Annotated in this window: 53 protein-coding genes (2 of these 53 only partly in view); 35 read left to right on the top strand and 18 right to left on the bottom strand. The window is 70.4% G+C overall.

Annotated elements, in window-relative coordinates; genetic code table 11:
- The 3 genes in view from metG to ACZ5J1_RS12085 are tightly spaced (at most 52 nt apart) and all read left to right on the top strand, a layout consistent with a single transcriptional unit that may run on beyond the window.
- Nucleotides 1-1772 carry the 3' portion of a methionine--tRNA ligase gene (metG, locus tag ACZ5J1_RS12095; protein ID WP_464559091.1) on the top strand. 43 nt of this gene lie to the left of the window's left edge, so 1772 of the gene's 1815 nt are visible here — the last part of the coding sequence; its start codon lies beyond the left edge, outside the window; the stop codon is at nt 1770-1772.
- Between the two features lie 31 nt (nt 1773-1803).
- A complete protein-coding gene (locus ACZ5J1_RS12090) occupies nt 1804-2313 on the top strand; it encodes a hypothetical protein (RefSeq protein ID WP_464559089.1) in 510 nt (169 codons plus the stop codon).
- A 52-nt stretch (nt 2314-2365) separates the two neighbouring features.
- On the top strand, nt 2366-3250 hold the full coding sequence (locus ACZ5J1_RS12085) for a hypothetical protein (RefSeq protein ID WP_464559087.1): 885 nt from the start codon (nt 2366-2368) through the stop codon (nt 3248-3250).
- Here ACZ5J1_RS12085 and ACZ5J1_RS12080 read toward each other — a convergent pair.
- The 7 genes from ACZ5J1_RS12080 to ACZ5J1_RS12050 form a co-directional block, all read right to left on the bottom strand.
- Nucleotides 3234-4238 (bottom strand): sulfotransferase family protein, encoded by a 1005-nt coding sequence (locus ACZ5J1_RS12080; protein ID WP_464559085.1) that lies wholly within the window; start codon nt 4236-4238, stop codon nt 3234-3236. The genes ACZ5J1_RS12085 and ACZ5J1_RS12080 overlap by 17 nt on opposite strands.
- 58 nt (nt 4239-4296) lie before the next feature.
- The gene (locus ACZ5J1_RS12075; protein ID WP_464559083.1) at nt 4297-5028 is read right to left on the bottom strand and encodes a hypothetical protein; all 732 of its coding nucleotides are present in this window, start codon (nt 5026-5028) and stop codon (nt 4297-4299) included.
- A 59-nt stretch (nt 5029-5087) separates the two neighbouring features.
- The gene (locus ACZ5J1_RS12070; RefSeq protein WP_464559081.1) at nt 5088-7451 is read right to left on the bottom strand and encodes a putative bifunctional diguanylate cyclase/phosphodiesterase; all 2364 of its coding nucleotides are present in this window, start codon (nt 7449-7451) and stop codon (nt 5088-5090) included.
- Nucleotides 7452-7514: 63 nt separating this feature from the next.
- Nucleotides 7515-8882, bottom strand: a complete 1368-nt coding sequence (locus ACZ5J1_RS12065; protein WP_464559079.1) for a pyridoxal phosphate-dependent decarboxylase family protein — start codon at nt 8880-8882, stop codon at nt 7515-7517.
- 77 nt (nt 8883-8959) lie between these two features.
- Nucleotides 8960-9877, bottom strand: a complete 918-nt coding sequence (locus tag ACZ5J1_RS12060) for an SPFH domain-containing protein (protein ID WP_464559077.1) — start codon at nt 9875-9877, stop codon at nt 8960-8962.
- 76 nt (nt 9878-9953) lie between these two features.
- Nucleotides 9954-10346 carry a VOC family protein gene (locus tag ACZ5J1_RS12055; protein ID WP_464559075.1) on the bottom strand — a complete coding sequence of 131 codons (393 nt, stop codon included), beginning with the start codon at nt 10344-10346 and terminating at the stop codon, nt 9954-9956.
- The gene (locus tag ACZ5J1_RS12050) at nt 10346-12013 is read right to left on the bottom strand and encodes a DUF885 domain-containing protein (RefSeq protein WP_464559073.1); all 1668 of its coding nucleotides are present in this window, start codon (nt 12011-12013) and stop codon (nt 10346-10348) included. The genes ACZ5J1_RS12055 and ACZ5J1_RS12050 overlap by 1 nt, the downstream gene beginning before the upstream one ends.
- 22 nt (nt 12014-12035) lie before the next feature.
- On the opposite strand from ACZ5J1_RS12050, the gene ACZ5J1_RS12045 reads away from it, so the two are divergent.
- Complete coding sequence (locus ACZ5J1_RS12045) at nt 12036-12527, top strand: PH domain-containing protein (RefSeq protein WP_464559071.1); 492 nt, start codon at nt 12036-12038, stop codon at nt 12525-12527.
- A gap of 15 nt (nt 12528-12542) precedes the next feature.
- Here ACZ5J1_RS12045 and ACZ5J1_RS12040 read toward each other — a convergent pair whose 3' ends face one another.
- Complete coding sequence (locus tag ACZ5J1_RS12040) at nt 12543-13496, bottom strand: helix-turn-helix transcriptional regulator (protein ID WP_464559069.1); 954 nt, start codon at nt 13494-13496, stop codon at nt 12543-12545.
- Between the two features lie 53 nt (nt 13497-13549).
- Between ACZ5J1_RS12040 and ACZ5J1_RS12035 the strand changes: the two genes are divergently transcribed.
- Nucleotides 13550-14653 (top strand): epoxide hydrolase family protein, encoded by a 1104-nt coding sequence (locus tag ACZ5J1_RS12035; RefSeq protein ID WP_464559067.1) that lies wholly within the window; start codon nt 13550-13552, stop codon nt 14651-14653.
- Nucleotides 14654-14657: 4 nt separating this feature from the next.
- Here the strand turns inward: ACZ5J1_RS12035 and ACZ5J1_RS12030 are convergent, their stop codons facing one another.
- A complete protein-coding gene (locus tag ACZ5J1_RS12030) occupies nt 14658-14879 on the bottom strand; it encodes an acyl-CoA carboxylase subunit epsilon (RefSeq protein WP_464559065.1) in 222 nt (73 codons plus the stop codon).
- Nucleotides 14879-16456, bottom strand: a complete 1578-nt coding sequence (locus tag ACZ5J1_RS12025; protein WP_464564787.1) for an acyl-CoA carboxylase subunit beta — start codon at nt 16454-16456, stop codon at nt 14879-14881. The genes ACZ5J1_RS12030 and ACZ5J1_RS12025 overlap by 1 nt, the downstream gene beginning before the upstream one ends.
- 86 nt (nt 16457-16542) lie before the next feature.
- On the opposite strand from ACZ5J1_RS12025, the gene ACZ5J1_RS12020 reads away from it, so the two are divergent.
- The 6 genes from ACZ5J1_RS12020 to ACZ5J1_RS11995 all read left to right on the top strand — a co-directional run bounded on the left by ACZ5J1_RS12020 (nt 16543) and on the right by ACZ5J1_RS11995 (nt 21613).
- Complete coding sequence (locus ACZ5J1_RS12020) at nt 16543-17319, top strand: biotin--[acetyl-CoA-carboxylase] ligase (protein WP_464559063.1); 777 nt, start codon at nt 16543-16545, stop codon at nt 17317-17319.
- Nucleotides 17320-17337: 18 nt separating this feature from the next.
- Nucleotides 17338-18282 carry an adenylate/guanylate cyclase domain-containing protein gene (locus tag ACZ5J1_RS12015; RefSeq protein ID WP_464559061.1) on the top strand — a complete coding sequence of 315 codons (945 nt, stop codon included), beginning with the start codon at nt 17338-17340 and terminating at the stop codon, nt 18280-18282.
- 95 nt (nt 18283-18377) lie between these two features.
- On the top strand, nt 18378-18695 hold the full coding sequence (locus ACZ5J1_RS12010) for a winged helix-turn-helix domain-containing protein (RefSeq protein ID WP_464559059.1): 318 nt from the start codon (nt 18378-18380) through the stop codon (nt 18693-18695).
- A 22-nt stretch (nt 18696-18717) separates the two neighbouring features.
- The gene (locus ACZ5J1_RS12005) at nt 18718-19890 is read left to right on the top strand and encodes a 5-(carboxyamino)imidazole ribonucleotide synthase (RefSeq protein WP_464559057.1); all 1173 of its coding nucleotides are present in this window, start codon (nt 18718-18720) and stop codon (nt 19888-19890) included.
- A gap of 11 nt (nt 19891-19901) precedes the next feature.
- Nucleotides 19902-20408 (top strand): 5-(carboxyamino)imidazole ribonucleotide mutase, encoded by a 507-nt coding sequence (gene purE, locus ACZ5J1_RS12000; protein WP_464559055.1) that lies wholly within the window; start codon nt 19902-19904, stop codon nt 20406-20408.
- Nucleotides 20409-20560: 152 nt separating this feature from the next.
- Complete coding sequence (locus ACZ5J1_RS11995; RefSeq protein ID WP_464559053.1) at nt 20561-21613, top strand: hypothetical protein; 1053 nt, start codon at nt 20561-20563, stop codon at nt 21611-21613.
- Here the strand turns inward: ACZ5J1_RS11995 and ACZ5J1_RS11990 are convergent.
- On the bottom strand, nt 21603-22373 hold the full coding sequence (locus ACZ5J1_RS11990) for a dienelactone hydrolase family protein (protein ID WP_464559051.1): 771 nt from the start codon (nt 22371-22373) through the stop codon (nt 21603-21605). The two genes, ACZ5J1_RS11995 and ACZ5J1_RS11990, sit on opposite strands and share 11 nt — an antisense overlap.
- A gap of 48 nt (nt 22374-22421) precedes the next feature.
- Here ACZ5J1_RS11990 and ACZ5J1_RS11985 point away from each other — a divergent pair, with 48 nt between their 5' ends.
- Nucleotides 22422-23258, top strand: a complete 837-nt coding sequence (locus ACZ5J1_RS11985; RefSeq protein WP_464559049.1) for an aldo/keto reductase — start codon at nt 22422-22424, stop codon at nt 23256-23258.
- A 70-nt stretch (nt 23259-23328) separates the two neighbouring features.
- Nucleotides 23329-24201, top strand: coding sequence for a crotonase/enoyl-CoA hydratase family protein (locus tag ACZ5J1_RS11980; protein ID WP_464559047.1), 873 nt, complete (start codon nt 23329-23331; stop codon nt 24199-24201).
- 58 nt (nt 24202-24259) lie between these two features.
- Here the strand turns inward: ACZ5J1_RS11980 and ACZ5J1_RS11975 are convergent, their stop codons facing one another.
- Nucleotides 24260-25450 (bottom strand): LCP family protein, encoded by a 1191-nt coding sequence (locus ACZ5J1_RS11975; RefSeq protein WP_464559045.1) that lies wholly within the window; start codon nt 25448-25450, stop codon nt 24260-24262.
- 24 nt (nt 25451-25474) lie between these two features.
- Between ACZ5J1_RS11975 and ACZ5J1_RS11970 the strand changes: the two genes are divergently transcribed.
- The 4 genes from ACZ5J1_RS11970 (at nt 25475) to ACZ5J1_RS11955 (ending at nt 29331) form a co-directional block, all read left to right on the top strand.
- A complete protein-coding gene (locus tag ACZ5J1_RS11970) occupies nt 25475-25906 on the top strand; it encodes an acyl-CoA thioesterase (RefSeq protein WP_464559043.1) in 432 nt (143 codons plus the stop codon).
- Nucleotides 25907-26012: 106 nt separating this feature from the next.
- Nucleotides 26013-27470, top strand: a complete 1458-nt coding sequence (locus ACZ5J1_RS11965) for an LCP family protein (protein ID WP_464559041.1) — start codon at nt 26013-26015, stop codon at nt 27468-27470.
- 38 nt (nt 27471-27508) lie between these two features.
- On the top strand, nt 27509-28417 hold the full coding sequence (locus ACZ5J1_RS11960) for a glycosyltransferase (protein WP_464559039.1): 909 nt from the start codon (nt 27509-27511) through the stop codon (nt 28415-28417).
- The gene (locus tag ACZ5J1_RS11955; protein WP_464559037.1) at nt 28414-29331 is read left to right on the top strand and encodes a glycosyltransferase family 2 protein; all 918 of its coding nucleotides are present in this window, start codon (nt 28414-28416) and stop codon (nt 29329-29331) included. Before ACZ5J1_RS11960 ends, ACZ5J1_RS11955 begins: the two co-directional genes overlap by 4 nt.
- On the opposite strand, the gene ACZ5J1_RS11950 is transcribed toward ACZ5J1_RS11955, so the two are convergent.
- The gene (locus tag ACZ5J1_RS11950; protein WP_464559035.1) at nt 29267-30349 is read right to left on the bottom strand and encodes a phosphatase PAP2 family protein; all 1083 of its coding nucleotides are present in this window, start codon (nt 30347-30349) and stop codon (nt 29267-29269) included. The genes ACZ5J1_RS11955 and ACZ5J1_RS11950 overlap by 65 nt on opposite strands.
- Before the next feature lie 71 nt (nt 30350-30420).
- Between ACZ5J1_RS11950 and glf the strand changes: the two genes are divergently transcribed.
- The 5 genes from glf (at nt 30421) to ACZ5J1_RS11925 (ending at nt 38439) form a co-directional block, all read left to right on the top strand.
- On the top strand, nt 30421-31632 hold the full coding sequence (gene glf / locus ACZ5J1_RS11945; protein ID WP_464559033.1) for a UDP-galactopyranose mutase: 1212 nt from the start codon (nt 30421-30423) through the stop codon (nt 31630-31632).
- Nucleotides 31629-33668 carry a glycosyltransferase gene (locus ACZ5J1_RS11940; protein ID WP_464559031.1) on the top strand — a complete coding sequence of 680 codons (2040 nt, stop codon included), beginning with the start codon at nt 31629-31631 and terminating at the stop codon, nt 33666-33668. Before glf ends, ACZ5J1_RS11940 begins: the two co-directional genes overlap by 4 nt.
- Nucleotides 33661-34548: an ABC transporter permease gene (locus ACZ5J1_RS11935; protein WP_464559029.1), complete on the top strand. Its 888-nt coding sequence runs from the start codon at nt 33661-33663 to the stop codon at nt 34546-34548. The genes ACZ5J1_RS11940 and ACZ5J1_RS11935 overlap by 8 nt, the downstream gene beginning before the upstream one ends.
- Complete coding sequence (locus ACZ5J1_RS11930; protein ID WP_464559027.1) at nt 34548-35321, top strand: ABC transporter ATP-binding protein; 774 nt, start codon at nt 34548-34550, stop codon at nt 35319-35321. The genes ACZ5J1_RS11935 and ACZ5J1_RS11930 overlap by 1 nt, the downstream gene beginning before the upstream one ends.
- Nucleotides 35322-35550: 229 nt before the next feature.
- Complete coding sequence (locus tag ACZ5J1_RS11925; RefSeq protein ID WP_464559025.1) at nt 35551-38439, top strand: FG-GAP-like repeat-containing protein; 2889 nt, start codon at nt 35551-35553, stop codon at nt 38437-38439.
- 10 nt (nt 38440-38449) lie between these two features.
- Here the strand turns inward: ACZ5J1_RS11925 and ACZ5J1_RS11920 are convergent, their stop codons facing one another.
- Nucleotides 38450-39184, bottom strand: a complete 735-nt coding sequence (locus ACZ5J1_RS11920) for a TIGR03089 family protein (protein ID WP_464559023.1) — start codon at nt 39182-39184, stop codon at nt 38450-38452.
- Between the two features lie 64 nt (nt 39185-39248).
- Here ACZ5J1_RS11920 and ACZ5J1_RS11915 point away from each other — a divergent pair, with 64 nt between their 5' ends.
- The gene (locus tag ACZ5J1_RS11915) at nt 39249-40346 is read left to right on the top strand and encodes a mannose-1-phosphate guanylyltransferase (RefSeq protein ID WP_464559021.1); all 1098 of its coding nucleotides are present in this window, start codon (nt 39249-39251) and stop codon (nt 40344-40346) included.
- A 35-nt stretch (nt 40347-40381) separates the two neighbouring features.
- On the opposite strand, the gene ACZ5J1_RS11910 is transcribed toward ACZ5J1_RS11915, so the two are convergent.
- From ACZ5J1_RS11910 to cofD, 3 genes are read right to left on the bottom strand one after another with little or no spacing between them, the layout of a single operon-like run.
- On the bottom strand, nt 40382-41185 hold the full coding sequence (locus tag ACZ5J1_RS11910) for a DUF3105 domain-containing protein (protein WP_464559019.1): 804 nt from the start codon (nt 41183-41185) through the stop codon (nt 40382-40384).
- A 56-nt stretch (nt 41186-41241) separates the two neighbouring features.
- A complete protein-coding gene (locus ACZ5J1_RS11905) occupies nt 41242-42195 on the bottom strand; it encodes a coenzyme F420-0:L-glutamate ligase (RefSeq protein WP_464559017.1) in 954 nt (317 codons plus the stop codon).
- On the bottom strand, nt 42195-43259 hold the full coding sequence (gene cofD / locus ACZ5J1_RS11900; protein ID WP_464559015.1) for a 2-phospho-L-lactate transferase: 1065 nt from the start codon (nt 43257-43259) through the stop codon (nt 42195-42197). The genes ACZ5J1_RS11905 and cofD overlap by 1 nt, the downstream gene beginning before the upstream one ends.
- A 204-nt stretch (nt 43260-43463) precedes the next feature.
- On the opposite strand from cofD, the gene ACZ5J1_RS11895 reads away from it, so the two are divergent.
- From ACZ5J1_RS11895 to ACZ5J1_RS11885, 3 genes are read left to right on the top strand one after another with little or no spacing between them, the layout of a single operon-like run.
- Nucleotides 43464-43718 (top strand): WhiB family transcriptional regulator, encoded by a 255-nt coding sequence (locus ACZ5J1_RS11895; RefSeq protein WP_464559013.1) that lies wholly within the window; start codon nt 43464-43466, stop codon nt 43716-43718.
- 42 nt (nt 43719-43760) lie between these two features.
- On the top strand, nt 43761-46616 hold the full coding sequence (locus ACZ5J1_RS11890; RefSeq protein WP_464559011.1) for a glycosyltransferase family 2 protein: 2856 nt from the start codon (nt 43761-43763) through the stop codon (nt 46614-46616).
- Nucleotides 46613-47989 carry a DUF5719 family protein gene (locus tag ACZ5J1_RS11885; RefSeq protein ID WP_464559009.1) on the top strand — a complete coding sequence of 459 codons (1377 nt, stop codon included), beginning with the start codon at nt 46613-46615 and terminating at the stop codon, nt 47987-47989. Before ACZ5J1_RS11890 ends, ACZ5J1_RS11885 begins: the two co-directional genes overlap by 4 nt.
- A gap of 2 nt (nt 47990-47991) precedes the next feature.
- Here ACZ5J1_RS11885 and ACZ5J1_RS11880 read toward each other — a convergent pair whose 3' ends face one another.
- Nucleotides 47992-48405 (bottom strand): metallopeptidase family protein, encoded by a 414-nt coding sequence (locus tag ACZ5J1_RS11880; protein WP_464559007.1) that lies wholly within the window; start codon nt 48403-48405, stop codon nt 47992-47994.
- A 111-nt stretch (nt 48406-48516) separates the two neighbouring features.
- Here ACZ5J1_RS11880 and ACZ5J1_RS11875 point away from each other — a divergent pair, with 111 nt between their 5' ends.
- The 9 genes from ACZ5J1_RS11875 to mtrB all read left to right on the top strand — a co-directional run.
- The gene (locus ACZ5J1_RS11875; protein WP_464564786.1) at nt 48517-48870 is read left to right on the top strand and encodes a DUF3499 domain-containing protein; all 354 of its coding nucleotides are present in this window, start codon (nt 48517-48519) and stop codon (nt 48868-48870) included.
- 33 nt (nt 48871-48903) lie between these two features.
- Nucleotides 48904-50289 (top strand): phosphomannomutase/phosphoglucomutase, encoded by a 1386-nt coding sequence (locus ACZ5J1_RS11870; RefSeq protein ID WP_464559005.1) that lies wholly within the window; start codon nt 48904-48906, stop codon nt 50287-50289.
- A gap of 17 nt (nt 50290-50306) precedes the next feature.
- Nucleotides 50307-50507, top strand: coding sequence for a Trm112 family protein (locus ACZ5J1_RS11865; RefSeq protein WP_464559003.1), 201 nt, complete (start codon nt 50307-50309; stop codon nt 50505-50507).
- 30 nt (nt 50508-50537) lie between these two features.
- On the top strand, nt 50538-51557 hold the full coding sequence (locus ACZ5J1_RS11860; RefSeq protein ID WP_464559001.1) for an SIS domain-containing protein: 1020 nt from the start codon (nt 50538-50540) through the stop codon (nt 51555-51557).
- Between the two features lie 68 nt (nt 51558-51625).
- A complete protein-coding gene (locus ACZ5J1_RS11855) occupies nt 51626-52714 on the top strand; it encodes an acyltransferase family protein (protein ID WP_464558999.1) in 1089 nt (362 codons plus the stop codon).
- 9 nt (nt 52715-52723) lie between these two features.
- Nucleotides 52724-53683, top strand: coding sequence for a DUF808 domain-containing protein (locus ACZ5J1_RS11850; RefSeq protein WP_464558997.1), 960 nt, complete (start codon nt 52724-52726; stop codon nt 53681-53683).
- Between the two features lie 95 nt (nt 53684-53778).
- Nucleotides 53779-55221 carry an adenosylhomocysteinase gene (gene ahcY / locus ACZ5J1_RS11845; protein ID WP_464558995.1) on the top strand — a complete coding sequence of 481 codons (1443 nt, stop codon included), beginning with the start codon at nt 53779-53781 and terminating at the stop codon, nt 55219-55221.
- 101 nt (nt 55222-55322) lie between these two features.
- Complete coding sequence (gene mtrA / locus ACZ5J1_RS11840; protein ID WP_464558993.1) at nt 55323-56018, top strand: MtrAB system response regulator MtrA; 696 nt, start codon at nt 55323-55325, stop codon at nt 56016-56018.
- A gap of 2 nt (nt 56019-56020) precedes the next feature.
- Nucleotides 56021-56626, top strand: partial view of an MtrAB system histidine kinase MtrB gene (gene mtrB / locus ACZ5J1_RS11835; protein ID WP_464558991.1) — the start only. Its footprint extends 996 nt past the window's final position; only the first 606 of its 1602 coding nucleotides appear in the window; its start codon is at nt 56021-56023; the stop codon falls past the right edge of the window.

Genomic DNA, 56626 nt, shown 5'->3' with positions numbered 1-56626 from the left:
ACGGCCCCCGTCACATCGGCCACGTCGCGGGCTTCGGTGTCCCGTCCGACGTCTTCAGCCGATACATGCGGATGGCGGGCCACGACGTGCTCATGGTCTCGGGCTCGGACGAGCACGGCACCCCCATCCTGATCGCCGCTGACGAGGCCGGCCTGACCCCGCAGCAGCTCGTGGACGAGAACCACCGGTTGATCGTCAACGACCTGGTCGGCCTGGGGCTGACCTACGACCTCTACACCCGCACCACCACGGTCAACCACCACGCGGTCGTGCAGGAGATGTTCACCGGCGTCTTCAACAACGGGTACTTCGTCGAGGAGACCACCAAGGGCGCGATCTCGCCCTCGACCGGCCGCACCCTGCCTGACCGGTACATCGAGGGCACCTGCCCGATCTGCAAGTACGACGGCGCCCGCGGCGACCAGTGCGACAACTGCGGCAACCAGCTCGACCCGGCCGACCTGATCGACCCGCGCTCGAAGATCAACGGCGAGACGCCCGAGTTCATCGAGACCCAGCACTTCTTCCTCGACCTCCCGGCCCTCGCCGAGGAGCTCACCCGGTGGCTCGACGAGCGCGAGGCGACCGGTCTGTGGCGTCCGAACGTGATCAAGTTCAGCCAGAACATCCTCAAGGAGATCCGTCCGCGGGCGATGACCCGCGACATCGACTGGGGCATCGCCGTCCCGCTCGACGGCTGGCGGGAGAACCCGACGAAGAAGCTCTACGTCTGGTTCGACGCGGTGATCGGCTACCTGTCGGCCTCGGTCGAGTGGGCTCGCCGGTCGGGGAACCCCGACGCCTGGCGCGATTGGTGGAACCAGCCTGACGCCCTGTCCTACTACTTCATGGGCAAGGACAACATCACCTTCCACAGCCAGATCTGGCCCGCGGAGCTGCTGGCCTACAACGGCCAGGGTGCCCGCGGCGGGCAGGCCGGCGAGCTCGGTGTGCTCAACCTGCCGACCGAGGTCGTCTCGAGCGAGTTCCTGACCATGGAGGGGAAGAAGTTCTCCAGCTCGCGCAAGATCGTGATCTACGTGCGCGACCTGCTCGAGCGCTACCAGCCGGACGCGTTCCGCTACTTCGTCGCGGTCGCCGGCCCGGAGAGCCAGGACAGCGACTTCTCCTGGGCCGAGTTCGTCCGCCGGACCAACGACGAGCTCGTCGCCGGCTGGGGCAACCTGGTCAACCGGACCGCGACCCTGATCCACAAGAACTTCGGCGAGATCCCCGCTGCCGGTGAGCTCGGCGAGGCCGAGACGGCGCTGCTCGCGACGCTGGCCGGCGGGTTCGACACCGTCGGAGAGCTGATCGGCACCCACCGGCAGAAGGCGGCCATCGGCGAGGCGATGCGTCTGGTCGGTGAGGCCAACAAGTACGTCAGTGACACCGAGCCGTGGAAGCTCGCCAAGACGGCGACACCGGGCAGCGCCGACCGCGAGCGCCTCGCCACCATCCTGCACGTGATGGCGCAGGCGGTCCGCGACCTCAACCTGCTGCTCAGCCCGTTCCTGCCGTTCAGCGCCAACGAGATCGACCGGACCTTCGGTGGCACCGGCGACGTCGCGCCGCTGCCCCGGATCGACGAGGTGCATGACCTCGACGACACCGACCGGACCTACCCCATCATCACCGGCGACTACTCCGCCGTGCCGTCGTGGGGGAGCACCCCGGTGATCGCGGGCGTCCCCGTCGGGAAGCCGTCGCCCGTCTTCGTGAAGCTCGATCCCTCGATCGTCGAGGAGGAGCTGGCCCGACTGGGTCAGTGAGCCGTGCCGTTCCACGTGTGAGGATCGGGGCATGGCCGCCTCGAGTGACGCCCTGCACCGCGCTCCCGAGCACCACCTGGTGGAGCTCCGCCGCGAAGGAACCACGATGGCGCTCTACGTCGCCGTCTGCCTGCTGGGGTATCTCGCCACGCTCGGGGCCTCCCACGACGAGAGCAACCTGCTCCGGAGCATCTGGGGGATCACGCTCGGGCTCGCCCTCGCGCACTGGTTCGCCTATCGCGTCGCGACGCGGATGGCCCTCGGTGGCGTCGTCCGTCGGGCCGATGTGGAGCTGGCCGGAGCCCAGCTCGTCGGCGCCCTCGGCGTGGCCGTGCTCGCGACCGTCCCCGCGCTGCTGCTGTCGGAGGAGCACGAGGGCGAGGGTGTCGCCGTCGTGCTCGCCGGGCTCGTGGCCGCCGCCGGCTACAGCGCGGTGAGGTCCGCCGGCGGCAGTCGGACCCGGGCGATCGCCTACGCCGGACTGGTCCTGCTCGTCGGCGCCGTGGTGGTCGCGCTCAAGAACTGGCTCTCCGGCCACTGACCGTCGGATCGGGATCCCATAGTCGAGTCGCGGACTCGACTATGCTGGGGCCATGTCGGTCACCACGCTCACGCTCCCGTCGATGGAGGGCGCCGAGGTCGTCGTACCCGCTCCCGGCGACGGTCCGGGGAACTGGGCCGGCGCTGCCTCGGCGGTGCTGCACGAGGGCGTCTTCTGGCTCACCTGGCGCAACCGGCGGCCGCTGAGCGAGGGGCGCGGCGTCACCGTCGACGTCGCCCGCTCCGCAGACGGGGTGCACTTCGAGGTGGTGGCAGAGGTCAGCCGCGAGCTCTTCGGCTGCGAGTCGTTGGAGCGCCCGGTGCTGATCCCGCTGCCCGAGGGCGGCTGGCGGCTCTACCTCTCCTGCGCGACCTGGGGCTCCAAGCACTGGTGGGTCGACAGCCTGACGGCGGCCACGCCCGAGGAGCTGCCGTCCGGCGAACGCCGTGTCGTCCTCGCCGGTGACGACCGGGTCGCGGTCAAGGATCCGGTGATCACCGTGACCGACCGCGGGTGGGAGATGTGGCTCTGCTGTCACCCGCTGACCGAGTCCGGCCACGAGGACCGGATGACGTCGCGCCACCTCACCAGCACCGACGGGATCCGCTGGGAGGATCGCGGCGAGGTGCTCGCCGGGCGCCCGGGGGCCTGGGACGAGCGAGGTGCCCGCGTCACCACGGTGCTCGGTCACGAGCCCCTCACCGTGCTGTACGACGGCCGCCCCGATGCGGCCTCGAACTGGTTCGAGACCACGGGGGTCGCGGTCTGGGACGGCGCACGGCTCGTCCCGGACGGCGCGGCCCCGATCGCCAGCCCGTACTCCGACGGCGCCTTCCGCTACGCCAGCGCCGTCGCGCTGCCGGACGGCCGGATCCGCTACTACGTCGAGGCCGCCCGCGCCGACGGCGCGCACGACCTCGTCACGCTGATTCGCTGACCCGGTCGGAACCCGCGTCGGCGGCGCGCTCGCGGAACGAGCCGCGGCTCTCGGTGCCGGTCCAGGCCGAGTAGTCGTCGCCGGTGACCGAGCTCAACAGCGCGATGTCCTCGGCGAAGCGCGGGACCAGTGCGGCCCGGTCCTCCGCGCTGAGTCGCGGTCGATGGGCTTCGCCGCCCCGACGCAGCAGGGGTCGCAGGTGCGGTTCGGCTGCCCGCCAGAGGTCAGGACGGGCGAACTGGCCCAGCCAGGCGCCGGTGCGGATGACCGGTCCGAAGACCTGCGGGCGCCAGCCCGGCTCGACGTAGCTGCGGGTGTTGTCGGCCGGGATCTGCTCGACGTGGTCGGCTCCGATGCCGAGGAACCGTGCGGCTCGGTCCAGGGTCGTCGCCGGAGAATCGACCAGGTCGCGGTAGCGCAGCACCAGGACCTTCTCCGGATCGTGTCGCCGGTGCAGGTCGGCGAGCTGCTCGCCGTACAGGCCCAGCTCCCGGTAGCGCCAGAACGGCGCCCAGCCACGGTCGGCTCGCTCGTCGCTGCGCTCGAAGGCGGTCAGGAAGTCGCTCGCCGGCTCGAGTCCGTCGCACCACAGGTGCATCCAGTTCGAGTACGCCCGGTCGATCGGGTCCCGGACGACGGCGATCAACCGCACCTCGGGGAGCTCCTCGGTGATCCGCTGCCGGGCGCCACGGCTCCAGAGGTAGAACGGGGTCGACTCGCCACGCAGTCGGCGGTCGTGCTTCCCGTGACCCTCGACGGTGGTGAACAGTGCCTGGTAGTCGGCGCGGCGCCAGATCCACTCCTGCTGCGAGTGGGCGTCGCCCGGCCCGTGGTACGCCGGCGGGGGAGCGTCGTCGCAGAGCCAGTACTTCGGTTCCTTCGGATCGCTCATCGCGACCTCGGGGTGGCGGGCCAGGGCGGCGTGCAGCGCCGTCGTTCCGGCTTTCGGGGCGCCGATGATCATGAAGTCGGGCGAAGGACCCTGCATCTCTCCAGACTAAGGAAAGGAGAGTGAGTCAGTAAAGAATGTTGTCCCGAATCACAGGTCAGGCCGGCACGAAGTCGGTCGTCCGGGGTGCCGGGATCTGGGGCTGGCGCAGGACGGACCGTCGGTGCCAGGTCCAGTCGGTCGGCAGCGTGATCCCGTCCAGACCGATGCCGAGGTAGATCAGGCGGTAGGCGTCGGGGTCGGTCAGGCGCTGGTGCTCGGCCAGCGCGTCGATCCGGGATCCCAACGGGGTGCTCTGGGCGGAGCCGAGGTACTCCGCCGTCCGGGTGCCCGGGAGCACGGTCGGCTGGATGCCCGCGGCGGTCATCAGACGTCGGGCGCCGCCGTCGAGGATCATCACGATGGAGTCCATGCCGTTGGCCTGCGCGGCGGTGACGATGCCGTGGTAGAGCGCGGCCGCGCAGAGCACGTTGCGGTTCGGCACCCGGCGGACCGAGATGGTGGCGATGTCCCAGGTGCGCTCCGGGTCGAGGCCGGCGGCACGCGCCGACCGGAGCCCGTCGACGCCCCACGGCTCACGACCGACGTCGTTGAGGGTCTTGAGCCCGGCAGGGCCAGGGGCGATGAACCGGGTCGTCGCCACCGCGGTGCCGGACTCGTCCAGGATCGTCATGAACCCGGTCGAGTCGGCGTAGGCGCTGTACTCGCGATCCCACTCCTCCGGGGTGTTCCCGTAGGTGCTGAGGAAGACCTCCGCCTCGCACTCCAAGGCAGCGTCGAGCTCGGCGCCGACGGGGTCGAGGACGAAGCGTAGGGGTGTGCCGTTCAACGAAACCTCCGAGAGTCACGGACCGATGCGACGGACACCGTAGTGGATCGTTGTGTCGGTCAGTCGTTCGGTCCGGGGAGTTCGAGTGCCGAGGTGATGGTCGGGGCCGTGCTTCCGCTGCCGAAGAGGGCCGCGGTGGTGGTCCAGTCCGAGACCCAACGTTCCACCTCCGACCCCGGCATCGGTCGTGCCAGGTGGTAGCCCTGCACGCTGTCGATGCCCATCGAGACCAGCATCGCCATGTCGCTGGCGGACTCGACCCCTTCGGCGACGGCGCGCATGTCGAGGGCGTGCGCCAGCTGGATGGTCGACGCCACGATCATCCGGCTCCGGTCCTCGGTGGCGACGTCGCGGACGAGGGACCGATCGATCTTCAGCTCGTGGACCGGGAGGTCACGCAGGTGGGTCAGGGAGGAGAAGCCGGTGCCGTAGTCGTCGATCGAGACCTGGATCCCGTGGCCGTGCAGCTCCAGCACGATGGCTCGCGCCCGCTGCGGGTCGGCGAGGAAGGAGTCCTCGGTGATCTCCAGGACCAGCCGCTCGGCCGGCACGACCCACTCCTGGAGCGAGGCGTGCAGGCGCGGGACGAACGTCTGGCTGAGCAGCTCGGGCGGGGCGCAGTTGATCGCCACCCGGACGTCCAGGCCGGCCGCGAGGAAGCCTTGGAGGTCGCGTGCGGCCTGCCAGGCGATGTTGTCCGACAGCAGGCCCATCAGCCCGCCGCGGCGGGCGGCTGCCAGGAAGGCGACCGGACCGAGCAGTCCCTGGACCGGGTGACGCCAGCGGACCAGCGCCTCGAGGCCACGCACCTGCATCGTGGCCGCATCGACCTGCGGTTGGTACCAGACCTCGATCTGCCCGTCGGTGATGCCCTTGCGCAGGTCCTCGCCGAGCTCCAGTCGCGCACGTGAGTACTCGTCGAGGTGGGCGTCGTAGACGACGGCGCCGGACCGGGTGCTCTTGGCCCGGTACATCGCCACGTCGGCCCGGCGGAGGACCTCGCCGCTGTCGGCGTCGTCGGCCTCGACGACCGTGATGCCCAGGGAGCCCCGGGGGCAGATCTCGATCCCCTCGACCACCACCGGCTGGGCCAACGTGGCCAGCAGGTGCTGGGCGGTCTCCATCAGCTCGATCTCGTCGGTGGTCTCGAGCAGGATCGCGAACTCGTCGCCCCCGAGCCGGGCGACCATCACGCCACTCTCGACGGCGTCCTGCATCCGGGTGGCCAGGGCGCGCAGCACGAGGTCGCCGGCGTGGTGGCCGAGGGCGTCGTTGATCTCCTTGAAGCCGTCGAGATCGAGCAGCATCAGCGCCTGGGGGCGACCGTCGGTCAACGAGCTGGTCAGGCGCGCCCGCACCGCTCGGCGGTTGGGCAGCATGGTGAGGTCGTCGGTCTGCGAGAGCACCAGGGCCTCGGTGACGCGGTTCGCGTCGCGCAGTGCCAGCGCCATCCGCACCGCGACGGCGATCATCGTGACCACCGCGGGCGGCAGGGTGTAGAAGGCAAGGGTGTCGTCGGGGCGGAGGGTCAGGACGGCCAAGGCGACGGAGCCGGCCACCACCACCATCCCGGTGCCCGCCGGACGGGGCACGGACTCCACGGCCTGGGTCGCGTGACGCGGTCGGCGGCAGGCTGCCGCCACCAGGAGGGTCCAGGCACCGCCCCACAGGGCGTAGCTGAGGTTGCCGAACTCGTAGTTCGGCTGGGAGGCCTGGAGCGCGAAGCCGGAGTCGGCCCACGCGAGCAGGACGAACGCGGCTCCGAGCATCGCCGTCTTGTACGGGTCGGTGCGGGCCAGCAGCAGCGCCTGGCTCAGCACGACGAGCGCCAGGGCCGTGTCGGCCAGCGGGTAGGCGAGTGCGAGCAGGAGGGGAAGTCCCTCGGCCCCGGACGCCACCTGGATCGGCGTCACGAGGAGGAGGGAGGCGAGACTGGCCGAGGCGCCACAGATCACCACGGCGTCGAGCCAGCGGCGGGTGGGGCGCAGGTGGCGTCGATCCACGTCGGTGACCAGGTAGCAGGCCAGCCCGAGGTAGGAGATCAGGAACAGCCACTCACCCGGGGCAGGGAAATGGGTCTGCTCCTCCATGGTGGCCGCGTTGACGGCCATCGACCCCAGCGACCAGACCACGATGGTGGCCGCGAGCAGCAGCAGCGGCGCACGTCGCCGCCGGTAGAGCCGGGCGGCGAGCAGGAGCCGCAGGACGAGCAGCGGGAAGAAGATCGCCATCGTCGGGAGCAGGATGGCCGTGCGCTCGTCCGAGCTCGCCTGCACCGTCAGGCTGATCACGACCCCCGCTGCGGGGACGATCCAGGACGCGTGGCTGACGAACCGGTAGGCGGCGCGCCACGTGGCCCGATGGGTCACCGGTGCGCCAGCCGAGGGGTGAGTCTGGCTGGTGCTGGTGGCGTTGCGTCTCATCGATCCGCCTTCCCGGGACCTTCGTCCTTTCGGCAGACCCCGACTGTTGTTGAGTGTTTCCGGTCAGGAGACGATGTTGGGTGCGGTGGTCTGGACCACAGCCCGTTCGAAGCTGCCCAGGATGAGGTCGATATCGGCCTCGGACGTTCGCGGGTTGACGAAGCAGAGCCGGAGCACGGTCCGGCCCTCGAAGGTCGTCGGCGTGACCAGGCCGAGCCCGGTGACCCGGGAGCGGTGGGACCAGGCGGCGTACTCCTCCGGACTCCAACCGGGGCGCTCGAACAGCACCACGGACAGCTGCGGTGCCGCAGCCAGGCGCAGCGTCTCGTGGGTCTCGATCTGCTTCGCGGCGTAGGTGGTGAGCTCCAGGCAGTGCTCGACCGCGTCGACGTACGCACCGGTGCCGTTGGCCAGCAGGGAGGACCACAGCGGCAGCCCGCGAGCCCGCCGCGTCAGGTGGACGGCGTAGTCGGCGGGGTTGTCGTCACCCTCGCCGTTGACCGCGTCGAGGTAGTCGGCGTGCTGGCGGTGGGCGGCCCGGGCCAGCTCGGGACGGCGGTAGAGCACCGCGGCGCAGTCGAGCGGCGTGAAGAGCCACTTGTGCGGGTCGATCGTCACCGAGTCCGCCCGCTCGATCCCGCCGAAGAACGGGCGGTACGCCGGCGCGAGCATCGCGGCGCCGCCGTACGCCGCGTCGACGTGGAGCCAGAGACCCCGCTCGGCACAGAGGTCGGCGATCTCGTCCAGGGCATCGACCGCACCGGTGTTGGTCGCGCCGGCGCTGACCACCACCGCGACGATCTCGGACGGGTCGAGCGCATCGAGGACCGGCTCGAGGTCGGCGGCCCGCAGGGGGAGGTCGGCGTCGCCCGCGCCGACGACCTCGCATCCCATGATCGCCGCCGCGCTGCGCACCGAGGAGTGCGACGAGGCGGCCGCCACGACGACGCTCGGTGGCCGACCGGCCGCCGAGACCCGGCCGTGCCTCGCGGTGACGAGCGCGCTCAGGTTCGCGATCGAGCCGCCGCTGACGAAGGTGCCGTACGCCTCGCTCGGGTAGGACACGACGCGGCAGAGCCACTCGAGGGCCGCCCGTTCGGCGTGCACGACCGCGCCGGCCTCGAGCTCGCTGCCGCCGTACACGGAGGCCGCCGACAGGGCGGCGTCGGCGATCACCGAGGCCGTGGTGGGGGCCCCGCCGACGAAGGCGAGGTACCGCGGGTGGTCGGTCGGGAAGGCGGAAGGCAGGACGACGTCGCGCAGCCACCGCCAGGCTGCGTCCTGGCCGAGACCTTCCTCGGTCAGGCCCGGAAGCTCGGTGTCCGGGGCGCGGCGCTGGGCCGGCACCACGGGAGTTCCCGACAACCGGCCGGCGATCCACTCCGAGACCGCAGCGAGAACCTGGTGGTCAGGGGAGGCGAAGTCGTGCACAGCAGACCAATCTCTCGCACCGAGCGAGGTTTCGACGACTTGTGGCACTGTGTTTCACATCGCGTTGCCACTCGTGCTCACTGCGCGGGCGTGCCGCCGTACAGGTAGGTCGGCTGGAAGGGGTTGCAGCCCTTCGCGATGCACTGGGCCTTGAGGTAGGCGTCGACCGACGGGTAGCCGTCGATGGCAGCGCGCTGCTTGGCGGCCTCGGCCCGGCTGACGGCGAGCTCGGCGTTGGCCTGGGCGGCGCGGGCGCGGGCCTCGGCCTCCTTCGACTGGGCGTCCGAGACGGCCGCCTGCTCCCGGGCGACCGCGTCCTTGAGCTCCTGGTTCTTCGGGTCGGGGGTGCCGACCAGGACGGAGAGTCCGTCGAAGAACGAGCCCTTGGCGGTCTGGGTGAGCAGCGAGCTCGACGACTGCAGCGACTCGTTGAGCTTCTTCTCGATCTCGACCTTGGTCGAGGGGTTCTTCCAGACGTCGCGCCAGTTGTAGGCCTGCACGATCCGGTCCAGGGTCTGGTCGGTCGGGTCGCCGACCAGCTTGCGCAGCAGCGTGATCCACTCGCCGTTGTAGCTGCCGTCGCTCTCGAAGACGACGCCGTAGCGGCGCGCGTAGCGCGTGTAGAACTCGGTCAGGTCGTCGCAGTCCGTCTTCAGCGTGAAGCGGACCGTGACCGGGATCAGCATCTCGACGTTGTCGAGCGTGATCGACTTCATCCGCCCGGTGTCGGAGCCCTTCTGGCCGGTCGCGTCCCACTCCCGTTCCGAGGTCGGGAAGTAGTGGTAGGCGTCGTTCGTCTGCCAGAACCACTGCCGGTCGTTGGACGGGATGCAGCCCTTGACCTTCTTCGCCTCCGCCGGCCCGGCACCGACGCGGACGGCGACCATGTCCGACGGGGTGTTGTAGCCGGTGCCGAACTGGATCACGACGAGCAGGGCCACGCCCAGGCTCACGACCAGGGCGATCGCCACCGCCTTGCCCTTGGAGAACTTCATGGCTGACTCCTACGCGTTGGGTCCGAGCTGCTCGCCACACCGGGTGGTGGCGGCGTCGGATCCTAGCGTTCGCGTCTCACGCTGGGCCGAGGAGGTCCCACCGATTTCCCCAGGGGTCTTCGATGACGCAGACCCTGCCGTACGCCTCGTCGTGGGGTGGTCGCACCTCGGCACCACCGACGCTCACGACGGCCGCGAGGGTGGCGTCGACGTCCTGGACCCGGAGGAACAGCCCGACCCGGCCGGCGAACTGTCGACCCACGGCAGCCTCCTGGTCCGGTCCGTCGGCGCGAGCGATCACCAGGCCCGCACCGCCGTCGGCCGGTCGGACCACGACCCACCGCTTGGGACGGCCGTCGGTCGTGAGGGACGGGGAGTCCTCGATCAGGGTGAACCCCAGCGCGCCGGTGAAGAACTCGATCGCAGGGTCGTAGTCGTCCACCAGGAGGGAGAAGAGCTCGAGCGACACTAGAGCGCCGCCATCGCCTGCTGCAGCGGGTCGAGCCCGAGCGAGCCGAGGTTGAGGGCGGCGGTGTGCCACGCCTTGAGGTCGAAGTCCGCACCGGCGCGCTGCCGCGAAGCCTCGCGCATCTCCAGCCAGATCCGTTCACCGACCTTGTACGACGGCGCCTGACCGGGCCAGCCGAGGTACCGGTTCACCTCGAACCGCAGCTGGCTCTCGTCCATCCGGGAGTGCGCGATCATGAACTCCAGCGCCCGGTCGGCGTCCCAGGTCTCACCGACCCGCCAGTTCCAGGGGTTGGCCGGGATCGTCAGCCCGAGGTGCACCCCGATGTCGACCACGACCCGCGCGGCACGGAACGACTGCGAGTCCAGGAAGCCCAGTCGCTCGCCCGGGTCGGCGAAGTAGCCGAGCTCGTCCATCAGACGCTCGGCGTACAACGCCCAGCCCTCGCCGTGCCCGCTGACCCAGCACATCAGTCGCTGCCAGCGGTTGAGGTCGGCGGCGTTGTAGACCGCCTGGGCGCACTGGAGGTGATGGCCGGGGACGCCCTCGTGGTAGACGGTGGTGAGCTCGCGCCAGGTGGCGAACGTGGTCTGGGAGTCGGTGAACGAGAACCACATCGTGCCCGGCCGGGAGAAGTCCTCGGTCGGCACGGTGTACCAGGCGCCGCCGTCGTTCGTCGGCGCGACCTTGCACGCCAGCGTCCGGATCGGCTCCGGGATGTCGAAGTGCACGCCGTGGAACGAGGCCAGGACCTCGTCGGACCGGGCCTGCATCCAGCGCTGGAAGTCGTCCCGGCTGGTCAGGGTCCGCGCCGGGTCGGCGTCGAGGGCGGCGACCGCCTCGTCGATCGAGCCGCTCGGCACGATCAGGCCCGCGGTGGTCGTCATCTCGGACTCGATCCGGGCCAGCTCCTCCCACCCCCAGGCGTAGGTGGCGTCCAGGTCGACGGCGGAGCCGAGGAAGTTGCGCGAGGCGAGGGCGTAGTGCTCCCGGCCGACCCCGTCCCGGTCCCGCCCGCGCGGCGCCATCTCGCCGCGGAGGAAGGAGGCGAGGTCGGCGAACGCGGCCGAGGCCTGTGCCGCCCCGTCGACCAGCTCGGCCACCAGGGTGGGCGGCACCGAGACGTCGGGGGAGTCGACCAGGTCGGCGAAGTAGTTGTGTCCCGGCCGGGTCCAGCCGTCCAGGAGCGCTGCGGTCTCGACGTACTGCCGGCGTGCGCCGACCCGCCCCGCTGCCGCCTCCTCGAGCAGGGTGGTCCGGTACTCCGCCAACGCCTGGGGTACGGCGGCGAGCCGCTGCGCCAGGTCGGAGGCCGCCTCCTCCGAGCTGGGCTCCATCAGGTCGAGAGTGCCGCGGATCCAGTGCGGGGCTCCGTTGATCACCGACAGCTCCGAGCGCTCCAGCTGGGCGTCGGCGAGCTCGACGGCCAAGCCGATCCGCTCCAGGAAGGCGGCCTGTGCCAACGCCTCCCGCTCGTCGGTCGGGGTCAGCGCCGTGACGTCGCGCAACGCGGACCGGTGCACCTCCTCGCGAGCGGCGAAGCCGTCGGGGGAGAGGTCGGGCAGCTCGTGGTCGTGGCCCGGGATCCCGATCGACGTCGCCTCGAGCGGGTCGAGTGCGACCACGTCGGTCACGTACTGGTCGGTGCGGTCATCGATCGGGCGCATGCTCCGAGCCTAGGATGCGGCTGTGACGAACTCGAGCAGCGCCCTCAGCGACGGGGAGACCGTCGTCCTGCAGACCCGCCCCCACCCGAAGGTGCTGGCCGTGGCCGTCCTGATCGGCATCCTCGCACTCGCCGTCGGTGTCGTGGCCCAGGTCAACCTCGGCGGCACCGCCGCGCTGGTGGTGTGGATCGTCGTGGGCCTGGTGGCGGTGTGGTGGGTTCTCCGCCCCATCGTGGAGTGGGTGGCGTCGAGCTACACCGTCACCGACCGCCGCCTGATCACCCGCAGCGGGATCCTGGTGCGGCGTCGGCACGACATCCGGTTCGGCCGGGTCAGCGACGTCGAGTCCGAGGTCAGCCTGATCGACCGGATCTTCGGCTGCGGCACGATCATCATCAGCGACGCCTCGAACAACGGGTCGTTCAAGCTGCACGACGTGCCGCACGTCGAGGACGTGCACCGGACGCTCAGCGACCTGCTGCACACCCGCGACGCGGACGACGAACGGGCCTGAGCAGGTGCTGGCGGATCACCGCGAGGACTCCACCGCACGGCGGTAGCGCGCGGCCAGGACGTCGAGGTGGGCGACCAGCTCGACGGGCGACTCGACCTGGAAGTCGAGCCCGAGCATGCTGATCCAGATCGCGACGGTCTCGAGGTCGTCCCCGCCGGTGACGAGGAGGCACCGTTCGGCATCGATCGGCTCCACCGTGCCGACCGCGGGGTTGATCCGGTCGAGCACCTCTTCGGCGGAGGCGTCGACGGCGAGCCGCGCGTGTACCGTCCAGCCGGTGCGGGCGACCTCGCGCACGACGAAGGTGGTCAGGTCCTCGGTGGGGTGCGGCTGCGGCACGAATCGACGACCCCCGGGGCTGCGCAGCTGCATCCAGTCGACGCGGTAGGGCGCCCAGTCGCCGTCGGGGTCACGTCCGACGAGGTACCAACGACGCTGCCAGGAGACCAGGCGGTACGGCTGGAGCTCGATCGGCTCCTCGCGGTAGAACGCACGGAGTCCCTGATGGTCGCGGATCGCGTCGGCGAGGTCGGCGAGGACGCCCGGATCCACCGGACGGTCGGGAAAGCGGCCGTCCGTGTTGGGGCCGGTGGACGTGGCCGCACGGAGCGCGTCGAGGCGTCGGCGCAACCGGTCGGGCAGCACCTGCTGCAGCTTCGCGAGCGCGCGGACGCTGCTCTCCTCGAACCCTGCGACCCCGGTCGCCGACTGGAGGCCCACGGCGACGGCGACCGCCTCCTCGTCGTCGAGCAGGAGGGGCGGCATCTTCGCGCCCACACCGAGGCGGTACCGGCCGCCGGGACCACGCACGGCGTCGACCGGGTAACCGAGCTCGCGCAGCCGTGCGATGTCGTTGCGCACCGTGCGGGCGCTCACCTGCAGACGCTCGGCCAGCTCGCTGCCACCCCAGTCCGCCCGGGACTGGAGCAGCCCCAGGAGCTCCAGGAGTCGTGCCGCGGTTTCTCGCACGATCGACAGAATAGCGGAACGTATCTTTCCTGAATGGCTCCTAACGTCCTCCTATGACACCTTTCACGATCAACGTTCCCCAGTCCGACCTCGACGACCTCCGCGGCCGCCTCGAACGCACCCGCTTCGCTCCCGCTGTGCCTGGTGACTCCTGGGAGTACGGCACCCCGTCGTCGTACCTCCGCGAGATGGTCGCGCGCTGGCAGCGCTTCGACTGGCGCGCCGTCGAGGCGCGGGTCAACGCCTACCCGCAGTTCCTCACCGAGATCGACGGCCAGACGGTCCACTTCCTCCACGTCCGGTCCGCCGCCAAGGGTGCGACGCCACTGCTGCTGGCCCACACCTACCCGGGATCGTTCCTCGAGTTCGAGGCGATGATCGGGCCCCTCGTCGACCCTGTCGCCCACGGTGGTCGCGCCGAGGACGCCTTCGACGTGGTGGTGCCCTCGATGCCAGGCTTCGGCTTCTCCACCCCACTGGTCGGCACAGGCTGGACGATGGCCCGGGTCGCCCGCACCTACGACACCCTGATGCGTGGCCTCGGCTACGAGTCGTACGGCGTCCACGGCAGCGACGGCGGCGCGATGATCGGCCGGGAGCTGGCGCTCCTCAATCCAGCGGGGTTCCTGGGTGCGCATGTGCTGCAGGTCTTCTCCTTCCCGTCCGGGGAGCCAGGTGAGATGGACGGCTTCGGGGAGAAGGAGTACGCCGCCCTCGCACATCTGGGCTGGTTCCAGTCAGTCGGCGGGTACAACGCGATGAACTCGACCCGGCCGCAGACGATCGCTGCAGCGATGTCGGACTCACCCGTCGGGTGGCTGGCCTACAGCGAGCTGTTCGAGAACTTCGGCAACGGCTCCAGTCTCGTCACGGCCGAGCAGGTGCTCGAGCAGGTCACGCTCTACTGGCTGACCAACACGATGGCCACCGCGATGCGGTACCACTACGAGGAGCAGCACGCACAGGCCGCGCCGGTGGTCAGCCAGGGTCGGATCGGGGTGGCCGTCTTCGCTGACGACTTCCAGACGATCCGACCGTTCGCCGAGCGTGACAACTCCGGCATCGTGCACTGGTCGGAGTTCCCGGCCGGCGGGCACTTCGCCTCGATGGAGGCCCCTGCCGACCTGGTGGCCGACCTGCGGGTCTTCTTCGGCTGAGTCGTCAGCGGGGCAGGGCGGAGCCGCGCCAGGAGGCGTGGAAGCCGCCCCGCATCGCCCGTGCCGGGTTGCCCCACTCCGAGCGCTTCGGCTTCGGAGCCGGGGCGGCGCCGCCGAGGGAGGCGAACACCGCGACGATCGCGGCGACCTCCTCCGGGGTGGCGTCGGCGTTGATCACCCGCAGCAGCGGAGCCGCGGGCGCTTCGGTCTTCTCCTGCTCAGCCATCAGAGCGGGATGTTCCCGTGCTTCTTCGGCGGCAGGCTGTCGCGCTTGTTCTTCAGCAGGCGCAGCGCCTTGACGATCTCCGCGCGGGTCTCGCGCGGGTGGATGATCGCGTCGACGTAGCCGCGCTCGGCAGCGATGTACGGGTTGACCAGGGTGGTCTCGTACTCCTCGATCAGCTCGGCACGCTTCGCCTCGACGTCGCCGCCCGCGGCCTCGACGGCCTGCAGCGTCCGGCGGTGGACGATGTTGGCCGCACCCTGGGCGCCCATCACCGCGTACTGGCCGGTCGGCCAGGACAGGTTGATGTCGGCGCCGAGGTGCTTGGAGCCCATCACGTCGTACGCGCCGCCGTAGGCCTTGCGGGTGACGACGGTGACCATCGGGACGGTGGCCTCGGCGTAGGCGTAGATCAGCTTGGCGCCGCGACGGATGATGCCGGTCCACTCCTGGTCGGTGCCGGGCAGGAAGCCGGGCACGTCGACCAGGGTGATCACGGGGACGTTGAACGCGTCGCAGGTCCGGACGAAGCGGGCGGCCTTCTCGGAGGCGTCGATGTCGAGGCAGCCGGCGAACTGCATCGGCTGGTTGGCGACGATGCCGACGGGGCGACCCTCGACCCGGCCGAAGCCGACGATGATGTTCGGCGCGAACATCGCGTGAACCTCGGTGAACTCGGCGTCGTCGAGCACGGTGGTGATGATGTCGTGCATGTCGTACGGCTGGTTCGGCGAGTCCGGGATGATCGTGTCGAGCGCGATGTCGTCGTCGTTGGGCTCGAGGTCGGCGACCTCGTCGTAGATCGGCAGCTCGTCGAGGTTGTTCGACGGCAGGTGCGCGAGCAGCGCCTTGGCGTACTCGATGGCGTCCTCTTCGTCGTGGGCCATGTAGTGCGAGTTGCCCGACTTGGTGTTGTGCGTGCGCGCACCACCGAGCTCTTCCATGGTGACGTCCTCACCGGTGACGGTCTTGATCACGTCGGGGCCGGTGATGAACATGCCCGAGGTGCCGTCGACCATGATCGTGAAGTCGGTGACCGCGGGGGAGTAGACGTGACCGCCGGCGCAGTTGCCCATGATCAGGCTGATCTGCGGGATGACGCCCGAGGCGCGGACGTTGCGGCGGAAGATCTCGCCGTACAGACCCAGGGAGACGACGCCCTCCTGGATGCGCGCGCCGGCGCCCTCGTTGATCCCGACGATCGGGGAACCGGTCTTGAGCGCGAGGTCCATGATCTTGACGATCTTCTCGCCGTAGACCTCACCGAGGGAGCCACCGAAGACGGTGAAGTCCTGGGAGAACACGCACACCTGGCGGCCGTCGACGGTGCCGTAGCCGGTGATCACGCCGTCGCCGTACGGGCGGTTCTTCTCCATGCCGAACGCGACCGAGCGGTGCCGGGCGAACTCGTCGACCTCGACGAAGGAACCCTCGTCGAAGAGCAGCTCGATCCGCTCGCGAGCGGTCTTGCGGCCCTTCGCGTGCTGCTTCTCCTGCGCCTTGGCGGCCGGCTGGTGGACGGCCTCGTCGATGCGACGCTCGAAGTCAGCCAGCTTGCCCGCGGTGGTGTGAAGATCGATCGCGGGCTGGTCCGGCGTGGTCAGGTTCTCGGCACTCACAAGGTGGCACCCTACTGCGTGTGACCGAAGCAAATGCCCTCGACCATGTGAGGCTCGCCACAGGCGACGACGACTGGATCGTGCAAATTCTCGACGAGGCTCCGTCGACCAATCAGGTGCTCTCCGAGAGGGCCCGTGAGGGCGCGCCGGAGTGGCTCGTCGTGGCCACCGAGCACCAGACCGCGGGGCGTGGTCGGCTGGACCGTTCCTGGTCGACGCCCGCCTACAGCGCCCTCACCTTCTCGGTCCTGCTGCGCCCCGACGACCTCGCGCCGACGCGCTGGACGTGGCTGCCGCTGCTGACCGGACTGGCGGTCACCTCGGCCCTGCGTGAGCTCGGGTACGACGCCGGGGTGAAGTGGCCGAACGACGTCCTGGTCCGTACCCAGGTCGACGGTGCTGCGGCGGAGCGGAAGGTCTGCGGGATCCTGGTCGAGCGGATCGAGACGCCGGACGGGCCGGCCGCCGTGGTCGGGATCGGACTCAACACCTCGCTGACCGCCGAGCAGCTCCCGGTCGAGACCGCCACGTCGCTGGCGTTGGTCAGCGGTGCGCCGGTGGACCGCACGGAGGTGCTGATCACCGTGCTGCGCTCGCTGGTCGCGCACTACGCGGACTGGCGGGCCGACCCCGACGAGGTCGCCGCGCGCTACCGCGAGGTCAGCGCGACCCTCGGGCGTGAGGTGCGCGCCGACCTGCCCGACGGCTCCTCCCTGCACGGGACCGCGGTCGGGGTCGACCCGACCGGTTGCCTGACGATCCGCACCAGCGCCGGACCGGTCGTGGTCGCGGCGGGCGACGTCGTCCACCTGCGCGCGACCTGAGAGTGGGATGATGCGGCCGTGCCGGAATCACCACTGCCCGACGGAACGCCGCGGCGCTACACCTCGGACCAGGTCGCCGAACTCACCGGCGTCTCGACCGAGCGAGCCAAGCGGCTCTGGCGCGCGCTCGGGTTCGCCGACGCGGGCGACGAGGCGGTCTACACCGACGAGGACGTGGCCGCGCTCGCAACGGTCGCCGAGGTGCTGGACCTCGGCATCGTCGACTTCGACATGGCGGTCAACCTGACCCGTGGCCTCGGGCTGTCGATGGCCCGGTTGGCCGAGTGGGAGGTCTCCGCCCTCGTGCACCGCTTGGCGGGTCTGGACGGGCTCGACGTGGCGGGTGCCCCGCCGCGCGAGATCGCCGACCGCTTCGCCGAGCAGTTCAACCCGTCCTTCGAGAAGCTGATGGTCTATGCCTGGCGCCGGCACATGAACAACGCGATGGGCCGGCTCGACGCCGCCGACGAGGCGAACACGATCCAGGTCACGGTCGGGTTCGCCGACATCGTCTCCTTCACCGCGCTCTCGAACACGTTGACCGAGGAGAAGATCGGCGACCTCGTCGAGCTGTTCGAGTCGCGGTGCGCCGACGTGGTCGCGCTCCAGGGCGGCCGGATCATCAAGTCGCTCGGCGACTCGGTGCTGTTCGTGAACGAGGACCCCTTGCGCTCCCTCGACACCGCCGAGGGGATCATCAACGTGATCGGGCGCGACGCTCGGATGCCGGACGTCCGGATCGGGCTCGCCACCGGGTCGGTCGTCCTGCGGATGGGCGACGTCTTCGGACCGCCCGTCAACATGGCGGCCCGGCTGACCGCCGTGGCTCGGCGCAACCGGATCATCATCGACGAGACCACCGCCTCGCTGCTGCCGCCCGACCAGTTCGAGACCCGCCGACTGCCCGCACGCCCGGTGCACGGGTTCGGTGTCCTCGAGCCCGTCGCCGTGATGCGCCACTGAACCGCCGTCACCCTCGGTCGATGGCAGGAAGCGGCCACTGTCACTAGTGTGCAAACGGCCGAGGGACCTCGGTTCCGGCTCTTAACGTTTGCCGGGTGGGAGTGATCGAAGTGCAGGACGTCCAGCTCGACCCGGAGCGCCGCCGCGCGTGGCGGCACGGGCAGGAGGTCACGCTGTCCCGCAAGGAGTTCGACCTCGTCTACAAGCTGATCACCAACGCCGGCAGCGTGGTCAGCCGCGCGGAGTTGATGCGGGACGTCTGGGGCACCGAGTTCTTCACCTCCTCCAAGACCATCGACGTCCATCTCGGGTGGGTCCGCCGCAAGCTCGGCGACGACACCCGGCGCCCGAGCCTGATCACCACGATCCGCGGCCAGGGCCTGCGCTTCGAAACCGGCGGTCTGGCCGCCTGAGCGTCCCGCTACGCTTCGGTGCGTGGTTGAGTTCGCGCCGAAGCTGGCCGTCATCGGTGGTGGCCAGCTGGCCCGCATGATGGCGACACCCGCGATCGAGCTGGGGCTGCCGCTCCGTCTCCTCGCCGAGGCGGAGGGGGTGTCCGCCGCCCAGGTCATCCCTGACCAGCAGGTCGGTGACTACCGCGACCTCGAGACGTTGCGCGCCGTCACCGCGGGCTGCGTCGCGGTCACCTTCGACCACGAGCACGTGCCCACCGAGCACCTCCGCGCCCTGGAGGCCGACGGTCTGGCCGTCCGGCCCGGACCGGACGCCCTGGTCTACGCCCAGGACAAGGGCCTGATGCGGGAGCGGCTCACCGCGCTCGGTGCGCCCTGCCCGCGCAACGCGATCGTGACCTCGGTCGAGGACGTCGCCGCGTTCGGTCTGCCCTGCGTGCTCAAGACGACCCGGGGCGGGTACGACGGCAAGGGCGTGTGGGTGATCCGCGACGCCGCCGACGCCATCGAGGCGTTCGGCACCGCCGCGGCCGCCGGCGTCCAGGTGCTGGCCGAGGAGCTGGTGGACTTCCGTCGCGAGCTCTCGGCCATCGTCGCCCGCTCGCCCAGCGGTCAGGCGGCGGCGTACCCGATCGTGCAGACCACCCAGCGTGACGGGATCTGCCACGAGGTGATCGCGCCCGCCCCGGACCTCGACCCCGCGGTGGCGACGCAGGCCCAGGAGCTGGCTCTGCGGATCGCTGCTGAGCTCGGCGTGACCGGGATCCTGGCCGTCGAGCTGTTCGAGGCCGTCGACGCCTCCGGCGCGTCACGGCTGCTGGTCAACGAGCTCGCGATGCGGCCGCACAACACCGGGCACTGGACCCAGGACGGGGCCGAGACCTCCCAGTTCGAGAACCACCTGCGTGCGGTGATGGACCTGCCGCTCGGTGCGCCGACGCCGCGGGCCCCCTGGACCGTGATGGTGAACATCCTCGGCGGGGACAACACCGAGGCGGGGAGGCTGTACGACGGCTATCCGCACGCCCTGGCCCGCGATCCGCACCTGCGGGTCCACCTGTACGGCAAGGAGCTGCGCCCCGGGCGCAAGGTCGGCCACGTGAACACCTACGGCGACGACCTGGACGACTGCCTGGAACGGGCACGGCACGCGGCGGCCTGGTTCGCCGGTGACCTGGGCAACGAGAGCGAATGAGGGTGAGTGGGATGACCGAACAGAGCGTGCGCGTCGGGATCGTGATGGGTTCCGACTCGGACTGGCCCGTGATGCAGGCGGCCGGTGAGGCGCTGACCGAGTTCGGGATCGGCTGGGAGGCCGACGTCGTCTCCGCCCACCGGATGCCCGAGGAGATGATCGCCTGGGGCAAGCAGGCCCACGAGCGCGGTCTGTCGGTGATCATCGCCGGAGCCGGCGGTGCCGCGCACCTGCCCGGGATGCTCGCCTCGGTGACCCCGCTTCCCGTGATCGGGGTACCGGTGCCGTTGAAGTACCTCGACGGGATGGACTCGCTGCTCTCCATCGTGCAGATGCCGGCCGGTGTCCCCGTCGCCACGGTCTCGATCGGCAACGCCCGCAACGCGGGCCTGCTCGCCGCTCGGATGCTCGCGATCGGTGACCCGGAGCTCACCGCCCGGATCCTCGCGTTCCAGGACGAGCTCAAGGCGGCGGCCCACGCGAAGGGCGCCGTCGTCCGCGACGCTCAGCGCGGCTGAGCCGTCCCACTGACCGGGGCAGGGACGTTCGTCCTCAATCCGACGGAGAACGGTCGGACCGCGCTGAACCGGTCCCGGGCCTCTGATCGGTCCACCTAGCGTGCTGAGAAGTGCCGCATCGTCGCGGCGCTCTCGATCGAGAGGGATGGACTGTGGCTCTGCGTACCCGACTTGTCTCCTTGGCTGCGATCGGCGCACTCGGGGCGAGCACCCTCGCCCTCGCACCGACGCCCGCTCAGGCGAACCCCGCTCCGTCCGGCACCACGGTGGGCTACACCTGCACCGGCACCGGCGGACTCTCCGACGTCAGCCTTCCGCTGGTCCTCACGCTGCAGGACCTGACCGACGGGCTCACCGCCGGGACCCCGCTGCAGCCGGTGATCCACTCGGGTCTGGGTGAGGTCGGCAACGTCCTCACCGGCCTCTTCGACGTGCTCGACCAGATCGTCGGGGGACTGTTGACGTCGATCACGGATCTGCTCAACCAGATCCTGGGACACACCGCACCGACGAACCAGATCACCAGCACGGTCTCCAACCTGACCCTGCAGCTGGTCGACCAGCTCGGCTCCACGGTCTCGTCGGTCGGGGCCCAGCTGAGCAGCTCCGTGCCGTTGGACCAGATCAGCGAGAACAACCCGCTCGAGCTCGTCCTGGGCCAGCTCACCGGAGGCCTGACGGCGCCGGCCGCCGGCGACTACGACCTCACCCTGCCGGGCCACCTCGACCTGTCGATCCTCGGCTCGACGACCGCCGACCTCGACTGCGTGGTCACCTCGGTCGGCGGTGCGGTCGTGCACCTGGCCAACCCCCAGACCGACCGGGTCGTCGTGCACCAGGTGAAGGCCAAGGCCAACCCCCGGGTGGCCAACCCCTGCACGGTGAAGGCGGCCAAGGTCGGCACGAAGAAGACCACGCTCAAGCTGGCCGTGGGTCCGAAGAAGGTCAAGGCGACCCGCCACGGCCGGCTCGGCATCCAGGCCACCTACAAGCTGCGCAAGAACGGCACGGCGAAGCGGGCGCACGGCACGGTCCGGGTCTGCGACGGGTCGAAGTACCTCGGTTCCACCACGCTGAAGAAGGGCAAGCGGGTCGTGCTGCTGCCCAAGCTCAGCCCGGGCAAGCACCTGCTCGTGGTCCGGTACGCCGGATCGGGCAAGGCCAAGCCCGCCACCAAGCGGATCCTGGTGAAGGTCAAGCGCTGACCGAGTCCAGCAGCTCGCCGAGCTCGGCCCGGTACCGCCGGTAGGACGGCTCGTGCCAGGCGGAGCTGTCCGACATCGTGAAGCCGTGCGGCGCATCCGGATAGATCGCGCTCGTGAACGACGCACCGACCTCGACCATCGCCCGGTCGAGGTCGGCGGCGTTCTGCGGTGTCAGGTTGGGGTCGTGGTCGGCGTGCCCGAAGAGGTACCGGACCCGGCCGACCAGGTCGTGGTGCGGACTGGTCTCGGCGTCGGTGACCAGTCCACCGCCGTGGAAGCCGCCGACCGCGACGATCGCCTCGTGCTGACCCGCGGCCCGGATCGCGTGTCCCGCGCCCATGCAGTAGCCCACGGCTGCGACCGGGGAACCCGGAGGACGGAGCTCGTCGAGGGCCGCCATCCAGGCCGCCGAGTCCCGCCGAAGGCGCTCAGGGGTGAGTGCGTGCACGCGGTCCATCACGCCGGAGGCGAAGAAGGCAGCCCGGCCCTCCGGCACCCGCAGGTCCACGGTGGGTGCGAGGTCGGCTGCCGTGCCGTCGCGGTAGAAGGTGTTCGGCGCCATCACCAAGAAGCCCGACTCGGCGATCTCGGCGACCATCTCGGCCATCCGAGGGCGCAGTCCGATCGCATCCATGTACACCAGCACCGCCCCGCGGGCGGTGCCGCGGGGGTGGGCGAGAAGGGCTTCGGCGGAGCCGTCGGGCGTGGGAATGTTGATCGTCTCGACGTGGTTGTCTGACTCGTTCAGCGATGACGGCACGCGAGGACGCTAGCCGAAGCCGCTTCGCCCCAGCAGAGGAGTCCTGACATGACCAGCTCGAACCCGATCCCGGACCTCACCTTCAGCAACGGGGTGCGGATCCCGCAGCTCGGATTCGGTGTGTGGCAGGTCGCCGACGACGAGGCCGAGACCGCCGTCAGCACCGCGCTCGAAGTCGGCTACCGGCACATCGACACCGCGGCCATCTACGGCAACGAGGCCGGCGTCGGGCGTGCGCTCGCCGCCAGCGACGTGCCCCGCGAGGAGCTCTTCGTCACCACCAAGCTGTGGAACAGCGACCAGGGGTACGGCGCCACGCTGCGTGCCTTCGAGGCCAGCCGGTCCAAGCTCGGCCTAGAGGTCGTCGACCTGTACCTGATCCACTGGCCGACCCCGGCCCGCGACCTCTACCGCGAGACCTGGCGCGCCTTCGAGAAGCTCTACGCCGACGGCCTGGTGCGGGCGATCGGCGTCTCGAACTTCGCCCCCGACCACCTCGACCGGCTGCTGGCCGAGGCCGTCGAGGTGCCGGTCCTCAACCAGGTCGAGCTGCACCCGCGGTTCCGCAACCTCGCCACCGAGCAGGCCGACGCCACCCACCGGATCCTCACCCAGGCGTGGAGCCCGCTGGGTCAGGGCACGATCCTGACCGAGCCCGCGTTGGTGGCGATCGCCGCCGAGGTCGGCCGGACCGTCGCCCAGGTGGTGCTCCGCTGGCACCTGCAGGCCGGTCGCGTCGTGATCCCGAAGTCGGTGACGCCGAGCCGGATCGCGGAGAACTTCGCGGTCACCGACTTCGAGCTCACCGAGGCGCAGACGGCCGCGATCGACGCCCTCGACACCGGCAGCCGGATCGGCCCCGACCCCGCGGGGTTCAACGCCTGATCGCCGAGTCCCGGGTTCTGGTGCGCCGAGTCCCGGGTTCTGGTGCGTGCGGTCGGGGCATGATGCGGGGGTGACCAGCTACGACACCCTGACCCTGGACGTCGACGCCGACGGCGTCGCGCTGCTGACCCTCGACCGGCCGGACGCGCTGAACGCGTTCTCGATCGGCATGTTCGAGGACCTGCTCGACTTCTGGACCCGGCGCGCGACCGAGGACGACATCCGGGCGGTCGTCGTCACCGGCGCAGGGCGGGCGTTCTGCGCCGGCATGGATCTCAGCCGGGAGGGCAACGTCTTCGGGCTCGACGAGACCGTGGCTGACGTCTCGCCCGAGACCTTCGCCGACCGCTTCGAGGAGGAGCCGTGGCACTCCGGGGTGCGTGACACCGGCGGGCGGCTCTCCCTCGCGGTGGCTGCGCTGCCCAAGCCGGTGATCGCGGCGATCAACGGTCCAGCCGTCGGGATCGGCGCCACGATGACGCTGCCGATGGACATCCGGATGGCGTCGACGCAGGCGCGGATCGGCTTCGTGTTCGGCCGTCTCGGCATCGTTCCCGAGGCCGCGTCGTCGCACTTCCTGCCGCGGATCGTCGGGATCCAGCAGGCCCTGGAATGGGTCTACTCGGCGGACATCATCGACGCCGACGCGGCGTTGGCCGGTCGCCTGGTGAGGTCGGTGCACGAGCCGGACGACCTGGTCCCGGCCGCCCTCGAGCTCGCTCGCTCCTTCGTCCGTGGTCGTTCCCCGGTCGCTCTCGCGCTGGCCAAGCAGATGCTGCTGCGCAACACCGAGTCGCCGCTCCAGGCCCATCTCGCCGATTCATTGGCGATGTGGCACACCTCGGTCGGCGACGGCAAGGAGGGCGTGGCGGCGTTCCTCGAGAAGCGGCCCGCCGACTTCGGGGCCACGACCGCGGACGTTCCTCGGATCTATCCGCACTGAAAGTCGCGACTCGGCGCCCCAGAACCCGGGACTCGGCGCCCCAGAACCCGGGACTCGGCTAACCGGTGACCGACTTCGGCAGCCCGGTCGGGGTGCAGAGGCCGGCGGGGATGTCGGCGGTGGAGTCGGTCTTGATGTAGGTGAACATCCGCTGCGAGCGCTTGGGGTCCCAGTGCACGGCGAGGTCCTCGATCGGGATCCCGCACGTCATGCCGTCGGGCGGGGTGGTCCGGGTCATCGCCCAGGCCCACTTCACCGCGTCGAGGGCGCTGGCGCCCTCACCGAAGGCGAAGGACTTCGGGGCGGCGTGCGCCAGCTTCCAGTACCGGAACGGGTTGATCACCGACCACGGCGTGGTGACCTCGGCGCCGACGGCGTTGACCACCTCGCGCTGGTGCTTGGCGCGCGTGATGTCGCCGTACCGCGGGTCGGAGTGACGCGACCGGGCGTAGCCGAGCGCCTTGCGGCCACCGACCTGCTGGCAGCCCTTCTTGATGTCGAGCCCGGCCAGCGGGTCCTTCATGTCCGTGGTCGGGCAGATCGTGATCCCGCCGACGGCGTTGACGATGGAGACGATGCCGCCCAGGCCGATCTCGGCGTACTGGTCGATCCGGATCCCGGTGTTCTTCTCGACCGTCTCGACCAGCAGCTCGGGGCCGCCCCAGGCGAAGGCCGCATTGATCTTGGAGGTGCCGTGACCCGGGATCTCCACGATCGAGTCGCGCGGGATCGACATCAGCAGGTTCGGGCCGTCGCCGGTGTGCAGGATCATGATCGTGTCGGTGCGCTGACCGACGTCACCGCCGGTGTGCAACCGCTTGCGCTGCTTCGCGGTCAGCCCGGCGCGGGAGTCGGACCCGACCATCAGGTACGTCGTCCCCGGCTGTTCCGCCGGTCGCGCGCCACTGGGCTCGAAGGCGACCTTGGGCACGTCGCGCCAGGCGTTGATCGGCACCCAGACCAGGAAGGCGAGCCAGGCCGCCAGCAGGATCAGGACCACTCGCCGGACGGTCTTGAACCGCGGCCGACGGCGGGTGCGGCGGGACCGGTACTCGGTGCCGGGGCCGGGCTGCGGGCCGGGCTGCGGGCCGGGCTGGCCCGGCGGCTGGGCGGGCGGCGGGGAGGGCGGCGGGGTGGACGCCTGTGAGCGGGGCTGCACGGGCATCGCGCGGGTCGCCTCGGCGGGTGGGTTCGACCCTGGCTTGCCGTCGTACAGCCAGTTGAACTCCGGGTCCTGCTCGTCACTCACGCGCTCGAAGGTACCGTGCGCCCCGTGACTGGACCTGATTCTCGAGCCCCGCGCCGGACCGCCGACTTCTCCCGGGTCTCGCTCAACGAGGTCATGCGTCCCGCCCACTCCAACCTGCACGGCGGGGTGCACGGCGGCGAGATCCTCAAGCTCGCCGACACCTGCGCCGGCATCGTCTCGGCCCGGCACTGCGGCGGCAAGACGATGACGCGGGCGATCACGTCGGCCAGCTTCGACGCTCCGATCGAGATCGGTTCGCTGGTGCACGCGACCGGGACGGTGGTCGGCACCGGGCGGACCTCGGTCACGGTGGAGGTGGTCGTGGAGAAGGAACCGATCCACTCCGTCCAGCGGGAGCTGCGGGTCGTCGTGGCCCGGATGGTCTTCGTCATGGTCCACGTCGGCGACGAGGGACTTCCGTCCCCGGTTCCCGCGTTGGTGCCCGAGCTCGCCTGATCACCGCTCGATAACGCCGGTTCGGTGTGCGGCGTGGCGTGACCCCTGTGGCATCTGTGACTGGTGATACTGGCTTCGCCATTCCCGACAGGTAGAGGTAGCTCCCGTGCCCACTCCCACCGTTGCGAGCCGGTACAGCAACGCGGAAGAGCGTGCTGCCCGCGTCCGTTTCCGCCGCGCGCTCTCGCTGCTGGTGATGACGCTGGTCGTGCCGGGTTCGGCCCAGCTCCAGGCGGGGAACCGGCGGGTCGGTCTGATCGCCGTCCTGACGTGGCTCTCCCTGATCGTCCTCGGCGTGATGGCCGTTCTGGTCTCCCTCGTCTTCCCCGGCGTCGCGCTGTGGGCGGCCACCGACCCGACCCCCCTGGGGCTGCTCCGGCTCGGTCTGATCGTGCTCGCGCTCGGGTGGGCCGCCCTCTTCGTCGACGCCTGGCGGATCGGGCAGCCGCCGTCGCTGCTGCTGCCGCACCGCCGGGTCACGTTCGGGATCAACGCGGCGTTCTGCCTGGTCGTGGCCGGTGTGCTGCTGACCGGCTCCCACATGGTGAGCGTGCAGCGCGGCCTGATGACCTCGATGTTCTCGGGCACCCAGGTCGTCGGTGCCCACGACGGACGCTTCAACATCCTGCTGCTGGGCGGTGACTCGGGTGCGGGTCGGACCGGACTGCGCCCCGACTCGTTGACCGTGGCGAGCATCGACGCCGACACCGGCAAGACCGTGCTGGTCGGCCTGCCGCGCAACATGAGCAACTTCACCTTCAAGCCCGGCTCGATCATGGCCGAGCAGTTCCCGAAGGGCTGGGGCGGCGACGGCCGCTACCTCAACGGCCTCTCCACCTGGGCCGTGGACCACAAGACGCTCTTCCCGCACCCGCGCCGTGCGGGGATCGAGGCCACGATCGAGGGCGTCGAGGGCATCACCGGTCTCGACATCAACTACTGGGCGATGGTCAACATGCACGGCTTCCACAAGCTCGTCGACGCCGTCGGCGGCGTGGAGATGAAGGTCCGCGAGGACATCCCGATCGGGAAGACCGGCGAGATCACGGGCTGGATCAAGGCCGGCACCCGCACCCTCGACGGCGAGGACGTGCTCTGGTACTCCCGATCGCGGGCCACCTCGGACGACTACTCCCGGATGGCACGCCAGAAATGCGTGATGGGCGCGATGCTCACCCAGCTCTCGCCTCAGACCGTGCTGACCCACTTCAGCGAGATCGCCGACGCCAGCTCGTCGATGGTCTCGACCTCGATCCCGTCCAGCCAGGTCGGCACCTTCCTCTCGCTCGCGCTCAAGGCGAAGAGCCAGAAGATCGCCACCGTCTCCCTGGTGCCGCCGGCGATCGTCACCTCCGACCCCAACCAGCGCAAGATCAGTCGGATGATCAACCGCGCCATCGACGGGAAGCGGGCCAAGGCGAAGCCGAAGCCCTCGGCCAGCACCAGCACCACCCCGACGACCCCGAAGTCCGAGGAGTCCGGACAGATGACCGGCGGATCGTTCGGCACCCTGAAGACGGGGTACGCGGCCAACCAGTCCGACGACCTCGCTGCCGCCTGCTGAATGCTGAGGGGACGGCCCGCGCCCCCTAGGGTTGCCACGTGCAGAGCGTCGTGGCCGTGGTCGTCACCTACAACCGGGTGGACCTCCTCCGGCGACTCCTCACCCGTCTGCGTGAGGAGCAAGTCGACGCGATCCTCGTGATCGACAACGCCTCCACCGACGGCACAGCGGCCGCCCTGGCGGAGATCTCGGCGCTCGATCCGCGGGTCGTCGGGCGCACCCTGGACAGCAACACCGGCGGCGCCGGTGGCTTCGCGACCGGGCTCTCCTGGGCCGTGGAGCGGGGCGCGGACCTGGTCTGGCTGATGGACGACGACGGTACGCCGGCCCCGGACTGCCTCCGGACGCTGCTCGCCCAGCCCGACCTCGACTTCTGGGGCCCGGTCGTGGTGGACGAGGCCGCCCCCGACCGGCTGGTCTTCTCGATCCGCCCTCCCGGCGCCACCTCGCCCTGCACCTCGGCCGCCGAGGTCGAGGCGGCCGCGGGCCCGGACGGACTGCTGCGTGACATCGTGATCCCGTTCAACGGCGTCCTCGTGACCCGCGACCTGGTGGAGCGGATCGGGGTGCCGCGGGCCGAGTTCTTCATCTGGGGCGACGACCACGAGTACCGGTTGCGCGCCGAGGCGGCGGGCGCGCGGATCGCGACGGTCACCGCGGCCCGGTTCGAGCACCCCGCCGTGGGAGCCCTCGGCACGCCGATGCTGGGTGGGCGGATGACCTACAACGACTCCCCGAGCGACCTCAAACACTACTGCATGGCGCGCAACAACCTGCTCAACCTGCGCACCTACCGCGGGCTCCCGCACGCGCTCGCCTTCGTCGGCAAGACGCTGTGGTTCTACACCTTCACCCGCCCCTCGTTCGCCCGGATCAGGCTCAGCCTGTCGGCCTGGTGGGCTGCCGCGCGGGGCGACTTCACCGGACACGAGAGGTTCCTCCGATGACCGAGCTGACGGGGGAGTCGGTGGCGATCGTCGTCGTCACCTTCAACCGCGCCGACCTGCTGGAGCAGATGCTGCTCGGCCTGGCGAAGCTGGAGCACCCGGCCGACGCGGTGATCGTGGTGGACAACGCCAGCACCGATCGCACCGCCGAGGTGCTGACGCACAGCACGCTGGCCGGCCTGCAGGTGATCACGTCGGCGGAGAACCTCGGGGGAGCGGGTGGATTCCGCACCGGCGTCGAGGCGGCGTACGACCAGGGCTTCGACCGGATCTGGCTGATGGACGACGACGTCATCCCGGCGCCCGACTGCCTGACCGTGCTGCTCGCCCAGGACGAGGACTGCCTGATGGCGGTGCGCGAGGGCACCCGCGGGGACCTCGCCGAGTACGCGGCGCTGCGCTTCGACCTGACCAACCCGCTGCGGATCAAGCCCAAGACCGCCAGCGTCGTGTCCACCTACCCCACCCGGGCAGCGCTGCCGGAGCGGGTCGAGCTGGAGAACGTCGCCTTCGAGGGGTTCATGATCCGACGCAGCGTCGTCGACGACATCGGCCTGCCCGACGCCAGCTTCTTCATCTTCTACGACGACGTCGACTTCGCCCTGCGCGCCCGCGCGACCGGCCGCCGGATCTGGGCGATCAGGGACGCCCGCCTGGTCCGTCAGATCGACTTCAGCCAGCAGCACGACCTGGCCGGCTGGAAGGGGTTCTACATGTACCGGAACCTCTTCGTCGTGCACTTCCGCTACGGCACGAACCCGCTCGTCCGGCTCAAGCCGTGGGCGATCGCGGTCGCGGTCGCCGTGGTGAGCGTGCTGCGTCGGCGTCCGAGCGAGGCTCGGAACGTGCTCAGGGCCGTGTGGTCAGCGCGTCAGATGCGTGCACGGCCGGCTCGACCGCCTCGGCAGACTTGAGCACCGGCCGCCACCCCTCGTGGTTGCCGGTCCCGAGGGCCGCGACCCAGACCGCGAAGGCGCCCAACGCCGCACCGGCGATGACGTCGACCAGGAAGTGCCAGCCGAGGTAGACCGTCGCCATCACGGTGAGCACCAGCATCACCCAGGCCGCGACCCGGATCATCCGGTGCACCGGGATCAGCATCAGCGTCAGCGTGATGGTGACCATGATGCCGACGTGCAGCGAGGGGAAGGCGGCGATCGTCTGCAGGCCGTCGTACGTCGTCGGGTGGGCCATCACCTTGTTGTGGCCGTCCAGCAGGCTCTGCGCCAGCTCCGTCACATAGGTGTGCGGCAGGTGCGCGAACGTCTTCGGGTCCGAGTAGACCGGCCCGAGTGTCGGGACCGCGACGTAGAGCAGTGCCCCGAGCAGCCAGTCCACGCACAGCGCCGTGACGTACCAGGCGCCGGCGGTGGTGGTGCGCGACCACACCAGCGCGATGCCGATCGAGACCGGGACCAGCGCGATCCAGAGGAAGTAGACGCTGGAGAGCAGGTGGGCGGCCCAGCCCTGCCCCAGCAGGGTGTGCATCACCTCGGCCGGGTCGTGGCCGGCGAGCAGAATCTTGTCCAGGTCGGCCAGTCGGTCGTCCCAGTTGGCCGGGTTGGCGATCGGCGCCAGCGACTTCACGTTGCGGAAGGCGGCGTAGCAGACGTACCAGGAGGCGATCCCGTTGATCGCGAACCACCAGTGCGACCGCGGCCAGCGCTCCCGCATCACCGCGGAGAAGGCATGGTCGATCCGGCTCCGGCCACGGATCGAGCGCAGCACGACCCGGGGGATCACGTCGAGGGCGATCACGCCGACCACGATCAGGGGGAACCGGATGTAGCCCGGCAGCACGTTGTCAGGATCGTGCACCGGGACGTTCGTGGTGGCGGACATGACGAACATGACCGTGACCAGGATCAGGCCGCAGGCCCACGCCATACCCCACTGGCGGGCGGTCTGGCGGAGGATGGAAGTGAGATTCATCGCCCACAGAGTATGCCTGGCCCGCGCGGGGAATGCGGACCCTGGTCCCGCCTTTCGTAGACTCTTCCACCGTGTCAGCTGAACTTCCCGACCTCGCATCCGCGTCGCTGCCCGATCTTGTTGTCGTCGGCTCCGGCCTCTTCGGCCTCACCATCGCCGAGCGGGTGGCGGCCGAGCTCGACAAGAAGGTGCTGATCCTCGAGCGCCGCTCGCACCTGGGCGGCAACGCCTACAGCGAGTTCGACCCCGAGACCAACATCGAGGTGCACAAGTACGGCACGCACCTGTTCCACACCTCCAACGAGCGGGTGTGGGAGTACGTCAACCGGTTCACCTCGTTCACCGACTACCGGCACCGGGTCTTCGGTAAGTTCCAGGGGCAGGTCTACCCGCTCCCGATGAACCTCGCGCTGATCAACCAGTTCTTCGGGGAGTCCCACACCCCGGCCGAGGCCCGCGCCCTGATCGCGGAGCAGGCCAGCGAGATCGCCACCGAGGACGCCACCAACCTCGAGGAGAAGGCGATCTCCCTGATCGGCCGCCCGCTCTACGAGGCGTTCATCAAGGGCTACACCGCCAAGCAGTGGCAGACCGACCCGAAGGAGCTGAGCGCGGAGATCATCACGCGCCTCCCGGTCCGCTACACGTTCGACAACCGGTACTTCAACGACAAGTACGAGGGCCTGCCGACCGACGGCTACACCGCCTGGCTGACCCGGATGGCCGACCACCCCAACATCACCGTCCGGACCGACACCGACTTCTTCTCGGTGGCCGAGCAGTACAAGGGCAAGGTCCCGATCGTCTACACCGGTCCGGTCGACGAGTACTTCGGCAACTCCGAGGGCCGGCTGTCGTGGCGCACCGTGGACCTGGTCACCGAGATCCTCGACGTCGACGACTACCAGGGCACCGGCGTGGTCAACGCCAACGACCCCGAGGTCCCCTTCACCCGGGAGCTGGAGTTCAAGCACCTCCACCCCGAGCGGGCCGCGACCTACACCCCGGACAAGACCCTGGTCGTGCGTGAGTACAGCCGGTTCGCGACCGAGGACGACGAGCCGTACTACCCGATCAACACCTCCGAGGACCGGGCCAAGCTGCTCAAGTACCGCGAGCTGGCCAAGGCCGAGCCGATGGTGCTCTTCGGTGGCCGACTCGGCACCTACCAGTACCTCGACATGCACATGGCGATCGGCGCCGCGCTGTCGATGTACGACAACAAGATCAAGCCGCACTTCGCCGAGGGTGCCGCCTTCACGTCGGGAGGCGTCGCCGAATGAGCATGACCACCACCACCCACCCCACCACCCACACCGTCACCCGGGTCCTCCAGCGCCAGATCCTGCCGCTGGACCGCGACCTCGAGGTGATGGCGCTCTACGTCGACCTCGAGGACGCCCGACTCGACGAGGACAAGTACGTCGTCGGTGGCACCCAGGCGGCCAAGGACATCAACAACACCCAGATCCGGCAGGCCACCGGCGCGGGTCGTCGGGTGCAGCCCGAGCAGCTGATCGACCGCACCCACTTCAAGGTGTTGTCGGGGCAGAGCGTCTCGTTCGGGTCGTTCTTCAACGGCTTCGCCGCGTCCTACTGGCGCCGTTGGACCGTCGTGGACAGCGTCACCCTCAACGTCACGATCACGGGCGCCGACGCCCACGTGATCGTCTACAAGTCGCTCGCCAACGGCAACAGCCAGCGCGTCGACTCCGCGGTCGCGACCACCGACGAGACGACGACGTTCAGCTTCGACCTCAGCCTCGGGCCGTTCGTCGACGGCGGTTGGTACTGGTACGACGTCGTCGCCGGCATCGACCCCGCCGTCGTCACCGCCTCGTGGAGCGCGGACATCCCGGCCGACCGGCTGCGCGACCCCGAGGGTCACGGCACCGTCGACCTGGCGATCACCACGATGAACCGCCCCGAGTTCTGCGCCAAGCTGCTCCAGCAGCTGGGCGACGAGGACCTGGCGCCCTACCTCGACACCGTCTTCGTGATGGAGCAGGGCAGCAAGCTGGTCGCCGACAGCGACGAGTTCCCGGCGGCGGAGAAGGCACTGGGGGACAAGCTCCGGATCGTGGAGCAGGGCAACCTGGGTGGCTCCGGCGGGTACGCCCGCGGGCAGCTCGAGTCGCTGAACAAGGGCACGGCAACGTACGCCCTGATGATGGACGACGACGTCGTCTGCGAGCCCGAGAGCATCATCCGCCAGGTGATCTTCGGCGACCTCGCCCGACGGCCCACCATCGTCGGCGGGATGATGTTCAACCTCTACTCCCGCTCGCGGCTGCACAGCTTCGGCGAGATCGTCCACCCGTGGCGCTTCTGGTGGCTCACCCCGGAGGACGCGTTCGTCGCCTGGGACTTCTCCACCCGCAACATCCGCTCGGCGCGCTGGCTGCACAAGCGCTGGGACGTGGACTTCAACGGCTGGTACTCCTGCATGATCCCGCTCGAGGTGATGCGGCAGATCGGTCTCTCGCTGCCGCTGTTCATCAAGTGGGACGACTCCGAGTACGGCCTGCGCGCCAAGGAGGCCGGCTTCCCGACGGTCACCCTGCCCGGTGCCGCCGTCTGGCACGTGCCGTGGAGCGACAAGAACGACGCCCTCGACTGGCAGGCCTACTTCCACCACCGCAACCGGATCGTGGCGGCGCTGCTGCACTCGACCTACCCCAAGGGTGGCCGGCTGCTCCGGGAGAGCCGGAACAACCAGATCGCCCACCTGGTCTCGATGCAGTACTCCACCGCCGAGCTGCGTCTGCTGGCCATGGAGGACGTCCTGGCGGGCCCGGACAAGCTGCACGCGATGCTGCCGACCCGGTTGGGCGAGGTGAACGCGCTGCGCAAGCAGTTCAGCGACGCCCAGCTGATCCCGGACCGTGACGACCTGCCGCCCGTCCGGGTGACGAAGCCGCCGAAGAAGGGCCGCGCGATCTCCGAGGTCCCGGGCCGCCGGGCCCAGCTGGTCACCGCGGCGCTGGCGCCGATCCGTCAGCTGCGTCCCTCCCGTCCGCTCGCCCAGGACTTCCCCGAGGCGGAGGTGATGGCCAACGACGCCAAGTGGTACAAGCTCTCCGGCTTCGACTCGGCCATCGTGTCGATGAACGACGGCACCTCGGCGGCGCTCTACCGCCGCGACCCCGAGCGCTACCGGGACCTGCTCAAGCGCACCCTGGTGATCCACGAGCGGTTCCGTCGCGAGTGGCCGGCGCTGTCGGCCCAGTACCGTTCATCCTTGAAGGAGATCACCTCGCCGGAGGCTTGGACGACGACGTTCGGGCCCTGGCTCGAGTCCGGGGAGAGCGATGACTGAGGTCCGCCAGGAGCGCGTGGTCACCGGTGAGCTGGTCGACCCGTCGGCCACCACCGGCCTGTTGGAGGTCTTCCGGCGCCGTTACCTGCTGCGGCTGCTGGTCGAGCGCGAGCTCGCCGCCCGCTACGAGGGCTCCGCGCTGGGGTTCCTCTGGTCCTACCTCAACCCGCTGAGCCAGTTCTTCATCTACTGGTTCATCATGGGCAAGATCATGGGCCTGCACGGGAGTGTGCCCAACTACGCGGTGCACGTCTTCGCCGGCCTGATCGTGGTGCACTTCTTCACCGAGACCTTCGGTGCCGGAACCCGGTCGATCGTGCGGAACAAGTCGCTGATGACCCGGATGGCGCTGCCACGGGAGATGTTCCCGGTCTCCTCGATGCTGGTCTCGCTGGTGCACGTCGGGCCGCAGCTGGTGATCCTGCTGGGGGCCTGCCTGCTGACCGGTTTCCACCCCGACTACATGACGGTCGTCGGGCTGCTCTTCTCGATCGCGATCGCGATGATCCTGGGCACCGGCCTGGCCCTGCTGTTCAGCGTGGCCAACGTGTTCTTCCGCGACTTCGGCAGCTTCGTGGGGATCGTGACCAACTACGTCCGCTGGGGCGTGCCGATGGTCTACTCGTACCAGATGGTGCAGGACAACCTGCCCACCTGGGCGGAGCGGATCTATCTGTCCGACCCGATCGCGATCGCGGTGCTGATGATGCAGCGCGCGTTCTGGGTCCCGACCGGAAGCGACCAGGAGGACACGGCGGCGCACATGCCCGACCACCTGATCGGCTGGGGCGTGATCGGGATCCTGATCAGTCTCGCCGTCCTGATCGTCGGCCAGATGGTCTTCACCAAGTTCGAGAAGCGAATCCCGGAGCGCCTCTGATGAGCATCGCAGTCAAGGCCGACCACGCCACCAAGCTGTTCACCCTGCGGTATCACAAGACCTTCAAGCAGATGACGGTCGCGATGATGCGCGGCCAGGAGATCAGCAACACCTTCACCGCCGTCGACGACGCCAGCTTCGAGATCCAGCAGGGCGAGTCGGTCGGCCTGATGGGGCTCAACGGCTCCGGCAAGTCGACGCTGCTGAAGATGATCAACGGCACCATGCGTCCCGACTCCGGCTCGGTGAAGACCCGCGGCCGGATCTCGGGGCTGATCGCCACCGGCGCCGGCTTCCACCCGCAGCTCTCGGGCCGGGAGAACATCTTCCTCAACGCCGCCATCATGGGGATGTCGCAGCGCGAGACCGAGCGCAAGCTCGACGACATCATCGAGTTCGCCGACATCGGCCGGTTCATCGACGCACCCGTCGGGACGTACTCGAGCGGGATGAGCTCACGGCTGGGATTCGCCTCCGCGATCCACGTCGACGGGGACATCTTCCTCGCCGACGAGGTCCTGGCGGTGGGGGACAAGCCGTTCAAGAAGAAGTGCATGGCCAAGATGGAGGAGATCCGCAACAGCGGCGTCACCCTCATCTACGTCAGCCACGCCGCCGCCTCGGTCGCACGGATGTGTGACCGCGTGATCGCCCTGGAGAAGGGCAAGATCGGGTTCGACGGTCCGGCGATCGCGGGGATCAAGTACGTCGGCTACGGCGAGGATCTCGGCGTGCTCGGCCAGGAGGACAACGAGCTGGGAGCCGACGTCTGAGCGACGCTCCCACCCCACGCTTCGAGAGGGGCCACACCGTGTCGGTGTGGCCCCTCTCGGCGTTAGGAAGCGAATTACATCGATGTAATTTTACTTTAATCTGCGATTCGTCGGCGTGGCGAATGGAAATTACAACGTTGTAGTTACTCACGAACCCTTCCCAGGGTGCCGTTACTGGTGTGAAAGTTGAGGCCTTGTGTGACTCTTCCCCGCACACCTGGAGCGTTCCATGTACCCCCAGAAGTTCGTTGCCGGCTGCCAGCAGGTGCTGGTCCTCGGTGCCGTCTGCGCCGTCCTCGTGCCGGCGGCCAACGTCGTCTCGCTGGACATCGTCCGCGAGGCGCCGCAGTCGTCGTCCACCTCGGCGTCATCGACCCCGACGTCGACTCCTGAGTCGACCCCGGCGACCTCGGTCGTCCCCGTCGGGACGGTGGACGCGGACGTGCGCCAGGTGGCCCTGACCGCGCCGGCGGACGGCGTCCGCCCGACGCTCGTCGGTCGGGGATCGCACGACGCGACCAGCGCGGTCTTCGTGCCGGGCGCCGAGGACGTGGCCGCGACCCAGATCGCCGACACCACGACCGGGACCACGACCATCGTCTCCGACCCGCAGCCGGTGACCGGCTTCGGCACGGTCGGCGTGACCTGGGAGCACGGCGAGGACCTCTCCGAGGACGAGATCTCGCTGCAGATCCGCACCCAGACCGACGGCACCTGGGGCGCCTGGCAGGAGCTCGCCTACCACGACGAGCACGGACCGGACGCCGGCACCGCCGAGGCCGCCGAGGCGCGTCCCGGCAGCGACGAGGCCCTCGTCGGCCACGTCGACCAGGTCCAGGTCAAGGCCGAGGTCGCCGCGGACGCGGTGCCCGAGGACATGACGATGAGCGTCATCGACCCGGGCAAGGCCACCTCGACGCAGGCCGAGGCGCCGGACATCGACACCAGCGAGGTCGCTCCGACCGCGAACCTGGACGATCAGGGCAGCGAGACCGAGACCGGCGCCCAGCTCGTCGGCGCCGAGACCGGCCAGATCAACCTCGCCGCCGGCGCGGTCACGAAGCCGGCCATCTACAGCCGCGCCCAGTGGGGTGCCAACGAGAAGCTGCGCGAGCAGTCGGCGCCGTCGTACGGGACGATCCACGGCGCCTTCGTGCACCACACGGTCAACGCGAACGACTACACCGCCGCCGAGGTGCCCGGCATCCTGCGCAGCATCTACGCCTACCACGTGAAGTCGAAGGGCTGGCGCGACATCGGCTACAACTTCCTGGTCGACAAGTTCGGTCGGATCTGGGAGGGCCGGTACGGCGGCGTGGACCGTCCCGTCGTCGGTGCCCACACCGAGAACTACAACGACGACTCGTTCGCGATGAGTGCGATCGGGAACTACGACATCGCCCAGCCCTCGCAGGAGATCGTCGGCGCCTTCGCCAAGCTCTTCGCCTGGAAGCTGTCCCTGCACGGGGTCTCCGCGGCGGCCACCAGCGCGACGATCCAGGGCAAGAAGTTCGCCAGCCCGATCATGGGTCACCGCGACACCAAGTCGACCGCCTGCCCCGGGAAGTACCTCTACGCCCGGATCCCCGACATCCGCCGTGCCGCGGCGTCCCTGCAGAAGGGATGGGCCTTCGCCGCCCGCGACGCCAACCTGGTCGGCTCGGCGCAGCCCGACATCATCGCCCGCCGCGCCAGCGACGGCCGCGGCGTCATTATTCCGACCACCGGCGCGTCCGGCTTCCGCGGCAGCGTGCTGTCCAACGGCGGCAAGAGCTCGTTCCTGCTCTCGCCCGACCTGACCGGCGACGGTCGCGCCGACGTCGTGGCCTGGAACGCGAAGGGGGATCTCGCGATCCGGCCCGGCACCGCCCAGGGCGCGTTCGGCAAGGCGGTCCTGCGGACCACCCGCGCCAAGGGCCGCAACCTGGTCGTCGCCCTCGGCGACGTCACCGGCGACAAGCGCAACGACCTCGCGGTCCGCTCGACCAAGACCGGGCGCCTGACCCTGCTGGTCGGCTCGGGCACGGGCCGCTTCACCACCCGCGCGATCACCCTCGGCAGCTTCGCCGGATTCAACTGGATCAGCGGGGGAGACGTCGACGGTGACGGCCGCGCCGACATCCTCGGCCGTGACACCCGCGGCGGCCTGTCCTGGTGGGCCGGGAACGGGACCGGCTCGTTCAGCGCCCGCCGCAGCCTCGGCGCCGGCTTCCAGAGCGCCTCCTCGCTCGCCGCCGCCGACTTCAACGGCGACGGCCGCACCGACCTGATCGTCCGCTCGGCGAGCAACAAGAACGGCTACGTCCGGCTCGGGACCGGGACCGGCTTCTCCGGCAACCTCGGCCCGTACTCCGGGTTCAAGAAGGTCGGCGCCATCCTCGGTGCCACCCAGGTCGTCGGAGGCGCCAGCCCCGAGGTGCTCACCCGGGTCGGCGGTCGGATCAGCCTGCTGCTCAAGAAGGACGGCACCGACCTCGGCCTGCCGGTCACGACGAACCTCGACCTGCGCACGGCGAACCTGGTGCTCAACGCCGGCGACTGGAACGGCGACCACCGCGGTGACGTGATCTACCGGGCCACGTCGGGAGTCCTCTACCTCGCCCTCGGCAACGGTGCCGGCACGTTCGCCGGGGCCTACAGCCTGGGCAACTTCGGTGGCTTCAGCCTGATCGCCGCCGTCGGCGACATGACCGGCGACGGACTGCCCGACCTGATGGCGCAGAACTCCTCGGGGATGCGGATCTTCCCCGGCAACGGCCGGACCGGGGTCGCGGCGTCGTACCCGATGTACGGCCGGATCGCCGGCACCGCCCAGATCGCCGGCGGGACGTGGGACGCCGACAAGGCTCCCGACGTGCTGATCCGCAACGGCGACGCGTTGGTGCTCTACCGCGGCAACGGACCCGGCGGCCTGGCCAGCCCGCGGACCGTCTCGACCGGGATGAACACCTACGACTGGGTGATCGGGATCGGCGCCCTCGCCGGCACCGGCCACTCCGACCTGGTGGTGCGGACCAAGACCGGCGTGCTCTACGCCCTGGCCGGCCAGACGGACGGATCGATGGGCAAGCGCCGCGTCCTCGGCTACGGCTTCGGGGGATACGACCTGGCCGGATAGGAGAACACGATCACTCGAAGCGCTCCGTCACCCGCTCGTCGGCCGCAATGGCCTCGAGCCGGGCAGGAGTCGCCCGAGTGACCAGGACCAGTGAGCCGCCGCTGAGCAGCGGCTCGGTCAAGCTGGCGAATCCCGGTGGGGAAGCCGGGTTCGCCACCGTGAGGACACGACGGTTCGTCGCGTCCTGGGGGCGGCCGTTCGGTGGGGAAGCCGCGGCCGCCCCCCACACGTCCTGCTGGGCCACGCTCCGGCCGTCGACCTCGATCGCCGGGTCGGTCGGAGCCGCCGGGTCCCAGGGCGTGAACGCATCGGGCTGGCCCCAGATCTCCACGCCGACGTCGTGCACCCCCGCGGGCAGGGGATCGGCGAACCGCACGCCGAGCGGGCGCAGCGAGCAGGCCAGCACGGGTCGCGTCGCCGCACGGGGTGCCCAGGTGTCCAGACCATCGGGACCGGTCACGACCACGTCGGCACTGTCGTCGGTGACCAGGACGAGTCCGCAGTGCCAGGCTGCACCGAGGAAGACGGTGCCCAGCCAGTGCGGCGGCAGGTCGATCCGGATCCGTTGCCCCTTCTCCAGGCCGAGCTCGTCGGCCAGCAGCGAGCTCGCCTTGGCGATCCAGTTCGCCCAGGTGATCAGGGACAGCTCGACGCGCTCTCCGGTGCTCTCGTCGTAGTACGTCAGGAACGGCTGGCTCGCGTCGCCGCGCAGTCGGGCCGCGAGCACGGTGGAGAAGGTGGTCACGGACACATCATCGTTCATCCGGCACGCTGCTGCTCCGGCCCGGCCATGGCCTACCCTCAACGGCATGATCGGGAAGCTGAACATCGAGCACTTCTACGCCGTGATCCCCGCAGGTGGTGCCGGTACCCGGTTGTGGCCGCTCTCGCGCCAGACGGCGCCGAAGTTCCTCCGCGACCTCACCGGGAGCGGCCGTTCCCTGCTGCAGGAGACCTTCGACCGGCTCGAGCCCCTGGTCGACGACCGCTTCCTCGTCGTCACCGGGCACGCGCACGCCGATGCGGTCCTCGAGCAGCTCCCGCAGCTGGCCGGGCGGATCCTCGCCGAGCCGAGCCCGCGCGACTCCATGGCGGCGATCGGCTGGGCCGCCGCCGTCCTCGAGCAGCGTGATCCCGAGGCGATCATGGGCTCCTTCGCGGCCGACCACGTGATCACCCGGGCCAAGAAGTTCACCGAGGCGGTGCACCAGGCCGTCGAGGTCGCCAGCGACGGCTGGCTGGTCACGATCGGGATCCAGCCGACCTTCCCCTCGGCCGCGTACGGCTACATCCACGCGAGCGCACCGCTGGACGGGCACCCCGGCGCCAGCCGGGTCGACGAGTTCGTGGAGAAGCCCTCGGTCGAGGTCGCCCAGGGCTACCTGGACCACGGCGGCTACAAGTGGAACGCGGGCATGTTCGTCGTCCGACCCGGCGTGCTGCTCGACCTGCTCGCCGCCGAGGATCCGGAGTTCGTGGAGAAGCTGCGCACGATCGCGGCCAAGCCCGACCTGGTGGCCGAGGTCTGGCCCTCGCTGCCGAAGGAGCCGCTGGACACGGCCGTGGCCGAGCCGGCGGCCGCCGCCGGGAGGGTCGCCACCGTGAACGCGCACTTCGGCTGGGACGACGTCGGGGACTTCGACTCCCTGGCCGCCCTCCTCGACGCCGCCCTGACCGTGGACAACGAGGGCCCCACGGTGCTCGGTGACGTCGCCCTGGTGCGCTCGATCGACTCCAGCGGCCTGGTGGTGCCCAACAGCGGCCGAACCATCGCGGTGGTCGGGATGGAGGACGTGGTCGTGGTCGACACCGACGACGCGGTCCTGGTCACCACCCGGGCCCACGCGCAGCAGGTGAAGCAGATGGTCGTCGCGCTCCAGAAAACGGGAAAGCCGGACCTCATCTGAGGTCCGGCTCTCCGCTGGACGTGACGACGGAGGCGTCACATGGCGTTGGGCTCGGGGCTGTCCAGGTAGGGGTACTCGGTCATGAACTTCTTCAGGGCCTCGCCGGAGGTGCCGGCGCAGTACTGGAAGGCGCCGACCTGCTTGGTGGTGTCGGTCTGACCCGCGCCGCCCGCCGACCAGTGCGTGATCGCCAGGTGCTGGCCCTTGGGGAACACCTGTCCACCGGCGTGCTCGGTGTCGGTCTGGGTGATCTCCGACGGCAGCTTGTCCTCGTCCGTGTACCACGGGACGACCTTGAACTTGTAGCGGAAGTTCTTGTCGCCGGGGAACTTGTTGGCGATCGCCCGCAGCTCCGCGATCTGGTCGGCGTCGGCGTTGATCGTCTCGTCGTACCAGACGATCGTGTAGCCGTGCTCCAGGTTGTGCACCAGGGCCTCGAGCTGCGGACGCTCGTCCCAGGCGTAGAACTTCTTCTCCATCGCGACCGGGGCGACGCCGGCCTCGTTCCAGTGCGGACCGAACGCGGGCGGCGCGGTCGTGTACGTCACGACGGTGCCGGTCGCCACGTGCTGCTGGTTGCCGTCGGCGGGCTTGGTGGTGATCGCCTGGCAGGTCGACGCCGGAGCGCCGATCGAGGAGAGGTCGACGTCGTTGAACTTCCGCTCGTCCCACCAGTCCTTGACCGGCTGGTAGGCGGCAGCCACCACGATCAGGACGGCGACGACGATCAGCGGAACGATGATCGTCAGGCCGCGCCGACGGTCACTGCTGGCCTGCTTCTTGCGGATGTCGTCGATGACCGCCCGACGGTTGTTCTGGGCGGCGGTCTTCTTAGCCACGTGGATCGTCCTCGGTGATGACTCGGTGGTGCTCTGGCGTCAGGTCGCGGCAGAGTCTACGGAGTGGCCGGTCGCAGCGTGGAACTCTCGTCGAGTTCCCAGCCGAACGCGAACGCCAACGCCGCCACTCCGGCCCGGTTCTCGGGCCCGATCGGAACGGTCAGACGGACCACGTCGTCAGCGACCGTCGCGGCGAGGTCGAGGGCGGTCGCCAGGGCCGCGACGAGCTCCTCAGCCTCGGCCGGCGCCCCGAACGGGGTGCGGTCGCCCGGCTCGCCCCGCAGGGCCCGTACGACGGCCTCGCGGGCGCCCCAGCCGAAGAGGTCGGTGCCGTCGTCCCGGATCAGGATCCCGGCCCCTGAGCCGTGCTCGCCGACCGGGAGGACCAGGTCCTCGCGTCCACTGATCACGGCGAACGGTCGGCCGCGCAGCTTGCCCTGGGCGAGCTCGGCGGCGCCGGCGAGCTCATCGGCCACGGCCGGGGCGGTCACGATCAGCGGGTTGCCGTAGGCGTCGGTCCGGCCGGCGAACTCCTCCAGCACGGTCAGTCCCGCGGCGCCGATGGCGATGTCGGTCTGGCCGGCCCGCCAGGCACGACCGGCGGTGTCGGTGATCACGACCGCCACGTTGGTGCCGGTGCGGGCGTGCAGGGTCTCCCGCACCCGGGCCGCGGTGGCGTCAGGATCGCGGGGGAGCAGCAGCACCCGGCCCGCCTCGACGTTCGAGGCGTCGATGCCGGCCGCAGCCATGGTGAGCCCGAGGTGGTTGCGCACGATCCGGGTCTGGCCGCGGGAGGCGACCGGTCGGACCGTCTCCTCGTCGAGCACGTCGTCGCGGGTGCCGAGACGCATCTGCCCCTCGGCCTTGCTGACCACCTTGCTCGTGATCAGGACGACGTCACCGTCGTGCAGCAGCCGGCCGGTGGTGCCGAGGGTGAGCAGGAAGATCTCGCCGACGTCGTCGCCCTCGCGGATCTCGCCGACCCCGGTCGGCGCCCAGACCTGCAGCATCAGGCGTCCCGGCCGGTGATGACGCCGCCCGGGGCGACCAGGTCGATCGCGGCGGCCGCCATCGCGGCGGTCGCGTCCAGGTCGCGCATGAACAACGGCACCGCGGCGGCGTTCAGCCCGGCCGCGGCGAAGCGGGGGAGCAGACCGGCGTCAGCGGTGTCGACCAGCCAGCCGTCCAGGATGCCCGTGTCGGTGCTGCGCGATCCGTAGTGCAGGCCGACGCCGGCCGCGCTGACCTCGATGTCCTGGCTGGTCAGCATCTGCTCGGCCATCCCGTGCACGTGGTGGCCGCCGATGATCGGGGAGAGGCCGACGACGCGGGCCGTGGTGGTGCGCAACGCCTCGCGGACGCCGGCCACGCCGAGGATGGTGCCGACCGAGACGATCGGGTTCGAGGGCGGGACGACGACCAGGTCGGAGTCCCGGATCGCCTCGAGCACCCCCGGGGCCGGGGTGGCCTCGTCCAGGCCGACGAAGACGAGGGACTCGGCCGGGACCGCCGCGCGCAGCCGGACCCAGTACTCCTGGAAGTGGATGGCCCGTCGACCGCTGGGCGACTCGGGGTCGGCGATGACGACGTGGGTCTCGGTGCGGTCGTCGCTCATCGGGACCAGCCGGACCGCGTCGCCGTACCGCGGGGTGAGCCAGCGCGAGGACAGCGCGCTGGTGACGGCCGAGAGCGGGAAGCCGCTCTCCAGCATCTGGGTGCGGACCAGGTGGGTGGCGGCGTCGCGATCCCCGAACCCGAACCAGGTCGAGTCGACGCCGTACGCCGCCAGCTCGGCGTTGAGGTTCCAGGACTCGTCACGCCGGCCCCAGCCGCGGTCGGTGTCGATGCCGTCGCCGAGGGTGTACATCACGGTGTCGAGATCGGGACAGATCTTCAGGCCGTGCAGCCAGAGGTCGTCGCTGGTGTTGGCGATCACCGTGACCGTCGCGTCGGGGGAGACGCCGGGGAGGGATCCGGCCGCGATGCCGTGCAGGAGACCCTGCAGGAAGCGGGCGCCACCGACGCCTCCGGAGAGCACGGTGATGGTGGAGATGGGGTGCTGAGTGCTGGCCACCGGCACATCCTCCCCTGTGTCGGAAGGCGACGGACGACGGGGTTTGCTGTCAGAACCAGCCTTGTACCAGAATCACCTCTTGACTTGGCGGAACGACAGGCATGTAATTCCTGCAGTGTTGTTTTCCTCAATTACCCAGCTCCTTCACCGATGAAGGGGGCTGCAGACGGGTTCAACAAGCAGGGTCGAAAGGGCGAATGAACCATGCGAGAGCTGTTTCTCCTCGGGCCTGACGCCGATGAAGGCAACTGGACCGAGCGGGCACTGTGTGCCCAGACGGATCCGGAAGCGTTCTTCCCGGAAAAGGGTGGATCCACCCGGGAGGCGAAGAAGGTGTGCCAGACCTGCGAGGTGCGCGATGACTGCCTCGAGTCGGCGTTGATGAACGACGAGCGTTTCGGTATCTGGGGCGGGCTCTCAGAGCGCGAGCGCCGCAAGCTGAAGAAGCGGGCGGTCTGACGACTCGGCCCCCTTCCCGATGAGTCGGTAGGCTCATCGGCTGTGTCTGTTGCGCTGATCCTCGTTGCGCACGACGGCGCCCGTTGGCTGCCGACCGTGATCGACGGGATCGGCGCACAGTCGCTTCGACCCGACCAGGTGGTCGCGGTCGACACCGGCTCCCTCGACGGCAGCGCGGACCTGCTGCGGGACGCCTTCGGTGCGGTCCAGGTCCTCGGATCCTCGACCACCTTCCCCGACGCCCTCGGTCACGGGCTCTCCCACCTCGACGACGACGTCGACTGGATCTGGATCCTGCACGACGACTCCACTCCCGACCCGGCCGCTCTGGAGATCCTGGTCCAGGCGACCGCCGAGTTCCCCGAGGCCTCGATCCTCGGCCCGAAGCTCCGCGAGTGGCCCTCCCTGCGGCGCCTGCTCGAGGTCGGCATCACGATGTCGGGCACCGGGCGGCGGGAGACGGGCCTGGAGCGAGGCGAGTACGACCAGGGCCAGCACGACGAGATCAGGCCCGTCCTGGCGGTCAACACCGCCGGCATGCTGGTGCGCCGCTCGGCCCTGGAGGCCCTCGACGGGCTCGACCCCCAGCTGCCGCTGTTCGGCAACGACCTCGACTTCGGCTGGCGCGCCGCCCGCGCCGGCCTCACCACGCTGATCGTCCCGCCGGCGGTGGTCTTCCACGCCGAGGCGGCCCATCGCGGGATCCGGCGGACCGCGCTGACCGGGCGGCACACCCACTACCAGGAGCGTCGCGCCGCGCTCTACACCGTGCTGGCCAACGGCAAGGCTTGGACGCTGCCCTTCCAGTTCGTCCGGATGCTGCTCGGCTCCCTGCTCCGGGTCATCGGGCTGCTGCTCACCCGGCAGGTCGGCCAGGCGCTCGACGAGCTCGCCGCTCTGGGGTCGGTCTACGCCCGCCCGGGCACCATCCACCAGGCCCGGAGCCGTCGGCGGGCCCTGGACGCCGCGCCGCCCGGCCACGTCCGGACCCTGCTGGCCCCGTGGTGGTTGCCCTACCGCCACGGACTCGACTTCGTCACCGACGTCGCCTCGGCCGTCACCACGTCGGCCTCCGACCTGGCCGAACGCCGTCGGCTGGCCGCGGCCGCGGCCGATCCCGCCTCGTTCGCGGCCCGGGAGCGGGCCTCGTCGTCCGGCCAGGACGGTGACGACGACGAGGACGCGATGCTGCGTGACTCCGGACTCGTGGTCCGGTTCCTGACCAACCCGATCGCGGTGCTGCTCGCCCTGGCGGTGCTCGCGCTGCTGATCGCCACCCGGGTGGCGTGGGGGAGCGTCGCCGGCGGCGGGCTGTCGCCGTCGCCGAGCAGCATCGGATCCTGGTGGAGCCTCAGCCTCTCCTCGTGGCACGAGATCGGGCAGGGCACCGCCGTGCCGGCGCCGCCGTACGTGCTCTTCCTCGCCCTGCTCGGAACCGTCGTGGGGGGACACGCCGGCACCGCCGTCAGCCTGGTGCTGATCGTGGCGCCGCTGCTCGCACTGTGGGGTGCGTGGCGGTTGCTGCGGGTGGTCGGCCGGTTGCTCTCGATCTCCGGTGCCTCCCGTTGGCTGGTGCTCTGGGGTTCGCTGGTCTGGGCGCTGGTGCCGCTCGTCGCCGGTGCCTGGTCGGACGGTCGGCTCGGCCCGGTGGTGGCCGCCGCCCTCCTGCCGTGGCTGGTGCACGCGGCCCTCGGCTTCGCCGACCCGGACGCCGATCGCCGCTGGCGCGCCGGTTGGCGGACCGGGCTGCTGCTGACCGCGATCGTCGCCTTCACCCCGACCGCGTGGTGGCTCGCGCTGCTGGTCGCCGTGATCTGCGTCGTCGTCGCCCTCGTCCTGCTGCGACTCCACCCCGGCCGCACCCTCTGGGGGCCGCCCGCGATCGCGCTGGCCGTGCCCGTCGTGGTGCTGGCGCCGTGGTGGGTGGCGGCGTTGCGGCACGGTGCCGGCGTGGGGCTGTGGCTCGACGCCGGCCGCCCGCCCGCCCACGCCGTCGCGGGCTGGGACCTCGCGCTGGGGCGGATCACCGATCTCGGTGCACCGTGGTGGGCCGGCCTCGTGCTGCCGGTCCTCGCCCTGGTCGCCCTGGTCCCGGCGCGGACCCGGATCCCGGTGCTCGCCTGCTGGCTGATCGCGGTGCCGACCGCGGTCGTGGCCTGGCTGCTCTCCCAGGTCACGCTGCACTTCGGAGCCCAGGAGGCTCCGGTCGGCACCGGCTTCCTGCTCGTCCTGCTCCAGGGGATCGCCCTCCTCGCTGCCGTCATCGGCGCCCAGGGAGCGACCACCGGGCGCCGCTCGGTGCCGCGCCCGCTCGCGGCCCTGGTCGTGGCGGTGGCCCTGGTCCCGCTCGGCGTCGGCCTGGCCTGGTCGATCGCCGACGGCGAGGGTGCCCTGGGCGACACCGTGGAATCGGTCATCCCCGCCTACATGCTCGAGGACTCCGCCTCCGACCCGGCCCACGGCATCCTCGTCCTGCGCGGATCCGTCGCCGACGGCGTGCGCTACGAGGTCGTCCGCGGTGAGGGGATCACCGTCGGGCAGGACGAGGTCCTGGCGCTGAGCGAGCCGCCGAGCGCCTTCACCGACCTCGTCACCGCCTTCATCTCCCAGCCCACCGACACCACCGTCGGCGACCTGGCCGACCAGGGCATCCAGTACGTCGTCGCTCCGGCCCCCGCGGACGGCACCGTCGCCGCGACCATCGATGCGACCGGGGGCCTGTCCCAGGCCAGCACCGGGTCGCGGGACACCCGGGCCTGGCGGATCGACGCGACCCCGTCCGCGGCCGCCCTCGACGGCCCCACCGACTGGTTCCGGTGGCTGCTCGTCCTGATCCAGCTCGCCGGGCTGATCGTGGTCCCGGTGCTCGCCGCACCGAGCTGGAGGCGTGAACGATGAGGAACCGGATCGACCTCACCGTCGTCCTGGCGGTGCTCTTCCCCCTGGTGGTGGCGCTCGTCCTCGCCCTGACGCACCCCGAGCCCGCCCGGATCGTCGCCACGCCGCCGACCGCGGTACCCCTGACCGCGGCCGAGCTCACCTGCCCCGGCCGGCTCGCCAGCAGCACCGACCGTGCGGTCCTGTCGGTCGGATCCTTCGCCGGCGAGGGCGCCACCGGCGAGGCGATCGTCACCACCGGGAGCGACACCGGGACCGAGACCGACACGTTCGGGCTCACCGACACCGAGGTGGCCCGGGAGACCGCACCCCCGACGGCCAGCGTGGTCTCCAGCAGCGGTGCGACCGCGCCCGGGCTGGCGGCGATCACCTCCACCACCACCCCGCTGAGCGTCGCCACCTGCTCCGCGCCGCTCGACAGCCTCTGGTTCACCGGCGTCGGGGCGGGCCCGACGCAGGACTCCGTCCTCGAGCTGACCAACCCCAACGGGGGTGCGGCCGTCGCCGACATCGAGGTCCTGGGTGACAGCGGCCCCCTCGACGTGCCCGACCTGCGAGGGGTCGCGGTCGCCGGCGGCGGCAGCGTCCAGCTCGACCTCGGTCAGATCATCCCGAGCACCGCGACCCTGGGCCTGCACGTCACCGTCGTCCGCGGCCAGCTCGGCGCCGCGGTCCGTGACCGGGGCGAACGCCTCACCGGCGGTACGGCGACGGAGGACTGGCTCACCCCGCAGGCGACCCCGTCCACGGACAACCTGCTCCTGGGTCTGCAGCCGGGCTCCGGGCGGCACACGCTCGCGATCGCGAACCCCACCGACGACGAGGTCACCGCGACGGTCAAGCTGCTCACCGACACGGCGAGCTTCGCCCCGGGCGGCCTGGAGCCGATCGTGGTCGAGCCGCACTCGGTCGCCCGCACGATCCTCGACGACCTGATCACCGGGCCCGGTGCGCAGGGCGCCGTCGGACTGGAGATCACCTCGACCGCCCCCGTCGCCGCCTCGCTGCGCTCGGTGGTCGACGGCGACCTCTCCTTCCTGGTGCCCGGACCGGTCGTCACCGACGACACCGCGGCGGTGCTGCCCGCCGCCAGCGGCCGCCTCGTCCTCGCCGGCGCGACCGCCGTCGGGGTCGCCACCGTGACGTCGCGCAACGCGAGCGGGACCGTGCTCGACACGACGAGGGTCGAGCTCGGCCCCGACCGGGCTGCGACCACGGAGCTCCCCGCCCGCACCGCCTCGGTGCAGGTGGTGCCCGAACGGACCACCGTCCAGGGTGCGGTGCTGCTCACCGGGGACCACGGTGCGGCCGTCATCACGCTCCGCGACCTGCAGCGCACCGGCGCCGTACCGTCGGTGGTCTTCGGTCCCTGAGGTCAGTCCCGCTCGTAGCGGGAGTCGATCACGCCGGGTTCGACGTTGAGCAGCTCGGCGACCTGCTCGACCACGATGGTGAGCAGCATCGCCTCCAGCTCGGCGCGGGTCTCGCAGCGGTGCTCGATCGGGCGCCGGAAGAGCACGATCCGGGTGGGGCTGCCGCCGCTGCCGCGCACCAGCGAGGAGAGCGGCACCTGGTCGACCGACCAGTCGTCGGGCAGGTGCGGGGTGTCCTCGACCGCGTACTCGACCAGGCCGAGCCGGGTCGACCAGCGCTGATCGATCTCGGCGATGATGCCGAGCGCGAGGTCGTCGAACCGCATCCGCGCGGTGCGCAGCTCCGGCACGCCCGGGGTCCGGGGAAGGACGCCGGGTCCCCGCTGCCCCCGGCCACGACGGTCACGCCGCGACACCGGGCGAGGGGGTCCGGGGGAGTAGCTGAACTGCACATCCGCGAGCCTAGCCAGGAAGTCGCCGATCGCCGGGTAACGTCACCCGACGTGGGAGAGCGAGTGATGACCGGCATGATCGCGCGGCGATGCTCGCGGACCGCGTGCACCCGCCCGGCCGTGATGACGCTGACCTACGTCTACGCCGACCAGACCGCGGTCCTCGGGCCGCTGGCCATCCACGCCGAGCCGCACGCCTACGACCTCTGCGCCGAGCACTCCGAGCGGCTCTCCGCCCCCCGCGGGTGGGAGGTCCTCCGCCTGGCGGCGACCCCGTCGGAGCCCGAGCCCAGCTACGACGACCTGCTCGCGCTGGCCGACGCCGTCCGCGAGGCGGGCCGGGTGATGCCCGCGCCGGCGCCCGAACCGGAGCCCGGCGTGCGTGAGTCGCGTCGCCTGGGCCACCTCCGGGTCCTCACCTCCGACTGAGCCGGCCCCGCTCGGCCCGATAGGGTCGTCCTCATGGCCACCCCCGAATCCGGCAGCGCCCCCGTGATCGATCCTGCCGTCGTCAACGCCGTCTTCAAGGCGTACGACGTCCGGGGCACCGTCCCGGACCAGATCGATGAGCACCTCGCCCGTGCGACCGGCGCCGCCTTCGTCACCGTCCTCGGCGCCGACCGGATCGTGATCGGCCACGACATGCGGCCCTCCTCGCCCACGCTGGCGCAGGCCTACGCGGAGGGTGCGACCTCGGCCGGCGCGGACGTCGTGATGATCGGGCTGTGCTCCACCGACGGGCTCTACTTCGCCTCCGGGCACCTCGGCATCCCCGGTGTCATGTTCACCGCCAGCCACAACCCCGCCCAGTACAACGGGATCAAGCAGTGCCGCGCCTTCGCGGCCCCGGTCGGGATGGAGTCCGGCCTCGCCGAGATCCGCGACCTGGTCCTCGCCGGCTCGATCCCAGCCGTTGAGAAGCAGGGCACGATCTCCGAGACCGACGTGCTCGAGGCCTACGTCGACCACCTCCTCGGCCTGGCCCCGATCGGTGAGCGCCCGCTCAAGGTCGTCGCCGACGCCGGCAACGGGATGGCCGGCTTCACCGCCCCCGCGGTGTTCGCGAAGCTGCCGAACATCGAGCTCACCGAGATGTACTTCGAGCTCGACGGCTCCTTCCCGAACCACGAGGCCAACCCGATCGAGGCTGAGAACCTGCGCGACCTGCAGGCCAAGGTCCGCGAGACCGGCGCCGACATCGGGCTCGCCTTCGACGGCGACGCCGACCGCTGCTTCCTCGTCGACGAGCGCGGCGAGCCGGTCTCGCCGAGCACGTTGACCGCGCTGATCGCCGCCCGCGAGCTGGGCAAGGACCCCGGTGCGTCGGTGGTGCACAACCTGATCACCTCCCGGGCCGTCCCGGAGATCGTCACCGAGCTGGGTGGCACCCCGGTCCGGACCCGGGTGGGGCACTCCTTCATCAAGGCCGTGATGGCCGAGACCGACGCGATCTTCGGCGGGGAGCACTCCGGACACTTCTACTTCCGGGACTTCTGGCGCGCCGACTCCGGGATGCTGGCCGCGCTGCACGCCCTGGCCGCCCTGAGCGAGACCGACCGGACGCTGAGCGAGCTGCTGGCGCCGTACGAGCGTTATCCGCTGTCCGGGGAGATCAACTCGACCGTGGCCGACTCGGGCGCCGTGATCGGCGCGATCCGGGCCGCCTACGCCGACCGCGACGGGGTCACCCTCGACGAGCTCGACGGCCTCACCGTCTCGCACGCCGACTGGTCCTTCAACGTCCGCGCCTCCAACACCGAACCGCTGCTCCGGCTCAACGTCGAGGGCAAGGACGATGCGACGATGGCGGCTGTCCGCGACGAAGCCCTCGCCATCATCACCGGCTGACACCACGAGGAGTACCCATGACCACGCTCGGACTCGACCCCGCCCTGCTCGAGATCATCATCTGCCCGAACTGCCACGGCGACCTCGCCCCGACCGCGTCGTCCGAGGGGACGGAGGCGGGCGGTGAGCTGGTCTGCCAGGGCGAGTGCCACTACGCCTACCCGGTCACCGACGGCATCGCCGTGCTGCTGGTCGACGAGGCCCGCAAGCCGGCCTGACCCGGCATACCGACGGGGCCGACGAGCCGCATGGGCGCGTACTTCGACGAGGGGCGGCTCGATGACGCCGCCGTGTTGGCCACCGCCGACCTGCGGCTGCGCGGGTTGGCCGAGTCCGGCGCCCGGATCCGCACGGAGTCGCGGGGGATCCTCGACGCCGCAGCCTCGGTGCCCCGGATGGAGGGTCGCCCCCGCGCGATCGTCGCCGCCGGACCCGACTCCCGGCTCCTGCGATCGGTGCTCGAGCCGACCTGCCCGGTCCCGTTGGTCGCCTGGCCCACCGCCGGGCTGCCGGGCTGGGCCGGCGCGCTCGACCTCGTCGTCGTGCTGGCGCCCGACGGCGGCGACGCCGCGACCGTGACCGCGGTCGCCGAGGCCCGCCGCCGCGGCTGCCAGGTCCTCATCGCCGCCCCGGCAGCCTCGGTGCTCGCGGAGTACACCGACGGTCCGGACGCGGGACTGCTCCCGGTCAGCACCCGCGACCCGTTGGCCGTCGCCGTCGGCGTCCTGGCCGTCCTCGCCGACCTCGGGCTCGGCCCCGAGATCGACATCGACCAGATCGCCGGCGTGCTCGACGACGTCGCCGTCGAGTGCTCGCCGCACCGCGAGCTCACCACCAACCCGGGCAAGCTGCTCGCGCTCAGCATCGGCGAGGCGACCCCCGTCCTGTGGGGCGGATCGATGATGGCCTCGCGGGCCGCACGCCGGGTCGCCGAGTCGTTCCGTCGCGCCAGCGGGCGAGCCTCCTTCGCCGGTGACCTCGACCAGGTCAGCCCCGTGCTCGAAGCGGCCCGGGTGGCCTCGATCTTCGACGACCCGATCGACGACCCGGTGGCGGCGCCTCCGGTCCTGGTCCTGGTCGACGCCGGGTCGGACGACGGTCTGGTCCAGGTCCAGCGCCGCACGCTCACCACCCTGGCCGACGAGCGCAACCTGCGGACCGAGGTGCTGCACGCCGATCGGGGTGGCGACGTCGCCCGGTACGCCCACCTCGTCCTCGCCGGGACCTACGCCGCGGAGTACCTCCGTCTCGGCCTCGTCGCCGACTGAGGAACCTCCACGGGGGATCCTCAGCCGATCGGAGTGCTGACCACAGCCGCGGTGGGTACTCCTGAGGGATGAGCTCATCGCGTGATCCCTGGCTGGACAACGCCAAGATGGCCCTCGTCACCCTCGTGGTGGTCGGGCACTCGTGGACGCTGCTGCCCGCGAACACGCTGGACGAGCACCTCTACGACTTCCTCTACGCCTGGCACGTCCCCGCCTTCGTCTTCGTCACCGGGTACCTGTCGCGCTCCTTCGACTACTCCCCGGCCCGGATGTGGCTCCTGGTCCGCACGGTGGCGATCCCGTTCGTCGCCTTCGAGGCGGCACTCGCGCTCTTCCGGATCTACGTCGGCGGTGAACGGCTGGCCGACCTCTGGCTCGATCCGCACTGGCCGATGTGGTACCTGTCCGCGCTGTTCCTGTGGCGCTTGCTCACGCCACTGTTCCGGCCGTTGGCGGCCCGGGTCGCCGTGGCCGCCGCGCTCGCTGCGAGCCTGCTGCTGGGCGCCGTGACGCCGTCGGTCCTCGACCTGTCCCGGGTGGTCGGGTTGCTGCCGTTCTTCGTGCTCGGCCTCTGCGCCACCCCCGAGCGGCTCGCCCGCCTGCGGGCCCCGCGTGTCCGGTTGCTCGCGGTGCCCGCGCTGGCGCTGGTCTGGTGGTTGACGTCCTTCACCGACTCGGTCGCTCGCACCGAGTGGTTCTACTACCGGTCGAGCTACGCCGACCTCGGGGCCGACCTCGCCGGCGGGGTCCTCGTGCGGGCTTGCGTCATCGCGATCGGGATCCTGGGCGGGGCGGCGTTCCTGGCCCTCGTCCCGACGATCGGCGGCTGGTTCACCCGGCTCGGGGCGATGACCCTGGTCGTCTACCTGTGCCACGGCTTCGCCGTCCTCGGGGCCCGGTACGCCGGCTACGAGGCCTTCACCGCGGCCCACCCCGGACCGGCACTGGTGCTGACCACCACGGCCGCGGTCTGCCTGGCCCTCGCCCTGGCGTCGCGGCCGGTGGCCGGAGTCCTCCAGCACCTGGTCGACCCGTTCGGCTACGCCTGGGGGAGGGTCGTCGTCGCAGCCCGGCTGGCGGCGGTGGCGTCGACACCAACCGATAGGGACACGATGGACTCCGACCGCGCTCCGGAGCCGGTGGGGGCCGATCGCTAGGGTTCGGGCATGAGTGCGGGACTGTTCGGGCTTCTGGATGACGTGGCTGCCATCGCGAAGCTGGCGGCCGCCTCGCTCGACGACGTCGGAGCCGCTGCCGGCAAGGCGACCACCAAGACGGTCGGCGTGGTGATCGACGACACCGCCGTCTCGCCGCAGTACGTCGCCGGGCTCGCGCCCGAGCGCGAGCTGCCGATCGTGGCGCGGATCGCGATGGGGTCGATCCGCAACAAGCTGATCGTGATCATCCCGATCGCCCTGCTGCTCTCCCAGTTCGCGCCCGGGGTCATCCCCGTCGTCCTGATCTGCGGAGGCCTGTACCTCTGCTTCGAGGGCGCGGAGAAGGTCGTGGAGTACGTCCACGGCGGCAGCCACCACGACGTGCCGGTCACGGCGACCGGCGGTCCGGAGGAGAAGCAGCTGGTCGCCGGCGCGATCCGGACCGACCTGATCCTGTCCACCGAGATCATGGTGATCGCGCTCAACGAGGTCGCCGAGGAGTCCTTCTGGACCCGTCTGACTGTGCTGGTCGTGGTCGCGTTCCTGATCACGGTCGGCGTCTACGGCGTGGTGGCCGCGATCGTGAAGATGGACGACGTCGGCCTCCACCTCGCCGCCCGCCGGGGTGCCTTCGTGCGGCGGTTCGGCCGCGGCCTGGTCCGGGCGATGCCCGCCCTGCTGGCGGCGCTGTCGGTGATCGGCACGATCGCGATGATCTGGGTCGGTGGCCACCTCATCCTCAACAGCAGCCACGAGCTCGGTCTGGCCCAGCCCTACGGCTGGGTGCACGACCTCGAGCACGCCATCCACGAGCACGTCCACGGCGTCGGTGCGGTGCTGGGCTGGCTGGCCAACACCGCGATCTCGTTCGTGGTGGGGCTGGTCATCGGTCTGGTCATCGTCGGCATCGTGCACCTCGTCCCGAAGCGATCGTCCGAGAATGAGGCGGAGCAGGGGAGCCATCGGTAGCCTGAGGTCACGTGCTGCGCGGGAGATCCCGACAGAGCGCAGATGCGCCGCAGTCGAACGTCAGAGATGACACCTCAGACATGAAGGAAACATTCATGGACTACAAGGTTGCTGACCTTTCCCTGGCGGCGTTCGGCCGCAAGGAGCTCAAGCTCGCCGAGCACGAGATGCCGGGCCTGATGGCGCTGCGTGAGCGCTACGGCGTCTCGAAGCCGCTGGCCGGAGCCCGGATCGCCGGTTCGCTCCACATGACCGTCCAGACCGCCGTCCTGATCGAGACGCTGACCGCGCTCGGCGCCGACGTCCGCTGGGCCTCGTGCAACATCTTCTCCACCCAGGACCACGCTGCGGCCGCGGTCGTCGTCGGTGTCGACGGCACCGTCGAGAACCCGCAGGGCACCCCCGTCTTCGCCTGGAAGGGCGAGACGCTGGCGGAGTACTGGGACCTCGCCGAGCAGGTCTTCGACTTCACCGACGAGAACGGCCAGCCGGTCGGCCCGAACATCCTGCTCGACGACGGTGGCGACATCACCCTGCTCGTGCACAAGGGCGTCGAGTTCGAGAAGGCCGGTTCCGTGCCCGGACCGGAGACCACCGACAACCACGAGTTCAAGGAGGTCCTGCGGGTCCTCGGACGTTCCCTGGAGAACAACCCGACCCGCTGGACGAACATCGCCAACGACATCAAGGGCGTCTCCGAGGAGACCACCACCGGCGTGCTGCGGCTCTACGACCGGTTCAAGGAGGGCTCGCTCCTCTTCCCGGCGATCAACGTCAACGACTCCGTCACGAAGTCGAAGTTCGACAACAAGTACGGCACCCGCCACTCCGCCATCGACGGCATCAACCGCGGCACCGACATCCTGATCGGCGGCAAGGTCGCGGTCGTGTGCGGGTACGGCGACGTCGGCAAGGGCACCGCGGAGGCGCTCCGTGGCCAGGGCGCCCGGGTCATCGTCACCGAGATCGACCCGATCAACGCGCTCCAGGCGGCGATGGACGGCTACGCCGTCAAGCAGCTCGAGTCCGTGGTCGGCGAGGGCGACATCTTCATCACCACGACCGGAAACTTCAACATCATCCGGGTCGAGCACTTCGAGCAGATGAAGCACAACGCCCTGGTCGGCAACATCGGCCACTTCGACAACGAGATCGACATGGCCGGCCTCGCCGCCGTGCCCGGCATCGTCAAGGAGAACATCAAGCCGCAGGTCGACACCTGGACCTTCCCCGACGGCAAGTCGGTGATCGTGCTCTCCGAGGGTCGGCTCTACAACCTCGGCAACGCGACCGGCCACCCGTCGTTCGTGATGTCGAACTCCTTCACCAACCAGGTGCTGGCCCAGATCGAGCTCTTCACCAAGACCGAGGAGTACCCGATCGGTGTCTTCGTGCTGCCGAAGATCCTCGACGAGGAGGTCGCCCGGCTGCACCTCGACGCCCTCGGTGTCGAGCTGACGGTGCTCTCCGACGAGCAGGCCGCCTACCTCGGCGTCCCGATCGAGGGCCCGTACAAGGCGGATCACTACCGTTACTGATCGATTTTCAACGGAATCGCCGCTCGGCCACTCGGCCGGGCGGCGTTTTTCGTTGAGCGGTCAATTCAGTAATTCTCAGGATGTCGAAGGACAATAGGGGTATGACCAGCACTTCTGAGCCGCGCGGACGGATCCTCGTCGTCGACGACGACGCCTCCCTGGCCGAGATGCTGGCGATCGTGCTGCGCCAGGAGGGGTTCGACTCCGAGATCACCGGGCGCGGCGACGACGCCGTCGACCTGTTCCGTCGCTACCGCCCCGACCTGGTGCTGCTCGACCTGATGCTCCCCGGTCTGGACGGGATCGAGGTCTGCAAGCAGATCCGGGCCGAGTCCGGTGTCCCGATCGTGATGCTCACCGCCAAGGGCGACACCGTCGACGTCGTGGTCGGCCTCGAGTCGGGTGCCGACGACTACGTGGTCAAGCCGTTCAAGCCCAAGGAGCTGATCGCCCGGATCCGCGCCCGGATGCGGCGGTTCGACCCGGTCAGCACCGAGGCGCTCCAGATCGGCGACCTCACCATCGACGTCGCCGGGCACGCGGTCTCCCGGGCCGGCGAACCGATCAACCTGACCCCGCTCGAGTTCGACCTGCTCGTCTCGCTGGCCCGCAAGCCGTGGCAGGTCTTCAGCCGCGAGGTGCTGCTGGAGCAGGTCTGGGGCTACCGGCACGCCGCCGACACCCGGCTGGTCAACGTGCACGTCCAACGTCTGCGCGCCAAGGTCGAGCACGACCCGGAGAACCCCGAGATCGTCCTCACCGTCCGTGGAGTCGGTTACAAGGCCGGTCCGCAGTAGCGATGCGCCGCGTCTGGCGCCGGTACTGGCGACGTTCGCTCCGAGCCCGGGTGGTGATCTCCACCGTCGTGCTCACCCTGCTGGCCACCTCGGTCGTGGGGTGGTTCCTGCTGTCGAACGTGCGCGAGGGGATGCTCGACCACCGGGTCAACGCCGCGATCGTCGAAGCCTCCACCGAGGTCGAGGACGCCCAGGACCGGCTCTCGGCCGCCTCCACCGTGGACCTCGACGCCTCCGGCCAGCAGCGGGACCTGGTCGAGCCGATCATCCAGCGAGGTTCGACCCGCGGGTTCGACGTCGTGATGGCCGGCCCCCTGCTCGAGGGCGCGGGCCGGATCGCCGAAGGCGGCGCCGAGTTCTCCCCGGGGCTGGACACCAGCAGCGTCCCGACCGCCCTGGAGGACCGCTTCATCCGCGGTTCGGCCACCTCGGCCTGGACCTACACCACCATCCGCAGCGTCAACGCCGCCGACGAGGTCACCTCCGTGCCCGGCGTGGTGATCGGCTCGGTGATCGAGCTCCCCGCCGACGGCCAGCGCTACGTCCTGTACTTCCTCTACCCGCTCAGCGACGAGGCCGAGACGCTGGGGCTGGTCAAGCGCGCCCTG

Source organism: Nocardioides sp. JCM 18999 (assembly GCF_055391175.1).
This window is presented reverse-complemented; position numbering and strand designations above follow the sequence as displayed.

What these genes read in the sequence shown, in the direction of transcription:
- ACZ5J1_RS12090 (WP_464559089.1), top strand. Translation starts at nt 1,804, where the DNA reads ATGGCCGCCTCGAGTGACGCCCTGCACCGCGCTCCCGAGCACCACCTG.
- ACZ5J1_RS12085 (WP_464559087.1), top strand. Translation starts at nt 2,366, where the DNA reads ATGTCGGTCACCACGCTCACGCTCCCGTCGATGGAGGGCGCCGAGGTC.
- ACZ5J1_RS12080 (WP_464559085.1), bottom strand. Translation starts at nt 4,238, where the DNA reads ATGCAGGGTCCTTCGCCCGACTTCATGATCATCGGCGCCCCGAAAGCC.
- ACZ5J1_RS12070 (WP_464559081.1), bottom strand. Translation starts at nt 7,451, where the DNA reads ATGAGACGCAACGCCACCAGCACCAGCCAGACTCACCCCTCGGCTGGC.
- ACZ5J1_RS12060 (WP_464559077.1), bottom strand. Translation starts at nt 9,877, where the DNA reads ATGAAGTTCTCCAAGGGCAAGGCGGTGGCGATCGCCCTGGTCGTGAGC.
- ACZ5J1_RS12050 (WP_464559073.1), bottom strand. Translation starts at nt 12,013, where the DNA reads ATGCGCCCGATCGATGACCGCACCGACCAGTACGTGACCGACGTGGTC.
- ACZ5J1_RS12035 (WP_464559067.1), top strand. Translation starts at nt 13,550, where the DNA reads ATGACACCTTTCACGATCAACGTTCCCCAGTCCGACCTCGACGACCTC.
- ACZ5J1_RS12030 (WP_464559065.1), bottom strand. Translation starts at nt 14,879, where the DNA reads ATGGCTGAGCAGGAGAAGACCGAAGCGCCCGCGGCTCCGCTGCTGCGG.
- purE (WP_464559055.1), top strand. Translation starts at nt 19,902, where the DNA reads ATGACCGAACAGAGCGTGCGCGTCGGGATCGTGATGGGTTCCGACTCG.
- ACZ5J1_RS11985 (WP_464559049.1), top strand. Translation starts at nt 22,422, where the DNA reads ATGACCAGCTCGAACCCGATCCCGGACCTCACCTTCAGCAACGGGGTG.
- ACZ5J1_RS11955 (WP_464559037.1), top strand. Translation starts at nt 28,414, where the DNA reads ATGACCGAGCTGACGGGGGAGTCGGTGGCGATCGTCGTCGTCACCTTC.
- ACZ5J1_RS11950 (WP_464559035.1), bottom strand. Translation starts at nt 30,349, where the DNA reads ATGAATCTCACTTCCATCCTCCGCCAGACCGCCCGCCAGTGGGGTATG.
- ACZ5J1_RS11940 (WP_464559031.1), top strand. Translation starts at nt 31,629, where the DNA reads ATGAGCATGACCACCACCACCCACCCCACCACCCACACCGTCACCCGG.
- ACZ5J1_RS11935 (WP_464559029.1), top strand. Translation starts at nt 33,661, where the DNA reads ATGACTGAGGTCCGCCAGGAGCGCGTGGTCACCGGTGAGCTGGTCGAC.
- ACZ5J1_RS11930 (WP_464559027.1), top strand. Translation starts at nt 34,548, where the DNA reads ATGAGCATCGCAGTCAAGGCCGACCACGCCACCAAGCTGTTCACCCTG.
- ACZ5J1_RS11925 (WP_464559025.1), top strand. Translation starts at nt 35,551, where the DNA reads ATGTACCCCCAGAAGTTCGTTGCCGGCTGCCAGCAGGTGCTGGTCCTC.
- ACZ5J1_RS11915 (WP_464559021.1), top strand. Translation starts at nt 39,249, where the DNA reads ATGATCGGGAAGCTGAACATCGAGCACTTCTACGCCGTGATCCCCGCA.
- ACZ5J1_RS11905 (WP_464559017.1), bottom strand. Translation starts at nt 42,195, where the DNA reads ATGCTGCAGGTCTGGGCGCCGACCGGGGTCGGCGAGATCCGCGAGGGC.
- ACZ5J1_RS11895 (WP_464559013.1), top strand. Translation starts at nt 43,464, where the DNA reads ATGCGAGAGCTGTTTCTCCTCGGGCCTGACGCCGATGAAGGCAACTGG.
- ACZ5J1_RS11885 (WP_464559009.1), top strand. Translation starts at nt 46,613, where the DNA reads ATGAGGAACCGGATCGACCTCACCGTCGTCCTGGCGGTGCTCTTCCCC.
- ACZ5J1_RS11875 (WP_464564786.1), top strand. Translation starts at nt 48,517, where the DNA reads ATGATCGCGCGGCGATGCTCGCGGACCGCGTGCACCCGCCCGGCCGTG.
- ACZ5J1_RS11870 (WP_464559005.1), top strand. Translation starts at nt 48,904, where the DNA reads ATGGCCACCCCCGAATCCGGCAGCGCCCCCGTGATCGATCCTGCCGTC.
- ACZ5J1_RS11865 (WP_464559003.1), top strand. Translation starts at nt 50,307, where the DNA reads ATGACCACGCTCGGACTCGACCCCGCCCTGCTCGAGATCATCATCTGC.
- ACZ5J1_RS11860 (WP_464559001.1), top strand. Translation starts at nt 50,538, where the DNA reads ATGGGCGCGTACTTCGACGAGGGGCGGCTCGATGACGCCGCCGTGTTG.
- ACZ5J1_RS11855 (WP_464558999.1), top strand. Translation starts at nt 51,626, where the DNA reads ATGAGCTCATCGCGTGATCCCTGGCTGGACAACGCCAAGATGGCCCTC.
- ACZ5J1_RS11850 (WP_464558997.1), top strand. Translation starts at nt 52,724, where the DNA reads ATGAGTGCGGGACTGTTCGGGCTTCTGGATGACGTGGCTGCCATCGCG.
- ahcY (WP_464558995.1), top strand. Translation starts at nt 53,779, where the DNA reads ATGGACTACAAGGTTGCTGACCTTTCCCTGGCGGCGTTCGGCCGCAAG.
- mtrA (WP_464558993.1), top strand. Translation starts at nt 55,323, where the DNA reads ATGACCAGCACTTCTGAGCCGCGCGGACGGATCCTCGTCGTCGACGAC.